Raw genomic sequence first — 57,671 nt, 5'->3', positions numbered from 1 at the left:
AATAATAGGACGCCCATGACCCAGACGAACCAACCCGATCTTATTGGCATTGCAGATGTCGCAGCCAAAATCCCTGCCTTCATCAGTAAGGTCCCTAATCTGCTGAACGGACTGCGACAGGCTTATTTACGTACTCCCAATACGCCCGCAGGCCTGGGTTTAGCTTTTGAAAAAGCAACACAGCGTAATTCTGAAGGTATTGCATTACGTTTTGAGGATCAGTCCTATACCTATGCTCACCTAAATGGCTGGGCGAACCAGATCGCACATTTCTACCTCTCTCTCGGTGCACAGAAAGGTGATGTGGTGGCCGTGATGGTCGAGAACCGTCCGGAGTTCATTGCCAGTGTGATTGGCCTGGCCAAGCTGGGCATCACGATTGCACTCGTGAATACTTCTCAGGTCGGCAAAGTCCTGACACATAGTATTAATCTGGTGAAACCGATTGCGGTCATTGTCGGTGAAGAGTGTCGTGCTGCTATTGATGAAATCCGTCATGATCTTAATATTCCCGCTGACCGTTTTCACTGGTTTGCCGATCAGAATACGCAAGAAAATCCCGGACAGGCACCTGAAGGTTTTATCAACCTGGCAGAGCAGATTGACCAGTTCCCGAAATTCAATACACCGACTACGCATTCGGTACAGGGTAAAGACGGCCTGTTCTATATCTATACTTCAGGCACCACTGGCTTACCTAAAGCTGTGGTCTTTACCAATAGCCGCTGGACACTCGCCTATGGCACCTATGGCCATGTCCTGAACCTGAATAAAGATGATGTGATGTACTGCACCCTGCCGCTTTATCATGCGACAGGTATTGTGGTGTGCTGGTGTGGGGTGATTGCCGGAAGCAGTACTTTTGCCATCCGCCGTAAATTCTCCACCTCTTCCTTCTGGAAAGATGTCAAAAAGTTTGATGCTTCTGCGATTGGTTATGTCGGTGAACTTTGCCGCTACCTGATGGATGCCCCACCGTCTGAACTGGAAAAAGGCCATCGTGTCACCAAGATGATTGGTAATGGCATGCGCCCGAATATCTGGGATAAATTCAAATCCCGTTTTGGCATCAAGGAGGTACTGGAACTGTATGCCTCAAGTGAAGGTAATGTCGGTTTCAGCAATGTCTTTAACTTTGACAATACTGTCGGTTTCTCACCAACACCTTATGCCATTATCGAATTTGATAAAGATAAAAATGAGCCTGTGCGTGATGCCAAAGGTCGCTGCAAACGGGTAAAAAAAGGTGAAACCGGTTTATTGATTGGTAAAATTACCCGCCGCTCCCCTTTCGATGGTTATACCGATCCGGAAAAGAACAAGGCAGTCATCATGCATGACGTGTTCAGTAAAGGTGATTCCTACTTCAATACCGGCGATCTGGTACGTAATATCGGTTTCCGTCATGCCCAGTTTGTCGATCGTCTCGGTGATACCTTCCGCTGGAAAGGTGAAAATGTTTCAACGACTGAAGTCGAAAACATGCTGACCGAGTATGACAAAATTATCGAAGCTGTGGTTTATGGCGTAGAAATTCCGAATACCAATGGCCGTGCCGGTATGGCTGCGATTACCCTGCAACCGGGAAGCACCCTGGATGAGCAAGACCTGAAAAATATGGTCAGCACCTTTAAACGCTGCCTGCCTGCATATGCAGTTCCAGTTTTTCTACGCATTCAAAAGCAGGTAGAAACGACCGGTACCTTCAAATATCAGAAAAACAAACTGAAAGAACAGGCTTTTGACCCAAACAAAACCGATGAACGCTTGCTGGTTTTATTGCCAGGCAGCGATGCGTATTGTGAGCTGACTCAAGAAATTTTTGAGAACATTCAAGCCTATCAATATCGTTTCTAAGTGCTGAAGTTGCCTATTTTTTGTTTAGATAAAGCAGAATTGTTGTATTTATAATCAAACATAGGCAACTTTGTTATTTTTTACTTGCGCTGCAATGAGATCTTGCTACAATACGCTCCATCAAACAAAGTGGTGCTTTCAGAACTCTTTAGTTTCTTTTGCACTGCACAATTAAGCCTTGCTTGATTGTTGGTTCAGGGCCGTTAGCTCAGTTGGTAGAGCAGTGGACTTTTAATCCATTGGTCCCGCGTTCGAGTCGCGGACGGCCCACCATTAAATTTGATATCCCCTGATGGGCCGTTAGCTCAGTTGGTAGAGCAGTGGACTTTTAATCCATTGGTCCCGCGTTCGAGTCGCGGACGGCCCACCATCATTTCTAAAATCTCTTTTTAGAAACTTCAATCAAAGCTACTTTGATTACCCGAATGGGCCGTTAGCTCAGTTGGTAGAGCAGTGGACTTTTAATCCATTGGTCCCGCGTTCGAGTCGCGGACGGCCCACCATTCTCCCCTCTATATTTATTTCTTCTTTCAATATTCTTATAATATTTCCTATATTATTCAGTTCATTCTTTTTATTTAAGCGCAATTCATCCTGACAATTTTAGAATCGCCATTTCCATTTACTCTGTTTTAAATTCTTTAGAAACTCTATTGCTTTTATTCAGTGATCTTAAATTCAGAATCTTTGACCAGCTCATACGCTTTAGAAGGTGCAGGATAACCCTGATCAAATAACTGCTGGTTTGCCCGTTCTTTTTCGTCATAAATTTTTTCCAGATTCATGACCAGATGGGTTGGGCTTTTAATTGTATAATAGAATTTTGCCCCCTCTTTACGGTCCACGATCAGTTCAGTTTGTTCCGGATTAATCGTCCAGCGGTCCTTACGATAGGTCACATTGCTTTCGGTCTGAACTCGTCTGGAATTATTCACAAAGACTTTGCCATAATGCACGATACTGCGATGCACTGTACCATCTGGCAATAAAGTCAAAATAAACACCGATTTCCCTTCCGTACAAGGTGCAAACCGTCCGTCACAATCAATCTGGGTAAGATAACGCCCGACATAGCTTTTGGCATAATCCGGTACAGGTTTAGGATCGACATTTGGTTCTACAGGCAATGCATTATAGGTTGCAGTCTGGGTGAGCGATTTAGCATTACGGGTGTCATAACTTTCATTGGCGGCGGAGATGACTACGCCATCTTGTGCCAAAGTTTTCGTAGTATCAGGTAAGGGTTTGCTTTGATGGTCATCACAGGCAATCAGTCCTGCAACACTTCCCAGCACAAATCCAAGCCGGCATAAACCACTTAAATGATGCGATACATTCGATTTCATTTTAAAAATATACCTGAAGGGGTGCACATCTATATAGGCAGACGACTCACTGAAAACTTATAAGTTTTAATAATGAATTCAATGGAATTTTTATGATCTTAGTGATTTTTTAAGGATTATTTAATCTCCCGTAACATTACTTAACGAATTTATTTTCAATAGATACTTTAAAAATTTAGATAAAACTCCATTCTTATAAATATGAGTCATTTTTTAGACTCAATCTTATTTTTTCTATCAGGAGACTTGGATGGCCAATGTTGGTTTATATCGCTCTAACCGCTCAAACATGATTGCAGGTGTAATGGGTGGTATTGCTGAACGTTTTGGTTGGAACGCAAATTTATTACGCTTGATCTTCGTGATTATTTCGGTCATGAGTGCTGCTTTCCCGGGTATCTTAGTTTATCTGGTTCTATGGTTAGTGATGCCAAAAAAGAATTCTATGCCTGATTATGCTGCGAGCAGAACTGATTATGAACGTCCTGTGCGTACCGTGAATCAGGATAAAGACTACCGATAAAATCGTTTCCTCTTTCACCTAAATATTCATATGGTGAAATTTTTATGCCACGGTCCTTCCCCCAAAAGATCGTGGTTTTTTTTGTCTGATTTTTAGGTTTTGGTCTTATTACCATTTTATGCTTTACCCTGCTCGCCTATTCAGGATAAGTTGATACTTTCTACTTGAAATGGATTTCAGATGACGCAGGCAGAATGGATTGTACTTTGGCTGTGTGCGATCGCGGCATTACTGCATGGAGTCAGTGGTTTTGGCTTTCCTATGCTGAGTACGGCTGCCCTATCCAGTGAATATGCCTTAAGTACAGCAGTCACCCTGGTGATTCTCCCCTGCCTGTTATTGAACCTTTGGATGCTCAATAGCGATCCAAAACATAGCTTGTTGCAGAGCATTTGCTATTATGTCTCACGCTATTGGCCACTCATGTTAAGCAGCTTGGTCGGTAGTGTGCTGGGGGTCAAATTACTCATCTGGATCAATGAAGGCTATCTTAAATTATTACTGGGTCTGGTGATTATTTTCTATGTACTGGATCAGTTACGCTCTACTCCGCTTCGGGTCAGTAGCAGTCAGCTCAGTATGCTAGGATTCGGTTTACTGGCCGGCATGATTGGAGGTGCAACCAATGCCATGGCACCCTTCCTGATGATGTATCTGCTTAGCTGTCAGCTCTCCAAAACTGATATCGTCATTATCAGTAATCTCAACTTTATTGCCAGCAAACTGGTGCAGTTGACCTTACTCTTCCCGATCCTCATTTCTTTACAAACCCATCAGCGACATATCCTGCTCGGAATCACGTTATTTGCACTCATCGGCGTCTGGCTGGGTGGAAAAATACGGCATCGACTTTCCCAGCAACATTTCAAATATCTGGTGCTGTTTTTTCTATTTGGACTGGGGATTTACGCACTTTGGCAAAGTGTGGGATTATTACAACACTCTACTATACTGTTTAAATAATATCTTTTTTAATCAAAACACATATTCACTTTTATAAGAATTTCAAAAACGCTTTTAAATAAAAAAGTTGAGCAAGGAGGTTGTATGAACGACCCTTTACGCACCCCGACTAATGCCATGCCAAAAGGAATTCGCAAAGGCTGGATTTTAATTGTGATCGCTGCCGTGATCTCTTATGGCTTGTATCATATTTTACCCTATGACGAAAATGCCAATAAGGGATTGGCCCTACTGACCTTTATCGCCATTCTATGGCTGACCGAAGCCCTGCATATTACGATTACAGCCCTACTCATACCGGTACTGGCGATTGTATTGAGTATGCCGATGGCAGATGGTGATGAACTGGTACCGATTAGCATGCAGGCAGCACTCGCTACCTTTGCCGATCCCGTGATTTTCCTGTTTTTTGGTGGTTTTGCTTTGGCTACGGCGCTGCATATCCAGAAACTGGACAAGAAGATTGCCACATGGATTATCTCGCTCTCCGGTGGACATCTCGGTGCTTCGGTACTGGCTATCTTTTTAGTAACTGCTGCCCTGTCGATGTGGATTTCCAATACCGCCACCGCAGCTATGATGTTGCCTCTGGCGCTGGGTTTACTTGCGCATCTGGATGTTGAAAAAGATCGTAAAACCTTTGTATTTATTCTGCTCGGGATTGCCTATTCAGCCAGTATTGGTGGCTTGGGCACCATCGTCGGTTCTCCACCGAATGCGATTGCAGCCAAAGCCCTCGGTTATGACTTCGCTGACTGGATGAAAGTCGGCCTACCAATGATGTTCATCATCCTGCCAGCAATGTTGATCAGTCTGTATCTGGTGCTGCGTCCAAAGCTGAATCATAAGGTGAATTTTGTCACCGAAAATATTCCCTGGACCACCACCCGTATTGCGACGATGGTGTTGTTCCTCTGTACGGCGATGGCCTGGATTTTCAGTAAAAAATTGACTGAAAATTTCGGTATTTCACAGCCTGATACCTGGATCGCGATTCTGGCAGCCTGTCTGGTGGTGATTCTGGGTACGGCTACATGGAAACAGGTTGCTGAAAATACCGATTGGGGCGTGCTCTATCTGTTTGGTGGCGGCTTGACCTTAAGTGCTGTCTTGAAGGATTCAGGCAGTTCTCTGGTTTTAGGTCAAACACTGGCAAATGCTTTCGGTGACTCCTCGCCTCTCGTAATTATCTTCGTTGTGGCAACCTTCATCATCTTCCTGACTGAATTTACCAGTAATACTGCCTCAGCTGCCTTACTGGTTCCGGTCTTTGCCGCCATTGCCGACCAGATGGGTATGCCTAAAGAGATTCTGGTGATTGTGATCGGGATTGGGGCTTCTTGTGCCTTCATGCTACCTGTGGCGACACCACCGAATGCGATTGTGTTTGGTACTGGCCATATTCAACAAAGTGAAATGATGAAAGTCGGCTTTGTCCTGAATATCATGTGTATTTTCTTGGTTTCCCTGTTTATTTACTGGTTCTTTATCTAAGTTTAAATAAATCCAGATTCCAAATTAAAAAGCACCCGAGGGTGCTTTTTTTTCAGAACTATTCAAAACAGCTTTAAGCTCTCATTTTAAAATGGTTCAGTTCCTGATTCAGGGCAGCGATAATATCTGCGCGGCTGATAATTCCGACCAGACGCTGCTCACTCACTACCGGAATATAGTTAAAGGAACGCTCCACAAAATAGGGCACCAGATCCTGAATCGGCTGCAATGGCTGCACAGTGACCACTTTGCGGGTCATAATATGTTTGACTTGATGTTCCCAGCTGCCGCGCACATCTGCAGCACGTTTAAACCATTCTACCACCTGATACATGGCCAGCGTTCCCACCAGCTTGCCTTCCGCATTAACCACCGGCAGGCTCATCAGGTTCATTTCTTTAAATTTATCCAGTGCATGCTGAATATTATCATTAGCATGCAGGGTCACCACGTCTTTAGTCATAATGTCCTGACAGGTAAACTGGTTGACCGCACGGGCATTGGCTCGGTCCTGCGCTTCCAGAATAATCTTTTGCAGGTCATATTCACTAATGTCCAGCAGCTCAGTTTGCTGATCTAGTACTTCCTGAATATCTTGCGGCTGAATAGTGACTTTCTGGGTCGGGGTCGGATCTTTGGAACGGGTATTCAATTGCGCCTGCTGCGGATAACGCTTGCCAATCATTCGATTAAAGACGATCGCAATTACCATCAATAAGATCGAATTCAGCAGCACCGGATAGAAAACGAAAGCATAGCCGAGTTCATGCACCGCATTGCCGCCGAGTACCGCCGTAATAGCCACAGCACCACTCGGTGGATGCAGGGAATCGGTGGTCATCATCAGGATAATAGCCAAAGCTACCGCTAGACTAAAAGCTTCGGTCGGACTGGCAATAAACAAGGCACAGGTCACACCCACTACCGCAGCAATAGTATTACCTACCAGAATATTCCAGGGCTGTGCCAAGGGACTGGCCGGAACTGCAAACAGCAGCACAGATGAGGCCCCCATCGGCGCAATATACCAGGCTTCAAAATCACCCAGAATCCATAAACTCAGTAATGATGATACCGTGAGACCCAGTAGTGCCCCAATACCGCAGAGTAAACGGTCCTTGAGTGGAAGAACTTTAAAATTCGGTTTTAAGGTATTGAGCCAGTCGAGATTGGAATGGAACACGGCGCGCCTGATTTTAATGTTTACAGATTTAGCGCATTATAAAACTAGTCGCTTTAAAGATGTATTTATTTTATATCTTTTAATTACACTTAAATGGATGCTGTTTAAAAAGCTAAGTCACACACCAGAGAAAAACCATCCATCTAGTCCTATTTTACTATTCAATCTCTCATAGGATTTTCAATAAGATCATTCATGTCAGGTGATTTTAGTCTCAGCTTCGCTATGAGAACCAGATTTAATCAGAGGTTCGATTTTGAGCAGCTCGACCTGACCATAATAGGTTGAAAATGCTACATCTCCGGCATCTACCCCAGTACCAATGCGAATCAGCTCGTCGACCGGGGCTAAACGGGTCGGATCAAACTGCACCCACCCTCCTTCCAGATAGGCTTCAAAAATGGCATGAAAATCGGGTAAAAATTTTTCAATTTCCACATAACCGACCACCATGCGTGCCGGAATTCCTAAAGCACGACACAGCGCAATGCCCAAATGAGCAAAGTCACGGCATACACCTGCTCGGTGGACCAGCACATCCGTTGCAGTCGTAAACTGATCAGAACAGCCAGAGACATAAAAAATATTGTTATAAATCCACTGTTCGATGGCTTTTACACGCGTATAGCCGGGTATCATCCAGCCAAATGAACGTTTCGCCATTTCTAGTAATAAATCTGAATTGCAATAGCGGCTGGCCAGCAAATAAGGTAGTACTTCATCCGGCAGGTCTGGAATTTTGACTTCACTCAAGTTTTGCCTCAGATCATTCGGAATGCTCGGCTGACGGGTAACTGTCGCGCTATAGTTCAGTTCAAATGCCTCACAGGGTTCGAGTTGCAACCGGATATGACGGTTTTGATGCTGAGCATCCTGAAATTCATGCCACTTGACCGGCATATTCATAGTGAGCTGTTCTCCGAGAATATTCTGATCGGGATGATGGGCGACCTGAACCATAAAAATAAATTCGGTAGGTTGCACAATCTTGTATTTTAAATGGCACTGAATTTGGTAAGTGGTCATGAAGTTCCTTATTATTAGGCATTATTATATTGTGTGAAGATTAAACTAATTCTAGGACCGCAATCGTATGAGATCAGTTTAACTTTATCGCGCTTCAGTGAACAGGATGCTATACATCTGATTTATTCCTGATTTTTGGATCTCACCCCATTGCTATTCCAGCATAAAATTGCAGCAAAGCCGCGCAAAATCTGGCATGAATAAAGACCATTTTAATTTTTTCCAAAATATTTTCAGCGTATTAACCCTTTGCCACTCCCCTGTAAAATCCTTATAATCAAGCACAATTTTTCTCTAATTTTAAGTGGATGACCATGAGTCGCGCCATATCGCATATTGATACCTTCCAAGGCTTAATTCTTGCCTTACAAAACTACTGGGCGGAGCAAGGCTGCGTCGTGTTACAGCCTTACGACATGGAAATGGGTGCAGGGACATTCCACACTGCAACTTTCCTTCGTGCGCTAGGTCCTGAAACCTGGAACGCTGCTTATGTTCAGCCATCACGCCGTCCTAAAGATGGCCGTTATGGTGAGAACCCGAACCGTCTGCAACACTACTATCAGTTCCAGGTTGTGCTTAAGCCAAACCCGGATAATATCCAGCAGATTTACCTAGATTCTTTGAAAGCGATCGGTATTGATCCTTTAGTTCACGACATCCGTTTCGTGGAAGATAACTGGGAATCTCCAACACTGGGTGCTTGGGGTCTAGGCTGGGAAGTTTGGCTGAACGGCATGGAAGTGACTCAGTTCACTTACTTCCAGCAAGTCGGTGGTGTTGAATGCTACCCAGTAACCGGTGAAATCACTTATGGTCTGGAACGTCTGGCGATGTATCTGCAAGGTGTAGACTCAGTTTACGATCTGGTTTGGACCAAAGGTCAGTTCGGTACTGTGACGTATGGCGATGTGTTCCATCAAAATGAAGTAGAACAATCGACTTATAACTTCGAATATGCACCAGTAGAAAAAATGTTCGAACTGTTCGATTTCTACGAAGCTGAGGCGACCCGTTTAATCGAAGCTGAACTGCCATTACCTGCTTATGAGCAAGTGATTAAAGCATCACACTGCTTTAACTTATTAGATGCACGTGGTGCGATTTCGGTGACTGAACGTCAACGTTATATTTTACGTGTGCGTACTTTGGCACGTGCCATTGCAAACAGCTATGTAGCAGCACGTGCGAAACTTGGTTTCCCAATGGCAGAACCTCACCTACGTGACGAAGTCCTGGCTCAGCTTAAAGCTCAAGTAGAAGCAGAAGCGGCTCAAGCAGAAAAATCAGCGGAGAACAAATAATGTCTAAACATACAGTTTTATTTGAACTTGGCTGTGAAGAACTTCCTCCAAAAAGCCTGAAAAAATTACGTGATGCTTTAAAAGCTGAAACTGAAAAAGGCTTAAAAGATGCGGGTCTGGCTTTCGATGCGATCGAAGCTTATGCAGCGCCACGTCGTCTGGCACTTAAAATCGTAAATGTTGATGCTGCTCAAGCGGATACGCAAAAACGTTTTGACGGTCCTGCTGTGCAAGCGGCTTATGATGCTGAAGGCAAACCAACCAAAGCACTTGAAGGCTTTATGCGCGGTCAAGGCATTACGGTTGATCAGGTGTCTACTTTCCAGGCCGGTAAAGTTGAAAAAGTCTGCTACCTGAAAGATGTGAAAGGCCAAAGCCTTGACATTTTACTGCCACAAATCCTGCAACATGCTCTGGATCAATTGCCAATCGCAAAACGCATGCGTTCTGCTGCTAGCCGTACTGAATTCGTTCGTCCGGTAAAATGGGTGGTCTTGTTAAAAGACAGCAATGTGATTGATGCAACCATTCAGGATCATAAAGCAGGCAACGTGACTTATGGCCACCGTTTCCATGCGCCTGAAGCGATTATTCTGGCCAATGCAGATGCGTATCTGGATGCCCTGCGCGCTGCGAAAGTGATTGCGTCTTTTGAAGAGCGTCAAGCAATCATCGATCAGCAAGTCAAAGCGCTGGCTGATGAAGTGAATGCGATTGCCATTGTTCCTGCGGATCTGCGTGACGAAGTCACTGCTCTGGTTGAATGGCCAGTTGCTCTTCGTGCCAGCTTTGAAGAACGCTTCCTTGCAGTTCCTCAAGAAGCACTGATCACCACGATGCAGGACAACCAGAAGTATTTCTGTCTGGTGAATGCTGAAAACAAATTACAGCCTTACTTCATTACCGTTTCAAATATTGAGTCTAAAGATCCGACTCAAATCATTGAAGGTAACGAAAAAGTAGTTCGTCCGCGTCTGTCAGATGCAGAATTCTTCTTCCTGCAAGATCAGAAACAACCGCTTGCGTCTCGTAAAGAGAAACTGGCCAACATGGTATTCCAGGCACAACTGGGTACTTTGTGGAACAAGTCTGAACGTATTGCCAAACTGGCTGTCGCGCTTGCTCCGATTACCGGTGCCAAAGCTGAAGATGCTGAAAAAGCAGCTTTACTTGCAAAATGCGACTTAACTTCTGAGCTGGTCGGTGAATTCCCGGAACTTCAAGGGATCGCGGGTACTTACTACGCACGTCTTGAAGGCGAAAATGATGAAGTGGCTGAATCTTTAGGTGAGCAGTATTTACCTAAATTCGCGGGTGACGTTCTGCCTAAGACTAAAACGGGTACAACGATTGCTCTTGCGGATCGTTTAGATACCTTGACTGGTATTTTCGGTATCGGTCAGGCACCAACAGGTTCTAAAGACCCATTTGCGCTACGTCGTTCTGCGATTGGTATCCTGCGTCTGGTGACTGAAAATGAACTGGATGTTTCAATCGAAGACCTGATTAAGCTGGCTCTAGCTGCTTATGGCGATGTATTGAAAGACCATGAGAAGACTTTGGCAGATGCAGTTGCATTCCTTGAAGGTCGTTACCGTGCGAAATACGAAGACCAAGGCGTTGATGTTGACGTGATCCAGGCTGTTCAAGCACTGTCACCTAAATCACCTCTTGATTTTGACAAGCGTGTAAATGCGGTAAATCACTTCCGTGCATTGCCTGAAGCTGCTGCACTTGCTGCTGCCAACAAACGTGTTGCCAACATCCTTGCCAAAGAAGCTGCACCTGAAGGTGCTGTGGTTGAAGCCAATCTGGTGGAAGAGGCTGAAAAAGCATTATTTGCTGAACTTGCGAAAATCACACCAGTGGTTGAGCCGCTGTTTGCTTCTAAAGATTACACTGCTGCGTTATCTGCATTGGCTGCCTTACGCGCACCAGTAGATGCATTCTTTGATGGTGTAATGGTGATGGCGGATGATGCTGAACTAAAAGCAAACCGTTTACGTCTGCTTGCTCAGCTTCGTGATCTGTTCACTAAAGTTGCAGATATTTCAGTACTTCAACACTAAAACCTAATTGGTTGTAAAACACACGAAACCCCGCTATAACATTAGCGGGGTTTTTTATTTTTATAAACAATATATTAGGGCTGATAATGAGTGTAATTATTAAAGAATTGGAGATTTTGAATTTTAGGTCATGTAAAGATACTCAGGTATGTTTAAAAAATTTCACCGCTCTAATTGGTTATAACAATGCGGGTAAATCAAATATTCTTTTGGCTATTAAATTTCTTTTAGAAGGCTTAAGTGTTAAATCTTTTAACTACTATGCAAATGCAAATAATTGTGAAGAACCCATAGAAGTAACAGCTCTCCTAACCAACATCAAAGATGACTTATTAAATTTATTAGAAGAGGATCATGCAAATAAGCTTCGACCATTTATACAAAATGAAGAATTAAAAATTAAAAGAAGAACCTTCCTCGATAGAAATGAAAAACAGAAGATAGTTGCTACCTTATTTGATGGTAAGGAGTGGAAATCTATCCCTTCCGGTATTGAACAATCAATTATAAAAATTTTTCCAAAATTCATTCATATTGAAGCCATGACAGATGCTCATGAGGATTCAACAAAAAATAAAAGTGGGACAGCAATATCTAAACTTCTTGAACTGATTTCTTTAGAGATTCAAGAAAACTATCAACAAGATTTTATAACAAGTTTGGAATCTGTTTCTAATCTTTTATCACATGATGGAAGTAATAGAATTCCTGCATTGAGTAAAGTCGATACAGGTATAAATGAAATAATTAATGACTTTTTTCCAAATATATCGGTAAAGCTGCATTTCCCAACCCCAACCATCGAAGATATTTTTAAAAGTGGGACTTTGAAAATATTTGAAGATACACATACAGAAAGAGATTTTAATAATTTTGGGCACGGTACTCAGCGCTCAATCCAAATGGCTCTTATTAGATATTTGGCTGACTTACAGCAAAAGAATCCTAGCTCAAGAAGATCAAATACTATTATTTGTATTGATGAACCTGAACTCTATTTACATCCTACAACTATTGAACTTGTACGTGATGCATTAATGACTCTCAGTAATTCAGGTTACCAGATTTTATTTTCTACGCATTCCGCAAGTCTTTTGTCCTCTGAACATGCAATTAATGCTTTACAAATTCATAAATCTCCAGAGTTAGGCACACAAGCAAGAAAGCCTATTTCAGAAATTATCGAATCTCTTAATGCTAAGTATCCTAGTCATTTTTATGAAGTATTTAAGTTAAATAATGCTTCTCAAATATTTTTTAGTGATGAAGTCCTTTTAGTAGAAGGAAAAACTGAGCTTAGAGTTCTTCCTAACATATATACTAAAATACATAAACGCCCTTTTCATCTCAAAAAACTATCTCTAGTTTCTGCTGATAGTAAAACCAGTCTTTTACCTATTCAAAAAGTTTTAGGTGCTCTTGGAATTCCTTCAAGAATTCTTACAGATCTTGATTTTATCGGTAATTGTAAGGATTGGGATCTAATTGATGATTCTAATGCTCATTATTTTGAAGAGTTTAGAAGTTTAGTAGAGAGAAATAAGGACTTACCTGATTTGAATATTTGTCAGGATCATGTCAAAGACTGTTCGTCCTTAAGACAAATCGGTGCAAAAAAGTTTAAAGCTCTAGCTCAACTACCTGAAGCCAAACCCATACTAAAAAACATTCATAATTCTCTAAAAGTTAAAGGCATATACATATGGTGTACAGGAGGTATTGAGGCTGTTTATGGTTTTAATTCTAAAAGAGAACAAGAATGGCGTAGATTTAATACTGCTCTTATAAATAATGAATCTATTGAAGAATTAGTAAGTGATTACGAACATTTGAGAGATGCTATAGAGTGGATTAGCTAAAAGTGGAGTAACTATAGGCATATCCCTATATATTTCATATACTCATTCCAACAACACTCAACAAGAAAGAAGCGCATGAAATTTCAAACACTCATTATGACGACTCTTGCGGGTATCGCACTTACAGCATGTACATCTCAACCCACCATTCCACAACTGGAACTGGGTGTATTACAGGAAGTAAAAAATCTCGAAGTTATTCCAGAAACAACCAATAATAAGGCGAAACTGACCAAGTTCCTCGACAAATGCGTGATTGAATTTACTGGCGACATCGGTAACAACCGTTCAGTTGAACAATGGTCATTTAAAGGCATGACCCTGATTGATGCCGGCTCAGCAACTTTCCAGCGCGACGGAACCAGCACAGCACAAAAATTTGACCTGCATGATGCTGCGGTACAAAAGAACTTTGTAACTCTGCGCAATCATTTTGCCAAAGATGCCCTGACTCAATGTGACTAAACAAATCGCCCTGTTTTTTTGAAAATGGGGCTATTTATTTGAATGAACAGAAATTTAATTTTTCTTCTGATTTAAACTGCCTTTTCTTCCTTTTAAAAATTATAAGATCCTCGCATCAAACTACGCTGAACCTATACTCTCTTCACAGCTTATTCATTGTTTTTGGCTGATTATCCGTTACACTGAAAACCAAACTCAGACCGCTCTTTGACGAATTCGAGGTCGATCCATAATGAATATCAAAACCCCAATTATTTTAACGACAGCTTTAATGTTCTGTGCACCTGCATTTGCACAGACTGAAACCACCCAAACCACTAAACCGATTGCACCTTATGGTGAGAATCCGAACCTGCTGCATGTGTTTGCCTATAAAGCACAGGAAGGTGTTATCAATACCGCTGAAAAAGTAGGTGAAGTCACTGAAAAAGGCATTGCCAAAATCAAACCGGGTGTAGACCGTGCCTGGGGCAATACCAAGTCTGCGGCATCAGATACCATCCAGAAAGTAGATGAGGGAGCGACTCAGGCAGCACAGCAAACGGGTCAGAAAATTCAGCAAACCCGTGAAGTCTGGCGCGGCAATTCACAACAGACGCCAATCGTGCAACAGCCTTTGAGTCAGCCATCTACCGCAACTCAAAATTCACCGGTATCACAATCCCAATCAAGTTCCGGTACAGCAACCAGTTATGCAGTAGATGATCTTTAAATCATCGCATTGAAAAAAGCCCATTACGGGCTTTTTCTTTTAAGCATTGAAGATAGTTGAGTCTTTCTTTAGACTGAACTCAAATAAAATCATGAGAAGATAATAAAAATGAAAAAAAATCTCCTCAGCTTTATCGCCGGCATTCTGTGTGGCGTAGCTATTCTATACATCACTTTACTGGTTTCAGGTGAAACCGTGACCTCAATTGCTGCGATTGATGACGAATTATCCTCCATCCCGAGCCTGTCTAGTGCCGCCTCTTATAACCACAAAACTGAAGGTGAAAAAATCCAGCATATTCAAAACCTCGATGAAGCTGAATTTAGGCCCGCCTCTGGCAATAATGCCGATCTGTATCGGATCAAGGATATGTGTAAATTAAGAATCGGGACTCAGAGAGATGACATTTATAGTTATCGAACTGCTTATTTCTCGCAGAATCATCTGATTTATATGTTTGAAACCCATTATCGAACATCTTATGACAAGCGTCCCGATGAACGGGTACCCGAATTTAAGCGGGTCTATCAGGAGATTATATTTAACCCCCGGTCTGCACTGGTTCAGAGTGAATTTTTAAAGCTATTAGATAAATACATCACACCAGCAAACCGAAAAAAATGCTGATCGAATTTGATCAGCATTTAGTTTTTATTTAATAATTTTTAATTTACCTGACGGATGGGCTGACCTTGCTTAAAGGCTGCTACATTTTCAACCATCTGATCCACAATGCGTTGACGGGCATCGATACTACCCCAGGCATTGTGCGGTGTAACAATCAGGTTAGGAATTGAGGCATCGAGCAATACATTGCCTTCTTTTGGTGGCTCCACGGTAAGTACATCCGTCGCAGCACCGGCAATTTTGCCTTCGCATAAGGCCTGAGCCAATGCCTGTTCATCAACGATTCCGCCACGTGCACAGTTAATTAAAAATGCACTTGGTTTCATCGTGTCCAGTTCGGCATGACTGATTAAATGACGGGTATCTTCCGTTAAAGGGCAATGCAGGCTTAAAAAATCCACTTGTGGCAATAACTCTGCAAATGGAATACGGGAATCATCTGCTGGACGGTTGGGCAAAGCTGCAATCAGTACTTTCATACCAAAGGCTTCAGCCAGTCTGGCAACAGCATGGCCCAACTCACCATAACCGACAATACCTAAGGTCTTGCCTGCCAATTCTACAATTGGCGCACCCAATAGACAGAACTGGCTGGCCTTTTGCCATTCGCCCTGCTGTACTGCACGTTGATAGGTTAAAAATGAAGTGGCCAGATTGAGCATCAGCATAAGGGTATGCTGAGCGACGGCAGAGGTGCCATAAGCCTGACAGTTACACACCACAATGCCACATGCCTTGGCCGCAGCCAGATCGACATTATTGGTGCCCGTAGCAGAAATCAGGATCAGTTTCAGTTGAGGGCATTGCTGGATGGTTGCCGCGTCAATCATAACTTTGTTGGTAATGATGACATCGACATCGGCCACACGAGACTGAATCTCAGCAGCCGATGTGGCCGGGTATAAGACCAGCTGATCAAATACTGCATGTAGTGCCTGAAAGTCCAAATCCTGTTGGTCTAAAGAAGCATAATCTAAATAAGCGGCTTTCATGGCGCTACCCTCAACCTTGTTTGACAATTTATTTTGATTGCCATTTAAAACAAGTCCTGCAGGGTTTTCAAGCAACTTACTGTCAGAAGTGGTTAATCTACAGACTTATCAATATGGTTACGCAGAGAACGGCGCACCTTATAAATCACATATACACTGAGAAAGATCAGAAAAATAAGAGAAGAACTGAGCAAGATCACTGCAGGATGCACACTTTCCGCGTGTGCAAAATTAGGCAGCATCAGTCCAAGAATAAAACAAATACTTGTAACTTGTTTGGATTGCATATATTTACTCCCTTGTCATATAAACAACCGGGAGCGGTGTGACTATTTTTCATACCGCCTAAGACCATATTAGGCCTTAGCAAACATAAGTCAAGTATTTGTTTTTTAGATAAATTTTTTGGTTAGTTCATTTCACTTCGTGTCACAAACTGTGTATTTTTGTCACTTGCGTCAACGAAACCGGAAGCGCCGTATTCATCTGTATGCAAATTCAGATGTTTATAGCTGAACATATAAAAATCAGCATAGCGTTTCATGATAATCGGATGCATGCCTACATTTAATTCATCCTGCTCCTTGACCAGTTTCATAATATGCCGATCATTCATCACTACCAGATAACGTTCATCATTCAGATTGATGGTCAGCAAGCCATTACCTTTGGCATAGATTGGAATCAGGAATTTATGGTTCAGTGCAATCGCATCACCGGTATAGCTTTCGATCTTGTTGCTGATCACATTAAAGACCAGTGCATGTCCATAGGCATCCAGCAATAACTGGCGCTTTTCCTGCGGCAGATTGACGTGAATTCCGAGCTTAAGCAGATCCTGCTGATCGACCTGTTTATTACTCAGCAATTCACGCAAAATCACCTGTTTTTGCGCTGCATCAAAAAATTGGGTATCCAGCAACAGATCATTATTTTTCAGGATACGCCCTAAAGCAAAACGATGCCTCGGCAAGATATTCTCAATCACCTTACGATAATAGAACTTGCTGTTTTTCTTGACCCGACGCATTTTCTGGTAGAAATAACTTTCATCATAGTCATGCAATAAAAAGTCATACAGCAGCTCGGAGCTGGCCAGAACAGCGATGGCGTCATGGCCGGTAAATGGCAGATGCAGTACATGATGCTGCGGAAGTACGGCTTCTAGTTTCAGGTAATGTACCCGGTCTTCGGTGCAATACGGGTCATATACCAGAATATATTCCCGTTCCGGACTGACATCTTCTGCCTCAATCCGCATGCCTTCATTCAGCTCGGGCTGGTAAAACATGTTGTAGCGGGCATCTTCGACATCTTCCGGATCAATCGAATATTGCGGCACCATCGCGACCACTCGCTGAACATTCAGCAGATTGGAATATTTAATCGCAGCATAGCCACCCATGGAGCCACCATAGGCAATGCGCTGCTGAAACGGTGCAATCAGCTCGGCAATGGCTTGCAACATGTTCCACATGGAACTTTTTGGAAACCAGGATTTATGTTTGGGCATGATTCCCAAAACATTAAATTCAAATTTCGCTAATGATTTTTCGGCATTGATGCTCAAGCCCTTGGCACGGGTAATCAAATCTCCAAATGAAAAAATCAATTCTGAAGATGACCCCGGCATAAAAATTGCGCGTATATGCTCATCTTCAAAAACAATCTGCTTATCCATAACTTTCCCGTGCTGGTGAATCTAACTTTTCGGCAACAATTCACTCAATGAATAGGGCCGAAAAAGTGAATATGCTATTTTATATCGATGAAAAAGATTAAAAAGCGCAAAATATGACACAATCACTGCATCCTGCAGCTCAACAGGGGTTTAGTGCAGCGGCTGAGCTTTATCAGCAGGTACGCCCTGACTACCCGGCAGATCTTAGCCCATGGCTTGCTGAGACACTGTCCTTGCCTGTAGATGCAGATCTTGTTGATTTGGGAACAGGAACAGGTAAATTTATTCCCTATTTGCGCCCGCTCAGCAGCCACATCACCGCCATTGATCCTGTCCCTGAGATGCTGGCCCAGTTAAAACTGGCACATCCGGATATTCATACCCTTGAAGGGATGAGCCACCAGCTTCCCCTGCCCAATCATAGCGTGAATGCCGTGTTTTGTGCACAGTCATTTCACTGGTTTTCCAATCTGGAAACCTTAAAGGAGCTAGATCGGGTACTTAAACCTCAAGGCTTTCTGGTACTGGTCTGGAACCAACGAGATATTACAGTCGACTGGGTCAAAGCCCTGGCAGATTGTATTGCACCACTGGAAGGCGATACACCACGATATTATAGTGGTGCCTGGCGTAAAGTATTTGAAGAACAGAATCTCTTTCAGCCTTATGCTGAAACGCAAATGCGCCAGCTGCAGCATGGCCCTGTCGAGCAGGTAGTCTCCAAACGCTTATTATCAACCAGCTTTATTGCCGCACTACCAAAAGAACAGCAACAACAGCTCAAGCAGCAATTCGAACAAATTATCAAAAACTATACGGACAAGGGTGCAGAAGATATGATTAATTTCCCTTATGTCACCTATGTTTATGTATTCAAGAAAAATAATTAGGAACAGGATTCAATCATGCACACGATTCAATTGATGTCACGAACTGCACTTTTCACTGCTGCCATGTTTTTAATGGCCTGTGACCAGAAAAGTTAACAATCTGTAGAACAGCAAGAAACAGAAAACTCTGCATCAGAGGAAATCATGCAGGAATTGAAAACTGGACCCGTGAAAAACTTCCCTAAAACGGAAGATGATCCCCATGATATTGCTGTCTTGAATGACTATGAAGAACGTTTTCAGGAAATGAGCGCGGATCTGGAAGCTGAGCTCAATGGCATGCGCAATGATGACAATCTGACTCCGGAATTTGTCCAGCAACGTCAACGCGATCATGTCCAGTCTTCGCTAAATATGCTCAAAGATCTGGAGCTGAAAACTGAACAGGGCCGTTATATTCAGGGTTTAATGTATCAATACTGGGAACATCAGGAAAAACTGGTGAATAGTCCGAAATCTCAGGCCACTACTGTGAATGAAGCCAGTGAAAATGTAAAAGGTCTGGGCAAATATCTGCATGCCCAGGAGCAACTGGAACGGTGGCGTTCACAATATCCAGAGATGACCACTGCAAATAAAGCCCCAGCACAATAAATAATACAGTTCAGGAAGCAGACACTTCCTGAAATTTTATAGGCAGCACTAAGATTTAATTTTCAATTTCTGATGAATGCGGATTATTGAGCTTGAGCTAAATAGTGCTGCACCCCTTCTGCGGCTGCACGTCCAGTGGCAAAGCAGGCGGTGAGTAAATACCCTCCTGTAGGCGCATCCCAGTCCAGCATCTCACCACATAAGAACACATGGGGATTGGATTTAAGCTGAAGCTGCTCTGACAGAACCTCGCGTTTAACACCACCTGCACAGCTAATCGCTTCCTGTATAGGACGGAAACCTGTTAAAGGAATTTTCAATTGCTTAATCTGCTGTGCTAATTCAGTAGCATTTTGCCAAAGCGGCTTTGGTAACAGTTCACGCACCAGAGCAGCTTTTGCACCATCCAGACCTGCTTTCCGCCAGATATTATTCAAAGACTGCTTTTTACTTGGCTGTAATTTTTTAGCCAGCTGCTCTAAGGTTTGATCCGGAAAAAGATCCAGATTCAGCTGCATTGGCTGACCCTGTTTCAGCTGTTGACGCAGTCCCCGGTCCTGTTTATAGATTAGACCACTTTCCAGACCATAGTGACTGATCACGATATCTCCCATGGTCTTGTCACCGCCATCAACCCAAGCCTCGACCCGTTTTAGGGGCTGACCGAAGATTGGCTGCATAAACTTAGACCATGGATATTCCACACCCGCATTACTGGCTTGGAAAGGTTCAATCTCACTGCAATCAAGCCATGCTTGCCATTTCCCATCACTGCCGAGTTTTGACCATGACACTGCACCACAAGCCAAAACAATCGCATCAAAGTTTTCTGTGAATGCGCAATCATTTTTTAAATCATGGATCTGTAGCTGATGATTTTTCAGATCTAGAATTTGATGACGATAATGAAATTGTACCCCTTGCTCAGTTAAACGTTTTAACCAGACACGCAATAGTGGAGCGGCTTTCATTTCTGTAGGAAAAACTCGACCTGAAGAACCAATATAAGGTTCAATGCCAAGATCTTTCATCCAGTTTTGAATCCATATCGCATCCCAGCGTTTGATCCAAGGTTCTAACCAGTCTACCTGATCATAACGCTGCACAAACTGCTCGACGGGTTCGGCATGAGAAATATTTAGGCCGGTTTTCCCAGCCATCAGGAATTTACGGGCAGCCGAAGGCTTCTGTTCAAACACATGAACTTCATAATCAGACTGGCTCAGAACTTCTGCAGCCATCAAGCCTGCCGGGCCAGCACCCACAATTGCAATATGCTTCGTCATGGCTTATTCCGCTGAACTCGCATTCTGCCCTTGTAGCGGCTGAAACTCATCAAAACGTGTTGTATAGCCTTCCGGTTTACTAATAATCAATTGCTGGCACAACTCACCACGCTCTAGATATTTAATTTCAAAATGAGTTCTTGCCGAGTCTTGGCCAATGACTTCTTTAACGAAAGGCAGCTTCCACAGGTTTTGAACCTGCTGTTCTGCTTCATCAATATATTCAGGAATATTGCTGGCTAAAGTAATCGTGCCACCGGTTTTTAAACGCGATAATAAAAACTCAAAAAATGGCATATTCAACCAGCGCTGCGCCGGGTTATGCGGCTCAGGGTTCGGATATAAAATAAAAAACTGTTCGACTTGCGCTGGATAGAGAGCATGCACAATCCAAGGCAAGGCATCGGCATGAACTGTCTGTAAATTCGGTTGTCCTTCCAGCGCATGCTGTTTTTGCATGGCTAAAAATTTCTCTCGAGTCCGTTCGATCGCAATCAGCTTGCTGTCTGGATTGATCTGGGTAAAGAGCAATGCGTGTTTACCTTTGCCCGCACCGATTTCCACACAAACCGGTTCAGAACTGATACTTTGGAAATCACGAGGCGCATGCATACGCTGTGCTTGAAATTGACGAATCGACATAATCAGATCAAACTAATAAAAACTGTATAAGTCTAACAAGTGCAGTTATATTTGCCTAATCGAAGCTTTATTTTTCTAGGGAGTGTGCTGATGTCAACCACTTTAAAATGTCCACGCTGTGGCAAACTGACCACTTGGGAAAATAATGAATTTCGTCCTTTCTGCTCGGAACGCTGCAAAATGATTGATCTAGGCGCTTGGGCCAGTGAGGAATACAAACTGCCAACCCAAGATGCTCCCGCAGCTGAATCTTCTGAAGAAGACTGAACCTTTTAAAATATCCTATCACATTAAGCATATCCTAAATAATCACATGATTTTTATAAAAGGCTTATAGAAAACCAACACAAGTTAACAGCACATATGCCAGTTTAATACTATGTTCTTACGCAGAAATATCACATTATTTTAGAGCAAGAACATGGGCTACATTATTCTAAAGATCATTTTAATTGGGGTAGGAATACTTGCGATATTGTCATTAGGAATAGGCATTTTCCAGCAGGATGGCTTATTTATTATTGTCGGTGTTCTGCTTGTTATTATGACTTGGCTAATCTATGCACAAACCCGTCAGTCTTTAAATAATCCTTTTAGCAAATAAAAAGATCAGCTAGGCTGATCTTTTCAACTACTTTAACCTGCTTTTCCCGCTACAAAAGGGTTATGCTGCTTTTCAAAACCAATATTGCTGATCGGACCATGTCCTGAAATAAACCGGGTTTCATCCGGCAGGCTAAAACATTCGCGCTGGATTGAATCGAGTAACTGCTGATGATCGCCACGCGGGAAATCTGTCCGTCCAATTGAGCCTTTAAACAGTACATCCCCTGTCCATAACAAAGCATGATTCTTGTTATAGAACATCACATGACCTGGAGTATGGCCTGGGGCAAAACGTACTTCAAACTCTTCATCACCTAGCTTGAGAACTTCTCCACCTTCCAGCCATTGCGTGACTTCTACTTTTTCCGGAATCGGAAAACCGTAACGGGTAGACACTTCCTGAATCATATCCAGCCAGAATGCATCGTCCTTATGCGGACCAATCACCGGCACATCCCAAACTTTTTTTAAAGCACCAACTGCTCCAGCATGATCGAGATGGCCATGAGTCAGCCATAAAGCCTTGACCGTTAAGCCCAGTGCTTCTACTTCCGCTTTTAATTTTTCAGGTTCGCCCCCTGCATCAATCAAAACAGCCTCTTTACTGTCGCTATCCCAAAGAATCGAGCAGTTTTGCTGAAATGCAGTCACAGGAACAATTTTGACTTGTAACATAGGATAAGAAACCTCAAAAGATTAATGGGCAAGCGTCTGATTCAATGCTTCAAGATTAGCCTGTAACAGCGTATTGAGCAATTGCACATGATCTTCACGGTTGTTCAAAGCCGGAATATAACTGTAGCTTTCCCCGCCATTGGCCTTGAAGGTCTCTCCATTTTCCATGGCCAGCTCTTCCAGTGTTTCCAAACAGTCGGCCGAGAAAGCCGGACTCATCACCTGAATTGATTTCACGCCCTGTTTGCCCCACTCTTCAATTAAGGCATCCGTATAAGGCTTAACCCACTCCTGTTTACCAAACCGGGACTGGAAACTAATTGCATATTGATCTTCAGATAGACCTAAAGCTTCTGCAACCAGTTTGCCTGTGATCCGGCAACGATCCGCATAAGGATCACCTTTATCGGCATAGGGCTGCGGGATACCATGAAATGACATCAATAGTTTTTCCGGCTGCCCATGAATCGCCTGATAATCCCGAACACTTTGTGCCAGTGACTGAATAAATAAGGGATGCTGATAATAATCGCGGATAATCGACAAACCAGGTAAATTGCGCTGTTTCAATACCCATTTTGCGACTGCATCATACAGAGGTGCGGTAGAGGTCGCTGAATACTGGGGAAATAACGGAAACAGAATAATATGATCTTGCGGTTGAGCCGAAATCTGATCAAGGACAGCCTGAATATTAGGATTGCCATAAGTCATGGCAGGCACCACATTCAGTTCAAATTGCGGATATTGTTCAATGAGTTTGGCCTTTACTTGACTCACCTGCTGCAGCAGAATCTCACGCATCGGTGAATCCTGACCCCAGACCTGTGCATAAGCCTGGGAAACTCGCTTGGGACGGAACGGTAAAATAAATAAACGCAGGATGAGTTGCCAGATCGGCTTGGGAATTTCAATGACACGCTGATCAGATAAAAACTGCTTCAGGAAATCGCGTACTGCCGGCACAGTCGGTGCATCGGGTGTGCCTAAATTTGCCAATATAATCGTAACTTTTGGTTTAGCTGTAGAAAACATGCAGTACGCCCGTCGTGGTATCAACCCGCTTACTTTAACAGCTTTTTACTTATTCTCTATATGGATTAATACACTGACTTATATTGAAAAGTACGATCTTTATCCAGCAAGTTACTGTCCAGCAGTTTTTGTGCCTTAGGCGTAATCTGCCAAAGCAGACGCTGACGGTCATCACGGCCTGACGGTACAATCCAGTCATTCTGGCGCATTTGCAATTTCAGGCTATGCAAGGCGCGAATATTAATCTGGGCACGGGCTACAGCATGCGCGCGCGGCATTTCCGCTCGTGCATCTTCCAGACCGGTTTCATTCAAATACTCATTCATACGCTTGGAGAAAAATTCCTCCGGCGTCGGATTAATGAATGTAGAGCCGAGAATAGCCAGCAATTGTGCCCAGGTCAGTCTCTTCTGAACTTTTAGCTCTTTAAAGTTACCATCCTGATAAGCATGCATACGGTATTCGAAGGAGAAAACTTCATGCATAGACACTTTCGGCAGGCTCAGGAAAGGATCCACTTCACGTGTCCCCCCATCGCGTTCCAGTTGGGCCACTTTAGCTTTGAGCTGGTCAATCTCGTCATGCAAGGCTTGAGTATTCTGAGGACGTACCCAGCCACTTACCGGATAACGTTCCAGCATTTGCGGCATGTTCAAACGTACCGCCATTTCCAGATCGCGCAAGGTACGATAGCAAAAGACCTGATCAGCTTCCTGCTGCAATAACTGACGAAATTCTTTAAATTTTTCTTGTAATTCAGGTTTCGCATCGTGCAAGGAAGGATCACGTGAAGCCGGATCTTCATGCATAAACACAATAATCGGTTTCTGCTTGGTCACAGCGTAAATGTATTCCAGATGCATATAACCTACACCGGAAACCGACTGCTCGCCATACTGGCTACCCAGCAGAATCACCACATAATCACAATCATCAATCTGGCGACGTGCAAATGCAGTATTTAAAGGAGTGCGTTGTTCCAGCCCCCAGGAAAAGAAACCCATGCCGACCAAAGTTTGTGACAAGATGATCCGCTCTGGCTGCATTTCTGCACCAGAGGTGGAGATAAACACCTGATAACGTTTATCGAGCATTGGTTATCCTCTTTTACTGCACATTGATCTGGCCGGCTAAACCCTGCCCTGACACAATATGACGACCCCAGTATAAAAATATATCTTTCAAAATTATAAGATGAGTGACGGTCGCCTAGCTGACTTCTGTCTCCATATTGCTGACCTGCCATTTAATATCGGCTGGAATCAGATGCCCTAAAATCGGCTGGAGCTGTTCAGCATTTTGACCACTAACCACAAGTCGGATTTTTAGACTGTCCTTGCACTCATGTTCAAATAATAACCCATTTTTGATCAAAATTCGGGCCGTTTGTCTCGCAACCGCGAATCCTGAGTCAATTAATGTCAGCTTTTGACCAAAAATATACTGAATTGACGATTTTAGGAAGGGGTAATGTGTACATCCTAGCACTAAATAATCAGCACCCTGATCAACAACCGGTTGTAAAATCTGAGTTAATGTCGCCAGACACTCAGGACTCATCTGCTGACCGGCTTCTACAAAAGGCACCAGATCCAGACAGGTCACCGGAATTACTTTGACCTGTGCCGGCTCGGCAAAACGGGTCATGACATCCTTAATCAGCTGGCCACGAAAGGTTGCAGGTGTGGCCAGAACGGCCACCGTTTTGGATTGGGTATTGAGGACTGCAGGTTTGAGCGCTGGCACCAGTCCAATGATCGGAAAGTTTTCACCATAATGCTCACGTAAATAATCCAGGCTAAATGCAGAAGCGGTATTACAGGCAACGACTGCAACTTTACAGCCTTCACGATACAGCCATTCAATCGCTCGCGCAGTTAGGTCACGGATTTCCTGATCTTTACGGGGCCCATAAGGTACGTAAGCCGTGTCGGCATAATAAACAAAGCGTTCATTGGGCAAATACCGGGCAATTTCCAAAGCAACCGACAACCCTCCCACACCAGAATCAAAAATCCCGATAGGTGCATCAGCACTGGCTTTAGGCATGGGATCTACTAAGGGATAAATCGGTTGGATAGCGCTCATAACGTTGCTAGTTGCTTGTTTCAAATGACCTTGCGACAAAGCTTAAACCTCAGGTGCTTAAATGCAAGTCTAAATCACCACTTTTCAAGCTTAAAACCGTCTCTCCAGCAGCATTTTCACCAAGCTCGCCCATCTCCACCAGATGTAAAAAAGCAGCCCGCTGAATAAGCGCATTGATTCCAAAACGCACATGCACATAAGGGCGCAATTCATCCTGATACTGACGCATAAAGATAGGATGTTCGCTATCGACAATAATGATGTCCTGAGTCGTGGTGGTCAGTTGCAGGTAAGTCCTGCCTTCAATCTTGACCTGATCGACCTGATTTACAAACAGAGGTTCATCTTCGACCTCGATTTCAATCATTTCAACCGGCGTCTTTAGATAGAATTTTCCTTCTTCTTTCCAGAGTACCGTGGAAAACAGGTCTATCATCGGCTGACGCTTGATCAATTGACCTTCGTGCCACCATTCTCCATTGGCCAAAACCTTGAGATCCATTGCGCCACAATGCTTTGGCTGCCATTGATCCAAAGGCGGGATTGACCTTTTGTGACTGCCCTGTGCATCTTTTAAGTATTGTGCGATATCCATTAAATTTTTATCATCGCTAGAAGCTACTTTTTTCGTCGGATTTTTATCGGGTGCTGACTTATTCATATAAAGAAGACCTTAATGACGGAAAAATAATATGTTTCAGCCAATTGGCTTAACCTGGGTTTAAAACTATACTAGCCCAGATGCTTAAAGACACTACTATTTTTGTGTCTAGGAATTCAGAACACTCATGGCAGCACCCAATCATCCGATTATGGTTGCCACCGAATAGAAATATGAGGAGTCCTACATGGAACACATCGAACGTGAATCGATGGAGTTTGACGTTGTGATCGTAGGTGCGGGTCCTGCCGGCCTGTCTGCTGCAATCAAGATCCGTCAACTTGCAATTGAAAACAATTTAAATGATCTGTCCGTTTGTGTCGTAGAAAAAGGCTCCGAAGTCGGTGCACATATTCTTTCGGGTGCTGTGCTTGAACCACGTGCCATGAACGAACTATTCCCGAACTGGAAAGAAGAAGGTGCACCTTTAAATGTGCCAGTGACAGAAGACAAAACTTTCTTCCTTCTTTCAGATGAAAAATCACAAGAAGCACCGCACTGGATGGTGCCTAAAACTATGCATAACGATGGTAACTACGTGATCTCACTGGGTAACGTGGTGCGCTGGTTAGGCCAGAAAGCCGAAGAACTGGAAGTATCGATCTTCCCGGGCTTTGCTGCTTCTGAAATTCTGTATCATGAAGATGGTACGGTGAAAGGTATCCAAACCGGTGACATGGGTATTGGTAAAGATGGCGAACCGACGCATAACTTTGCGCCGGGTTATGAGCTGCATGCCAAATACACCATCTTTGCTGAAGGCTGCCGCGGTCATTTAGGTAAACGCCTGATCCAAAAATTCAATCTGGATAAAGATGCTGATCCGCAGCACTACGGGATCGGCATTAAAGAACTCTGGGAAATCGATCCAGCGAAACACAAACCAGGTCTGGTAATGCACGGTGCCGGCTGGCCTTTATCTGAAACCGGTTCGTCAGGTGGCTGGTGGTTATACCATGCTGAAAACAACCAGGTGACTCTGGGCATGATCGTGGATCTGTCTTATGAAAATCCGCACATGTATCCATTCATGGAAATGCAGCGCTGGAAAACCCATCCACTGATTAAACAGTATCTGGAAGGTGGTAAACGTATTTCTTATGGTGCGCGTGCCGTAACCAAAGGTGGTTTTAACTCTCTGCCGAAATTCACCTTCCCGGGTGGATCTTTAATTGGTGATGATGCGGGCTTCCTGAACTTTGCCAAGATCAAAGGCTCACACACTGCCATGAAGTCCGGCATGCTCTGCGGTGAAGCGGTATTTGAAGCGATTGCTGCCGGTGTAGAAAAAGGCGGTGATCTGGCGATTGCGCGTGTGACCGAAGGTGAAGACTTCTTTGTAAAAGAACTCACATCTTATACAGACAAGTTCAACAACAGCTGGTTGAAAGAAGAGCTGTACAGCGCGCGTAACTTTGGCCCAGCAATGCACAAGTTCGGTCAATGGATGGGTGGTGCATTCAACTTCATCGACCAGAACGTATTCAAAGTGCCATTCACCCTGCATGACCTGGTTCCTGACTTCAGCACGCTAAAAACGGTTGATGCAGTGAACTTCAAGCCGAACTATCCAAAACCGGATGGTAAGCTGACGTTTGACCGTCTGTCTTCAGTGTTTGTATCGAACACGGTGCATGAAGAAAACCAGCCTGCGCATTTAAAACTGACCGATGCTTCGATTCCGGTAGATGTCAACTTGCCGAAATGGGATGAGCCTGCTCAGCGTTACTGCCCGGCAGGTGTGTATGAAATCATGGAAAATGATGACGGTTCGAAACGCTTCCAGATCAATGCAGCGAACTGTGTACACTGCAAGACCTGTGACATCAAAGATCCATCTCAGAATATCACCTGGGTAACACCGGAAGGTGGCGGTGGTCCGAACTACCCGAATATGTAATCTCTGATGAGATACAAATAAACCCGCTGAAAAGCGGGTTTATTGATCTTAAGTTATTTTAAAAGTAAAGAAGTTAACCAAAATAAGATAAAAACTAAACTAGTATAAAATCGGATTTTATATTTATAAATATCAATATCTTCATCGTTTTGATAAAGGGAGGGCATACTAGATATTAAAAGACATGAGCCTACTATTAAACACAAATAACCTCCATATTTTAAAAGAAATTCCACGTAGTAAACTCCTCTAATTCTTTATCGTATTCTTCTAATAATTTATATGCTCCCCATCCTCCTACGGCTGATCCGACCAGACCTGCCATGATTATACAAATAGGCGCTGCTGGCCCACAAACAGCTCCAGCTGGAGAATATGCTATGGATGCTGTTACTGCCCCTGTAGCTATACCTGAAATAATAGTAGTAGTTTGTTTAATAGCTTCTTTTTGTTTGTTCTCCGCATAATATATTTCCCTGGCTGCATAAAATAATGTTACCACCAAGAAAACACTTCCCAATGCCCCTACCCTTTTCATAATTTCAGTTACATTAGGATTCGCATTACCTGCACTACGGATAACAGAATAATAAATTCGATTTTTTCCAAAATCAGATAGTGAATTAAAAAACGACCGACCTGAAGCCATTTGTTGTTTTATGAAGAAATTTAACTGATTATTTTGCAATAACTTTTTATAATTTTCAGGATCTTTTAGCTGATAAGCATATTTTTCATATAAGAATTCAAGAGTTAATCCTTGAGCTTTCATATTCTTTGCGGCAGCTAAACCAGCTGATGATGTTCTTCTACGTGTAGTCTCCATAATCTGATTTCTGAAATTATTACATTCTTCAGCAGCTTCTTTAAGCTTTAAAGTTCCATCTTTTACAAGTTGTCTATATCTATTTGATATTTCTTTTGCTTTCTTTTGATAGGTTAAACGAAGAGCGGGATTTTGTATTGTTTCTTTAGAAATATAAGTTGTTGTTGCTTCCCATTGTTCAATAGCGATTTCTAATTCATTTTTAACTTTAACAGGTACTTTATTTGATTCTGCTTGTTTTGTTGTACCTGTAGTTGATTTTAATTTATATATCGATTTATTAAATTCGCCATTTTCTAATACGGGAACACGCACTCTGGCAATTTTTGAATTATTTAAAATTAACTCTACAAAGATTAAATCTAATTTATTGCAATTATAGATTTTAGTACAACCATTCGGATCAATTTTTCCTCCATAACTTTTTTGAGTTGTCGTATTTAGTAAGGTATAGCTTAATTTTGATAAAAGGTCTTTATTATCACAGGAGACTTTTAAACGAGCCGTATAAGTCATTCTTCTAACTCCGATATCTCTGCATCATATTTATGCACCATAACCGTATATTTTTCTTCCTTATTTTCTGAGGTAACTCTAATAATTCCATCTTTGGGAATCTCTCCTGTTCGTACATTCCCCTTAGAATCGATAAGACTAAAATTTGGAGAGCTTTCTAATAATTTATTGTCTATTTTATGTCGTACATCGAACTCTAAAATATAGGAACTATTATGTGAGGCAGGAAGATAGGGAATATCATATATTACCTTTTCCCCTGATAAAAATTGATGCTGACCTGCCTTCATCTCAAACTGACCACCCGTCATCGGCAAAATTCCGGCACTACTGATCTCAACTTGAGAACCGCCCGCAGTTAAAACAATTTCCTTCGCTGCTGTAATTTCAATCTGATCTTCAGTGGAGATAGTTTTGATACCTTTGCGTGCAATAATATCCATCCCATCATTTTGCGCCTGTAGTTCAACTTTGCCTTTTGCGGCATAAGCTCTTAAGCCTTGTTGGGCTGCAAACAGACTGACTTTAGAAGAGGCATGCCCAATAATATTTTTCTGCGAACTTAGGTTAATACTGTCCGCTGACTGGTGGCTAATTTGACCCTCCGCAGACAAATGAATATCCTGCTGGGTACTCAGCGCAATGGATTTTGGTGCTGTCAGAATCATAATTGCCTGTTTAAAGGCAGCTGCCTTGTCTTGATCTTGCTGTTCAATTTTCTCAATAAAGCTTTTTAAATTTTCAAAGATTTCAAGCGGATCAGTTTGCTGGTTTTTAGCAACATTACTCAGTGCTTGGCTCATCTGCAAGCCTGATTCAAGCTGGCTTTTCGCTGGTTCAGCATCCATATGTGAACCGTCTGCGGCTTGCTGTTTATGAGCCGAAATCAATAACCCTTTACCTGCACGGACTGCACCCCATTGGTCAGTTCTAAGTTCAAAACCTTCACCCCGTCCTTCACTTTCAGCCTGTTCTTTCGGATGACTCAAGTTACCCAGATTGAGCTGACTGGCAGCTTGACTACTATGTAACTGTATACTGATCTGGCCAGTCGTATCATCAAAACGTAACTGGTTAAAGCCTTGCCCCTGTACTTCTTGCGAGCGAATACCACTGAGTTTTTTGGTGTCTGGTAGTTGTCCTTTTTGATCAAACTTCGTCGGAGAACGTTGGCCTTCATGAATCCGACCTACCACAAAAGGCCGATCAATATTGCCGTCGAAAAAGTCGACGACCACAATTTCACCAATGCATGGCAAGAAACGCACCCCATAACCTATACCTGCCCACGGGGTCAGAACATCTACCCAGGCTGAATCTGTATCACTGTCATTGCTGCCTGCACCACCATCGTGAGCATGGTCATCCGAACGAGTGAACAGAAAACGGATTTTGATCCGCCCCCATTCATCCACATAAATTTCTTCATCTTCTGGCCCGACTACCTTGGCGCATTGCGGATAGGCCTGTGGCCGCTGCAATAAAGGTTGATACTCAGGAACCAAGTGAATATGGCGACGTTGCAAGACTAGCTGGTTGGCCTGACGCTCACCTGCGTCCTTGGATTCTGTCATCTGCCAACAGCTTTGCTGAATTAAAGCATGAACCTGCTCATTTAAGTCTTTAGGCAAATTATTTTGGTTATAAAATTTCCTAGAGATGATTAAAAATTCTTTATCTACTGCTGGATGCTGGTCAATTTCAGGATGCTGATCCAGCCGAAACCAGTAACCCACTTGGGCATCACGTACTGTGGATGTTGCTAAAAATTGTTTGGCCTGTGCATCATAGAAATGCTGCAAATTTTGGTTTATTTTCTCGATTTGTGCATCCGAGGCTGGAGTTGCCTGATCTGCATGCCTGAGATCAGTGATCCATGCTGGACTGATGTTCCAGCCTTGTTCCAATGCCAGGCTGGCATTATCCTGAACCTGACTCTGCTGGTGCTTGCTTTGTACTGAACCTATGCCTTCTTCCTGATTCAAGCGACCGGCATGCCAGCGCTGGATATGTACAGCGGTCGGCTGCAACTGTCGTTCTGCAATAAAACTGGTCATGCTATCTTCTTGTTCAGTCGCACTGGAACGATGGAAACGGATCGCTCTGTGGCTTAAAGCTTGGTAGTAGCTATTGTCATCAATTAATCTAAGCTTTTGCGCTGCAATCGCTGCAGATGAATGCACAACTATAAGCTCAGACTCATCAATCAGCCAGTTAATCCCCTCACTACGCCATAAACGGGTTAAAAAGTCATAGTCGCTTTCATTCAACTGCATAGTAAAAGGACGCACATCATAAGTTTGCTGCAAACCGGATAAATCCAGCTTAAGTGCAGCCGCAAATAATGGACTCTTACCCTGCCATTCTTTGAATAAGATTTCAGTAATCTCCCGGACACTCTTGTCCATGAACACACGACTATTACGGCGTTTATGCCATAGCGACGTTGCATCTTCCAGAGTGAGTTTATAAAGCGTTAATGCGCCATCACTCTGTCCCTGAGTTGCTGCAGTAATAATTCCGGAACTGCGAAATAACTGTCCTTGATCCGTGACCTGATCTATCGCTACTTGAATTCCAATAAATTCTTTAAGGGGAATCAAGGCATTAGTCGACACACAAATCAGCTCAATTTTTAGTCCCTGATTCAGGACATGTTGGCCATCAATACGTTGCAGAAAAACTTCAGAATTAAGTTTTTGATGGGAAAACTGAACAAGCAAAGCACGCTTCTGTGCGCTAAGACCCAATTGCTCTAATACTTGAGCGATATGATTTTTTATCATTTTTAATTGTTATAAATATTTTTGCGGCATTATAGTGAATTATTTATATCCAGCCTAGATTCATTGGTCTGGCCATGGTTCCGATTCATCACTGTAATTCTGGAAGAGGCTTTAATATCAAATTTTTATTTTCTGAAAGTCAGGAACTTCAAGCAGATCAAGTATTCAAAAAAAATAGCTTTCTTTTCATTTTAATCTTTCAACAATATGGGCAAATGAATCACTCATCTGCCCAAAAAATCTCTTAACCGCCTTTTTTCACCAGATAATGGAACTCTTTATTGCCATTTTCATCCAGACGCTCCTCTTGGAGTAGCAGTTCATGGCCGAGGTGCATGCAAAATTTTGGAATATCCCAAGAGGTCGAATTATCCGTAGCAAAAACTTCAACTACATCACCAGCTTTAGACTTACGGATGGCTTGATGCAACATCATGACTGGCTCAGGGCAGCGTAATCCACGGGTATTCAATTGCAGGCTTGGCGTAATTTCGGCTTCAGACATCGACAGACTCAGGAATTCAAGATCAGCCTTATTTTAGCATAAAGCGGCTATCGCATTGCAGCCCGCGCTTTGAACCAATTCACAAAACCATACTGACCCGCGCGATCAAGTCTGCGCAGCATAATTACAATAGACAAGCGTATTTTCTGCGGTATGATAAAATCACGTTTTTTTAGATATTAAGAGTCTTTAGGAAAGATCATGCACGAGGAATCAGGCCCGTCGTGGGGTATGCGCGGCTTACGTAAATGGCTGGGAACTGCACCCGAAACTCGCGACGAACTGCTAAAATTAGTACAAGATTCACGTCGATTTTTAGAACCCGATACTGTTGCAATGCTGGAAGGCGTATTGGACCTGCCGGCCACCAAAATTCGTGAAGTCATGACGCCAAGAACGTCCATGATTAGCTTGCAGGAAGATGACCAACTTCTCGAAATTCTGCATGTTTTAGTTGAATCTGCGCATTCGCGATTCCCTGTGTTCTCATCGGATCAACCGGATAATGTAGTTGGTATTTTGCTGGCCAAAGATCTGCTTCCTTTCCTGACCGAGCCTTCTTCCAAAGTCGATATTCGTGCCTTGATGCGTCAGCCGCTGTTTGTGCCGGAAAGTGCGCGTTCGGATCAGGTTCTACGTATGCTGAAAAATACCCAGACTCATATTGCGGTAGTGATTGATGAGTACGGTACAACTTCAGGTCTGGTGACCCTAGAAGATATTCTCGAAGAAATTGTGGGTGAAATTGAAGACGAACATGATATTGCGGATGAAGAAGCACAATATATTGTTCCGGATCAAGACCCGAAAACAGCCAATACTTGGGTAGTACAAGCGCTGACACCAATCGAGCATTTTAACAATATGCTGGATGCCAATTTCTCCGATGATGAAGTTGAAACCATGGGCGGTTTGTTATTACAAGAAATTGGTTTGGTAAATGATCTGGAAGGTCAGACGATTGAACTGGAAAACTGGCAATTTACTATTCTTGAGGCAGATTCACGTTCTATTCGTTTAATTCGAGCTGTGCGCCAATGAGAGCATATTTCGATAAGCTATTAAATCCAGCCCAGCAGCAAAAGCAGCTAGCCTTAATTTATCCTGTATTGATTGCCTTATTTGCCGGCGCTATTTTTAGCCTGGCACTGGCACCTTATCATTACTGGTGGCTGGCGATTCTCTCTCCTGCCTTACTGTATGCTTGCGTCCGTGGTCGTAGTGCGAAACAGGCCTTTGGGATTGGCTGGGCTTATGGGATTGGATTGTGGTTTGTGGGTGCATTCTGGCTCTATACCTCTATTCATGTGTATGGCGATACCAGTTCTTTCCTGAGCGTAATCATGATCCTGATCATGGCGATTGTCATGGGACTGTTTACTGCGCTTCAGACTTTCATTTATCGTCGATTTTTCCCAGAAACACCTCTTACCTTCGCACCACTTTGGGTGATCTTTGAATGGGCCAAAACCTGGGTATTTACCGGTTTCCCATGGTTATTTGCAGGTTACGCTTTTACTGAGCTTTATCTGGATGCCTATGCGCCTTTATTTGGTGTATTTGGGGTGTCCTTTGTAGTGATTGTTCTTGCCTGTGCGCTGGTTGAAATCTTAAGTAAACGGGTCTTCTGGATCGTGCCTTCTGCACTCTTGTTATTGGGTGCCTGGGGTGCTGCACAACTGACTTTCGTGCAAGAAAAAAATGAAAAGCCGCTCACCGTTTCTCTGATCCAGGGCAATATTCCTCAGGACCTGAAATGGTTAACTGAATATCAGGTAAAAACTCTGCTGATCTATGCCAATCTGAGCAAGACTGAATGGGGACGTGACCTAATTGTCTGGCCAGAATCTTCGATTCCGATGTTCCAGACCGACATCGAACCTTTCCTGGATGCCATGAAAGTTCAGGCAGAAAAATCTGGAACAGCTTGGGTCACAGGTATTCCGTTCTGGGATCTGGCTGAGTCACAGGAAGCAGGCACGCCAAAATATTACAATAGCATCATGGCGACCGGTAATGAGTCGAGTGGTTTGTATAAGAAGCAGCGTCTGGTGCCTTTTGGGGAATATATTCCACTTTCTGGCGCACTCAGCTGGGTACTGCCAGCTCTGCAAAACGACCCTTCGGTGAGTGGTTTCTCGCGTGGTGCGGATATCCAGAAACCATTAAATGTGAAAAACCATCCTCTAGGTGCGGCAATTTGCTATGAAGTGGCTTATCCAAACCTGACTCGTCGTAATGCCAGCCAAAGCGATTTTCTGGTGACCGTATCTAATGATGCCTGGTTTACTGGCACTGCCGGTCCACAGCAACATTTACAGATGGTACAAATGCGGGCCAAGGAAAATGGTCGCTGGTTTATTCGTGCTACCAATACTGGGGTAACTGCGTTCATCGACCACAATGGCCATATTGTGAAACGTGCACCTATGGATAAAGAAGCTATACTCCGCGGTGAGCTACCCGCCATGCAGGGTGAAACGCTCTACATGAAACTCAGCGACTGGCCAGTGCTGATTTTCTCCGTATTGCTCTTATTACTAGGTTGGCGCTTCCGCCCACGTAAAGTGGATATCAGCTTTAAGTCTAGAAGATAGTTCTCTCAAAAGCCCCTCTTTTAAAAAGAGAGGGGCGATAAAAAACCGAGGTTCATGCCTCGTTTTTTATCTATATATTTATTAAGAATGTTATTAAAACTGGATCACCAGATAAGATAACATGCTCGCCAGTGACAACATTGGAATATAACGATAGATCTGTACAATACCGTTTTCAAATGCAGAAGCCTGTTCTTGTTTAAACTGCACGACAGATGCTTTTAATGCTGACCAGAAGCATAGTACGAATAAGGTACTCATCATGCTAATGGCAAAGAAACCCACCATAATCTGGCTGCTGCCTTCAGTGGTCTGCCATAAATGCAAAATTCCTTGGCTGGCTGGAAGAATGCTTAAAACCAAAAGAACAGATTTCAGCATCGACCAATGAAACTGGTTTATTTCATCCGACAATATTAATGCTTTCATACCATTCTCCTTTGGCTAAAAAAGGGCCATTAAGAATATTATGAGCTATTTTTTGTAAATAGAAAGTCTATATTTATTCACATTTTACGATAATTGTAATAGATAAATATGGGAATAATTCTTATTATAACTATCAAATCATCAATATTATAGTAATAGCATTAAATTCAGTTATTTATATTATATTTTATGATTGAGAGTTATTATCACTTCACCCAATATTGAAACAATCAATCAAGTGAAGTGATATATTCAATAACCTACTAATTTATAATAATTATCAGTTAAGGTTGGTAATAAATATCAGCATCAGTTCCTTCGCCACCCGCCTGTCCATCAGCACCAAAAGAATACAAGTCGAAGGCACGGCCGTTAGTTCCCGGAATCACGTATTGCAGGTCATTATCCCAGCTGTCTTTTGGATAACCACCTTTCACATAGCCGCCTGGGAGCCAGTTCTTCGCTGTTGCCGGCTGATTTACCAGCGCATCCAGACCACCTTCCTGCATGCTTGGATATTTGCCATTGTCCAGCTTATATTGATCCAGTGAACCCGCAATACTTTGCAATTTGATGACTGTGGTATCCACTTTAGCCTTTTCACCGCGTCCCATTACATTTGGAACAATTAGGGCCGCAAGCACACCGAGAATAACAATAACCACCATTACTTCAATCAGGGTAAAACCTGAGGCACGATGGGCACGTAACTGGCTCACACGTACGGTAGGTTTAACAGCTGTAGTTGAAGGGGCTTTGGCTTGATTTGGATTCCTTTTCATTCAATATCTCTCATTCATCTTTAGAAAGTTTCAGGCACTTTCAATTCTTCGTAGACGTTACACATGTTATTTAAATCATATTATTCATATTGACGATTGGCAGCATCACCGCGATCACAATTACCAGCACAATACTGGCCATGAGTACCAGCATCAGCGGCTCCAGAAGCGCAAGTAATGTCGAAATCAGTGTGGTCACTTCCCGATCCTGCATGGTCGATGCCCGTTCCAGCATACGATCCAGCTCCCCCGAGGCTTCACCACTTTTGATCATTTGTACCATCATCGGGGGGAAATAACCACTACGTTCCAGCTGGGTAGCCAGGTTCCCGCCTTCAGTGACTTTTTCAGCAGCCAAATTAACCGAATCCCGGATCACCCAGTTATTACTTACCGCTGCCCCGATGCGTAAGGCATCCACCAATGGCACACCAGACTGAGTCAGAATCGATAGAGTACTGGCAAAACGGGCAGCATTAATGCCACGTGATAATTTTCCGAATAAAGGTAGTTTCAGAGTCAGACGATCAAAAGCATAATGCCCAGCCGTTGTTCTTAAAAACCGTACCAGAAGAAAAATACCTACCGCACTCCCTATCAATAAAAATGGCCACGCGATCCGGATAAAATCGCTGGCTTTCATTAAAGTCACTGTAATCCAAGGCAAGGCATCTTTACTTTGATCAAAGGTCTTGACGATATCCGGTACTACATAGGTCATCAGGCCCATCACAATTGCAAAAGACATCAAGAGCAAAATAATCGGATAGATCATCGCCCCTTGAATCTTTTTCTGCATAGCAAAACGGTTTTCGGTATAGTCAGCTAACTGATCCAGAATCAGGTCCAAGTGACCAGAACGTTCACCAGCCGCAATGGTGGCAATATACAGCTCTGGAAAACGTCCAGACTGTTGTAGCGCCTGAGCCAAGCTATGTCCTTCCAGCACTTTAGAACGTACTGACATCAGCAGATTTTGCACATGAACTTTTTCGCTCTGCTTGCCGACGGCGCGAATGGCTTCTTCCAGCGGAATTGCGGCAGCGACCAGTACCGAGAGTTGTCGGGTCATAAGAGCCAAATCATAAGCAGTAATGCTTTTTTCAAACCATTTGCGACGGTAGTGCTGGTCTTTTTTCTCAACCGGATCTACAGAGACCGGAATCAGCGCCTGATCCCGAAGCTGTTGCCGGATTTGTCGTGCTGAATCCCCCTCAAGCACGCCTTTTTGCTGCTTCCCTGAAGCGTCAAGCGCAGTAAACTGATATGCAGGCATTGTAATGCTCTAATTTTCCAAAATTTTGCTTAACGCTGTTGCGTCAGACCATCAAAATCATTCATATTCTTCAATATAAATTATCTGCTCACTCTAACATAACTGAACTTTGAGCACGACGAAATTTCATCAGGACCCACTCTGTTACTATGCCAAATTCTGTTCCCGTTACTGCCCCTATTTATCGTGTTCGTGTTGCAGTGCCGGTGCATCTGTTTGACTGTTTTGACTATAGCTTGAGTCAGGAACAATATCAGCAGGCAGAAGTGGGTGCCCGAGTCGCGGTTTCTTTTGGCCGGCAAAATCTGGTCGGCGTGATTACTGAAAAATTACCGCTAGATGCTCCGATTGATCCCAGTTTCAAACTGAAAGCAATTACCGAGCTTTTAGATGACCGTGCCATTATCAATTCCCAGGTTTTAAGTGTATTGACCTGGTCAGCACAGTATTACCAGTTTCCTATCGGGGAAGTGATCCAGACTGCCTTGCCGACCTTATTGCGTCAGGGCAAACCTTATAACCTGCTGGCCCGAAACTGGAAATTGCTGGATCATGAGGCCGAAGCCAAGGTTCGCCGTTCCGAGAGGCAACAGGAAGCCTATCGGATTCTAAAACTACATCCGGTGGGAACAACTGAGAATCTCTTAAATCTGGCCGGAATAGAAACAGCGACTTTAAAAGCGCTCGAAAAAAAAGGAATTTGCGAATGTGTCCTGGAAGCACAGGATTTTAGCCCGCAACCTGTACAACTGGCCCAGATGCCATTAACGGCCAATCCGGAACAAAAGCATGCGATTCAGCAAGTGCTGAAATACCGCAAGCAATATCAGGCCTTTTTACTCGATGGCCTGACTGGCAGCGGCAAAACTGAAGTCTATCTTCAGATCATGGAACAGGTACTTAAACAGGGCAAGCAGGTACTGGTACTGGTGCCTGAAATCGGACTGACGCCACAAACGATTAGCCGCTTTCAGTCTCGTTTCCATTGTCATATTGCCCTGCTTCACTCTGGCCTGAATGACAGTAAACGCTTACAAGCCTGGCAAGCCGCTGAAACCGGTAAAGCGTCCATTGTGCTTGGCACCCGTTCTGCGATCTATACACCGATGCCGAATCTGGGTTTGATCATTCTGGATGAAGAGCATGACCTGTCTTTTAAACAACAGGAAGGTTTTCGCTATCATGCCCGTGATGTGGCATTGTACCGGGGACATTTACAGCAATGTCCAGTCCTCTTGGGTTCGGCCACCCCCAGCATTGACAGCTATGCGCTGGTGCAGCAAGGCAAAATGCAGGTGCTGGAACTGAATCAACGCGCGGGTACAGCACTAATGCCAAAAATCCATATTCTGGATTTAAAAGTGGCACCAAAGCAGCATGGCATCAGCCTGCATCTGATTGAAGAAATCAAAAAGCGCCTGGCTAAAAAAGAACAGGTACTCATTTTCCTAAATCGTCGTGGTTATGCACCCGTATTGATCTGTGGCAGTTGTGGTTGGCAGGCGCAGTGTCCGAATTGTGATGCCAATTTCACTGTGCACCGGCAACCTTATCAGCATCTGCATTGTCATCATTGTGGCACCATTCATCGTATGCCTGAACAATGCCCGCAATGCCAGCATCAGGAGTTGGCTACTTTAGGCATGGGGACTGGAAAAGTTGAAGAACATCTGAATGAGCTTTTTCCAGATTTTGAAGTGATCCGGGTCGATCGCGACTCAACCAGCCGGGTTGGCAGCTGGCAGAAAATCTATGACAAGATTCAGAAAAGTGAGCCTGCGATTCTGCTCGGCACCCAGATGCTCGCCAAAGGCCATCATTTTCCTTATGTCACGCTGGTTGCAATTTTGGATATCGATTCTGGTCTTCTTAGCGTTGATTTCCGGGCCACAGAACGTACAGCACAATTGATCGTACAGGTCGCAGGTCGTGCAGGACGTGGGGAACATAAAGGGGATGTATATTTACAGACCCTAAGACCTGATCATGCGCTGCTAAATACCTTAGTCACTGAAAATTACCGCGCTTTTGCCAAGCAGACTTTGACCGAACGGCAAATCGCCCAGATGCCTCCTTTTCGTTATGCCGTGCTGATTCGCTGTGAATCCAAAGATCAGGCACAAAATACCGAATTCTTACAGAAACATGCTGCCCTGCTCAGGCAATATCCCGATCTGGTGCTGGACATCTGGGGTCCCATTCCTGCCCCGATGGAACGCAAAGCCGGACGCTATCAATCCCATATGGTGCTATTGTCCGCAGACCGTGCCCGTTTGCATTATTATGTCCGTAGCTGGTGGCAAAACCTGTTACAGGATAAGCCATCCAATATGAAGCTGACACTGGATATCGATCCACAAGAACTCAGCTAAAATATTGAGACCATCTTCATTTGATAAAGGCTCAACTTTAAGACTGGATGAAAATAAAATTTAAGGCGGAAAAATGTCGATACTGTTACAAATAGCGCTGGTTCTGGCGATTGCACTGTTCATGGTGCCACTGAGCCATAAACTCAGACTGCCAACAGTGCTGGGCTATTTACTGACAGGTTTAATCATTGGGTCGAGTGCCTTAGCGCTGATCTCTGCTCCTGAGGTGATGCAGACTTTTATTCAAATCAGCCTGTTGGCCCTAATGTTCTGGATAGGTCTGCAACTCAGACCACAACGAATTCTTCAGCTTGGGCAACCTCTGTGGTTTATGGCCATTTTACAGGTACTGAGCACGACCCTGATTTTGAGCCTGCTGGCCTGGTTCTTTCTCGATCAGCATCTGGTTTCCAGTATTGTTATCGGACTGGCCGGCAGCCTTTCTGCCATGACGTTGGTGACCCAGTTTTTAAATAATCAGCAACAACTGGCGACCAGTTATGGTCAATCCGCTTATGCCAACACCCTGATTCATGCACTGATTGCAATTCCTATCATTGCAGCGATTCCGCTTTTTGCTGGGGTCAGTTCAACAGAACATGGCATAGCTTATTTTGCGGCCATGATGGCTACCTTTACTGGCTTATTTCTATGTAACCGCTATTTCATGCAGCCGCTCTATCGCTGGATTGCCAAAAGTGGTCGTCATGAATTGCATAGCATTGTTACCATTGTCATTTTCTTGGGCTTACTAGTCCTGATGGATACGCTGGGACTGAATCTGTACCTGGCAGCATTATTTTCCGGTATGTTGCTGGCAGATTCTGATTTCCGGATTTCGATTGAAAAGAGTCTGCAGCCTTTTAGCGGTTTATTGATTGGCTTGGCTTTTATCAGTCTGGGCATGTCATTGCAGTTTGCCGATGTGCTGACGCAACCCGTATTGATTATTGCCGGAACACTTTCGCTGATCCTGATTAAATTTGCGATTACCTTAGGATTGGCACGTTATTATCAGCATAGTTGGCGCAACAGTACGCTACTGGCCGCCAGTGTGGCACAAAGTGGTGAGTTCGCTTTTCTGGCACTCATCATTGCGCTTTCGCAGCAGATCGTTACTCCAGCCCTGCTCTCCCCATTGATGTGGATGGCAAGTTTATCCATGCTACTCACACCGGCATTTTACTGGTTATTGCATAACCAGATTCTGCCACGACTGGATCGGCAAAATCATTTGGCAGCGACCTTTGACATTGAAAGCCTTCCACCAAATACCGCACCAATTTTATTAATCGGTTTTGGCCGTTTTGGCCAGATCATTGCCCGTATTTTGCTGCAACAGCAGCAAAAATTCAGTGTAATGGACAGCAATATCGAAGCAACTGAATTGCTGACCTCTTACGGTATTACCTTCTATCAGGCCAATGCGACTGAGCCAGAGGCTTTAGCTCAGGCAAATCTGGATACGGTTCAGCATGTGATTGTCGCCATTGATGATATTGAAGATTCACTGCTGACCGTCCGACATCTGCGCTTAAATTATCCTGACATGTCTTTATGGGTACGGGCACGTAACCGGCATCATGTCCATCTACTTCAGGAGCTGGGCGTGGAACGAATCTGGCGAGAAACCTATGCTTCTGCACTAGAACTAAGTCAGTGTCTGCTAGTTCAGCTGAGCGGACTGTCTGAAGAACAGGCGCAACAAAAGATCCATGAGTTTCATACTCATGATCAGAAACTGCTCAATCGTCAATTTCATCCGGATACGGAGAGTCCGTTTAATTTCGCAGGCTCAAGGAATACACTGGCAGAACTGGAGCATCTTCTTGCTCAGGATCAGCTAAAAAAAGCACCAGAACAGGATACGGACACGCAACAGGACAACAACGCTTCAGGAATTGATGCCATAAGAGATGATCTGGCATAACTTGTGTTTTACAATAATGCCACCATTAAAGCAGGGTTATGGAGAATTTTATGTCTGATTTACGCCAACGCTTTTTTATTGAAGATAGCCCTGTTCGTGGTGAAGTGGTGCATCTTGAAGAAGCTTTACAAACAATTTTGGCCCAGCGTGACTATGCGCCTGCAGTAAAAATCCTGTTAGGTGAAATGCTGAGCGCCACTGCACTATTGGCCAGCACCCTGAAAATTAAAGGGCGTATCAGCCTACAAATTCAGGCTTCAGGCACATTTAAATGGGCAATGGCTGAATGTAACCATCGCGGTGAAGTACGGGCACTGGCGGATTACGAAGAAGATCCACACTTTCAGGCAGCAGAAGATAGCAGCACAGTTTTAAAATCACTGACTAATCCAGTGCTGTTTATCAATATCGAGCCTGAATTTGGTGAGCGTTATCAGGGTATTGTTCCGCTTGATCAGGAAAATCTGGCTGGCTGTCTAATGCAATATTATGACCTGTCTGCCCAGATTCCGACACGTATCGTGCTGGCCAGTGATAACAATCGTGCAGGCGGTTTACTGATTCAACTGCTACCGCGTAACAGTGAAGAAGAACAACGCCGAGTCGATGAAGACTTATGGCCACGTCTGACCATGCTGACTGAAACATTAAAAACAGAAGAACTGGTCACTCTGGATGCCAATGAAATTCTCTATCGTTTATATAACGAAGAAGAAGTGCGCTTACCAGAAGTAGAACATTTGCAGTTTGGCTGTACCTGTTCTAAAGAACGTTGTGCGATTGCCTTACAGCAGATTGGTGTAGAATCGGTTCGTGAAACTTTAGAATTCCAGAATCCAATTGAGATGGACTGTCAGTTCTGTAATAGCCGTTATATTTTTACGGCTGAAGAAGCTTTGAGCCTGTTTGGTGAACACCTCAGTTAATAACCGCCCCTGCTCGACTCAAAAAAAGCACTCAATATCGAGTGCTTTTTTCATTTTATATTTTCATAAAATATTGACCAAAATTCCTCATAAAAAAAAGACAAATGTACTTAATTTCAAGCTTGCCTCATGATTAAAATTTGCACACCGATAGAATCAGAAGATCAACGGTATTTTCAAAGTAAAAAAATCAAAAAAAATAAGTGGAAGATTTTAAATGAAATTTCGATATTTAATGGGTGTGATGTTATGTGCTGTGCAGAGCTTCAGCTATGCAGCCGAAATCACGGGGACATGGAAAGCCATTGATGACAAAACAGGCTATGCACGTGCTGATGTTGAAATCAGTAAACTCAATGATGGTACTTATCAGGGGAAAGTCGTTCGTATCCATGCCATTCCAAATCGTCCTGCACATACCCATTGCTCTAAATGTAAGGGGGCACTGAAAGACGTACCTATTCTGGGTCTATCTGTCTTATCAGGTCTAAAACCAAATCCAGAAAAGAAAAATGAATTCGTTAATGGTTCAATTCTCGATCCACTAACCGGCAATATCTATAAAAGTAAGGCAACGCTGAATTCCCGAGGCAATGTGCTAACGCTTCGTGGCTATGTAGGTACACCCATGCTCGGACGTACAGTGTCTTGGGTGAAAGTCGAGTAAATCTCATGTTTTTATAAATTCTCATCTGTAAGCTGTCTGGCCAGATCAAAGGCTTGGACAGCTTAAAATCATTATCTTTATCCCATTCCTTATCACGTAAATACTTACTCATTCTCATCATGCTGAATGAACGTAATTTTTAACTCATATTCATTTTTCTTAATTTAATGTGATTATTGACTGGTATTTAGTGTATTTTTCACGCTATATTAATCCCATAATTTTTTTATGCCTTTAAGAAGTTAAATATATTTTCAATAGCATGGGGTAATGTGGCAATGAGATTCAAACTGCTTTGTTCTATCATTCTTACAGCAGCAAGCACCATCAGTCTATCTGCTTTCGCCAACAGTGACCCATTACTTGGCCACTGGAAAACCATTGATGACCGTACTGGTTATTCCCTGGCAGATGTGGTGATTAGTAAGGATGCTCAGAATCACTATATTGCCAAAATTGTGCATGTTCGTGAGATTCCAGGGGCAGCTCGACAGCAGACTTGCACCCTATGCAAAGGCGCATTGAAGGATCAGCCGCTCATTGGACTGACGATGCTTAAGGGACTGAGTAGTCATCCCGAGCATAGCAATGAATTTATTAACGGCACTCTGCTCGACCCGGTTTCTGGTCAGCTTTATCAGGCTCGTGCCCGCCTGAAAAATAATGGCAGGCATCTTGCCATTCATAGTCGTGCTGAAGGTGCACCGGTCGGACGCAATATGACCTGGATTAAAAACTAGTTTCGAATTCAGAGTATTAATAAAAGCTCCTTAGGAGCTTTTTTATTTTAGGTCATGTGATAATTCACATGAATTCATTAGTTTTATGCCAATCTCATCACATTTTGTGCTATTGATTTCGTTACATTTTATGAATAAATTAGAGTAATAAATCTAATACGAATAATCATTGATCAACAGGCATGTTATGAAGAAAATTTTAAGTCGCTTAATGATGGGGATCACATTGGCAACAGCAGCAGGTTTAAGCTTTGCTTCTGAAGATCCACTACTGGGGAAATGGAAGACTATCGATGATCAATCCGGTTATTCTCGTGCTGATGTCGAAATCCGTAAAAAACCAGATGGCAGCTATGAGGGAATTATCGTAGAAACCCGTAGCCTGCCAGGTGCAGAAAAACTGGGAATCTGTAGCAAATGTCCAGGACAGCTTAAGAATAAACCATTTATTGGCTTGCCATTTATCTGGGATTTTAAGGCAGACCCCAAAAAACCTCGCGAATTCCATGATGGCAAGATACTTGATCCAATCAGCGGTAAAGTTTACAAAGGTAAAGCACGTTTAAGCGCCAATGGCAAACGCCTGACCCTGCGTGGTTATGTAGGCGTTTCGGTTATCGGACGCAGTGTTACCTGGGTAAAATACTAATTTTTGTCAGTTTTCCATGCCCCTGTTTCAGGGGCTTTTTTAATGGTTATGATTTGAAACAATTAAGTACAAATAAAAACTGTTTCCCTTAGCGCAAACTCATAATAATGAATTGAAGACGGTTATTTTTTATTCACACAATGATCTATCTTCAGCTGCAATTCAATCTGCTAAGGACTCTGAAACGGAGTATTCATGCGACATGTATTCCTCAATTCATAGGCATGGGTAAATGTGTGTTGCAAACAGCGGATGGTTTGCAAATGACAGATAAAACTATAAAAACAGATGCCCGCCTAGATCTTTGTTTCCCTGCTCAGACTGAGCTGTTCAGGTTCAAGCAGGATTTCCATAGGATAGGAGTTCCTCTTCTAGGCAGGATGCTGGTTCAACTAGCATCCCATACCGTTAGGGCACAGCGCAGCGGCCATAAAATATTATGGCATTCCCCTACTTCAGGACGACCTTCCTTTCTGAATGTCTCAAGCCTGGCTGTTTAAGGAGTAGAGCTATGACTACAATTCAATATAGAGAAAACTTTTCCAACGGTTATATCCCCTCTGAAATCATGGATGATCGTACCTTTGATTTGTTCCACTTTTCTGAAGCATGTGGCCAAAGTCCGGAATGGGTGATGCAACTCATTGAACATGGAATTTTGCCGAACCGTTCTAAAACGCATCCTGGTACCTTCCTCGGGGAAGATATTACTCGAGCACAACGGGCTTACCGTTTGCAGCGTGATTTTGATGCTTCCTTTAGTGCCGTTGCCATGATGCTGGATCTCATTGATGAAGTGCAGGAATTACGTCGTGAGGTGAAACATCTGCATTTCAAGTAATGCGTTTTAATGTCCGGTCTGCTTGAGTTAGATCAATGCGGACTAGGGCATATTTTGCTTTTTTCTTTTATTTTTTGAGTGATAAATATCCCTATGAAAACCAAAGACTGCAATAAAAAGATCAAATATATGTTCCCAGAATACCGTGATTTAATTGTGCAATTACGTGAGGAAAATCCGTACTTTGCCCGACTGTTTGAGGAACATAGTGAATTGGACAAACAGATTAGCCAGCTTGAACTCGATCCAGTCAATCATATCAATGATGATATCGATGCGATTAAACGCAAAAAACTAAAACTGAAAGACGAAATTTATCGCATGCTGAAAAACTCTGAAGCCGATCCGCTTACCTAAATGAGAACAGCTTTCTCAACCAAGAATGTTTCAATATAAGGTTTAATCATCCGTTTTATCTACAATGTGATTATTAAATGATTTCGGTTCTTAAATAACCCGGATCCTGCTTAAGCCGATGATTCCTTAATTTGAATTGTTGGCTTATTTTGATGGGTTAATTGATATGCACATAGTGAGGCGTAAATTCCACTCAGAAATCCATGAAGACTACGTGCTTTACTCGTCACTAAATTGTATTGCCCCTTCAATAAACTAAATAATGTTTCTATCTTATTGCGTTGTCTTAGGTGATATTCATCTGATGCACAGAGTTGAATAGCCTGCATATTCTTTCGATGATAAGTAATTAAATCAATACCTTGATCTTTCAATCTGATTTTTAATTCTTGGCTGATGTAACCTCGATCCCCGTAAAGTTTTGCTTCTATACCAGCAACCAATTGCTCAACCATTTTTATGTCAGCAACATGTCCATTCGATAAAGCAGAACAGGCAATTTCACCAAATTGATTCATCGCAATATGTAATTTACAGCCATAAAACCAGCCCATTGAGCTTCTACCACGTGACGCAATTTGGACTAATGATTTATGGCGTTGAATACGTTGATTTTTACAAACTGGCAGAGTTGTTGAATCAATCCATAAATATTGTGTAGCTTGGTCTTTCATCAGCGCCACATGTAAAGCGTGTAGGGCCAATTGGTGCATATTGATCAGATGAATCATCCTTTGATAGCAAGGCAAGTACTTAAATAAATGGCTTTTATCTTCTTTTAACCAGGTGAAAAAGGCTTTGAAATTATTGAAATGAGAGCATTTGTACCAAATGGCAATAAAGCAGATTTCTGAAATTGTGAGTTGAGCAGTTCTGATTCTTAAGGAACCACAGTTTTGTTTGAGAAACTCCCAATAAGTTGATTCAAATTTAAGAAAAAAATCATCAATTACGCAGAATAATTCGGTACTATTGAACATCAGGACTAGAGTTGTGAGTTTGGTGTGGTAACTCAACTGATGGCTCTAGTCCTCTTATTTTTCAAGTCAATTTCTTATCCGCGATTCGGGTTAAATAAAGAATCTGTCCAAATAAAAAAGCCCGCATGATGCAGGCTTTTTCAGACTTAAAAGTAATCGAATTATGCTTGTTCGATGTCTTTCATGGTCAATTTAATACGACCACGGTTGTCAACGTCAGCAACTTGTACTTTCACTTCCTGACCTTCTTTCAATACGTCAGCCACGTTGGCAATACGTTCGTTAGAGATTTGAGAAATATGAAGCAGACCGTCAGTACCTGGCAGGATGTTCACGAATGCACCGAATTCAACGATACGAATCACTTTACCTGTGTAGATTGTGCCTGGCTCAACTTCAGCAGTCAGTGCCTGGATTTTTGCAATCGCAGCCTGTGCAGCAGCTTTAGTTTCACCAAATACGCGTACTGTACCGTTATCTTCGATGTCAATCGCAGCTTTAGTTTCTTCAGTGATTTGACGGATAGTCGCACCACCTTTACCAATCACGTCACGGATCTTGTCAGGGTTGATGTTGATCACTTGGAAAGTCGGCGCGTGCATAGAAATTTCTGGACGAGCACGTGAAATCACTTGATTCATTGCGTTCAGAATGTGCATACGACCTGCATAAGCCTGGTTCAATGCAACTTCCATGATCTCTTCAGTAATACCTTCGATCTTGATGTCCATTTGTAGTGCAGTAATACCGTTAGCAGAACCCGCTACTTTAAAGTCCATATCACCAAGATGGTCTTCGTCACCCAGGATGTCAGAAAGTACTGCGAAACGTTCGCCCTCTTTCACTAGACCCATTGCAATACCCGCAACTGGTGCTTTAAGTGGAACACCGGCATCCATCAATGATAGAGAAGCACCACATACAGATGCCATTGAAGATGAACCATTAGATTCAGTGATGTCAGATACGATACGGATTACGTACGGGAAGCGGTCAGCTGCTGGAAGCACGGCTTGAACACCACGACGAGCCAGACGGCCATGACCGATTTCACGACGTTTAGGACCAGACTCACGACCTGTTTCACCTACAGAATATGCAGGGAAGTTGTAGTGAAGCATGAAGTTGTCAGTTTTAGTACCAGCCAAGGTATCTACCATCAACGCATCACGAGTATTACCCAGAGTAGTAGTTACCAATGCCTGAGTTTCACCACGTGTGAATAATGCAGAACCGTGAGCACGGTCTAATACGCCAACCTGTACATCAAGGGCACGAACAGTTTTAGTATCACGACCGTCAATACGCGGTTTACCAGACAAGATGTTGTCACGTACGGTACGGTATTTAAGATCTTCAAATAATTCGTTTACGTCATCAGCAAGACCAGTTTCGTCACCTTCTGGAACGAACTGAGCGAGCGCTTCTGCTTGAAGTGCATCAAGTGCTGCATAACGGTCTTGTTTCACCGCAATGGTATATGCTTCAGAGATTTTCGCTTCGAATGCTTCTTTCAGTTTTGCACGAAGGTCTTCGTTTTTCTCAGGAGCCACCCAAGTTGATTCTTTCGCACCAGCTGCGGTCGCGAATTCTTTGATTGCTTGGATCGCGATTTGCATTTCATCATGACCGAACAATACTGCACCCAGCATTTGGTCTTCTGAAAGTTCTTTCGCTTCTGATTCAACCATCAGTACTGCAGATTCCGTACCTGCAACGACAAGATCAAGATCACTTTCTTTCAATTGTTCAAAGCTTGGGTTTAGAACGTATTCACCGTTGATCAGACCCACACGTGCCGCACCGATTGGACCACGGAATGGTGTACCTGCAATCGCAAGTGCTGCAGAAGTACCCAGCATTGCTGCAATGTCAGCTTCCATAGTCTTGTCAGAAGATACAACAGTCGCAGTCACCTGGATTTCGTTATAGTAACCTTCTGGGAACAATGGACGGATTGGACGGTCGATCAGACGTGAAATCAGCGTTTCAGCTTCAGATGCACGGCCTTCACGTTTACCGTAACCACCAGGAATACGGCCAGCTGCATATTGTTTTTCTTGATAGTTAACAGTCAGTGGGAAAAAGTCTTGACCTGCTTTAGCAGTTGGTTGAGCAACAACAGCAACTAATACAGTTACGCCGCCCATAGTAATCAATACGGTATTGGCCTGACGCGCAACACGACCTGTTTCTAGGACAACCTGATGTTGGCCAAATTGGAATTCTTTACGAACAATATTAAACATCGACATGTTTTATTTTTTCCTGATTTTATTCTAGTGGAGACCCCTAAGGTTTGGCATTCACATCCAAATGGACGGGTAAATGACAAAGCTTAGAAGCCGACCTCACCAGAAATAAACACTATTTTTAAACACAAAGAAGGAGCGAACATTCGCCCCTTCCCCTGATCTAGCCAAAGGCTAAACCGACTTTAGTTTTCAGCAATAAAGCATAAGGCATGCGATAAACCCGAAAATAAAGTTTAAATCGAATTAACGACGTAAACCTAAAGCACCGATCAATGCAACATAACGACCGTGGTCTTTACCATTTAGGTAGTCAAGAAGCTTACGACGTTGGTTAACCATACGGATCAGACCGCGACGGCTATGATGGTCGTGTTTGTGCTCTTTGAAGTGACCTTGTAAGTCATTGATTTGAGCAGTTAAAAGAGCTACTTGAACTTCTGGTGAACCAGTGTCGTTTTCAGCGCGAGCAAATTTAGCAATGATCTCTGCGCGATCTGCGTTTGTTAAAGCCATTCGATTTCTCCGAGATGCTTATATATCTTGATAAAAATCAAAGTAATGAGAATTCAATACATTGACTGCCGTGCATCACTACAGCAAGTTGCATATTTTAAGGGAAATTGCGTCAGATTGCAAAAATAGATCATGAATTTTGATAGTTTTAGCTGCCAGATGTCTTTGCTTATTTACTGATATGAAGAAATCCCATATGGTTCAATTTACAACGGATTTCAGGAATTGGACTTGATCTGGCTTACGAATAGCTGTTTAGATAACTGCAGAAATTAACTGATCTTTTTATATTTAAAATATTTCTGGTCGCGCTTAGAAATAAATGATAAAAAAAAGCCCGAGTAAACTCGGGCTTTTTCGCGCTGTAGTTTCTTCTATTATCATTTTTTATTTATTGTTTTTTTTAGTGCGTTTTACGCTTTATTATTTTCAAATCTTCCTGACTAAAAATAACTTCCTTGTGTGGTAGATTTTGCCATATTGTCGAAATGCTCATAGAGGCATTTATCCTCACTCGCTGTAAGCCATTGCGTACAAAATTGTCATCGAAATTTGCAAAATATTACACTTATATATCTTTTAATTACACTATTTACTTAAATTTACTTATTCTGCCAACTTAATTGAACTATAAGATTACGGCAAAATTCCATTAACGGCAGATATAAAAAAGCCTTGTAGTCTCTCCCAAAACTACAAGGCTTAGCGGCTGTAAGTTTCCTCTTTCACTTACTTCACTGTAAGTTCGCTGTCTGGTGACATTCTTGTTCTTATTATGCGATTTATACCCAACTTTCCGTGTTGAGTTCTTTTGTGTGACCAATCTTCTCAAAAACCGAGTAAAAGCTCCATGCGCCAATTTCCTGAATCCATGTAAGCATTTACCTACAACAGTTATTTATTTTTTGCCAATAGATTGTTGCATTGTTCAAGTATTTTTTCGCTTAAGCCACTCTTTCGTGTGGTTCTGACGCATAGCGCTTGTGTAAACGCGTCGCGATCTACCAGTAAGCTCACAACTTTTTTGGCCCGGGTAATCGCTGTATAAATCAGTTCCTTACTCAGCAAATTTTTGGCCTGTTGATCGAGTACTACAGCCGTATGAGTAAATTCTGAACCTTGCGATTTATGAATCGTCAAAGCAAATGCCGTTTCGATACTTTTCGGTAAGCGGGTCGCCAGCACCCATTTTTCTAAGCTCGGGAAATACACTTCAAATTGTGACTGTCCTTCTTGTTCTCTCCAGAAACAGATGCCAATATCACCATTGGACAGACCCAGCTGATAATCGTTATAAGTCATCATCACTGGTCGACCGGTATACCAGTCGCCCTGTTTTAACTTGCCTACACTGGCCAGAAAACGCTGTTCAATCTGCTGATTGATTTTATTCAAGCCCAGATCACCATGCCGGATTGCGGTGAGAATCCGGTAATCATCAAAGTACTGAATTGCCTGCTGCACATATTGATCAAAATCAGCCTGATCCTGAGCCAGCTTGATCGCGTCTGCATAAGCCTGATAGCCATACATCAGTTGATCATAATATGGGTCTAACTGTAGACCTGTAGTTGGGTTTATTTCTGGCAGATATTGCAGTTGCAACTGGTCAATCTCTACCTGATCCAGTGCAATTGCTTGCAGCTCACTCGCAGCAACCACTTGCTGTTCAAACTGGTTTAAAACCGATGCTGGAACATGTTCCTGCTGGATAAAGTGCGCCATCGCACCAATCCGGGCGCCTGAAGCAAAACGGCGTGTCGTGATTAAATTGACCCGATTATCTGCCAGAACAGAAGTCTGCTGTAAATCTGCCAGTACAGTGCCGACATCCACCGAGGCCAGCTGGTCTGCATCGCCTAATAAAATTAAGCGGGCTGAATCTGGCACTGCAGCAAGAAGCATCTGCGACAGGCTTAAGTCCAACATGGATGCTTCATCAACCACGATCACATCATAGGGTAAAGGCTGCTTGGCATGAAACCGTGGGCGTCCCAACCGCCCCAAGCCCAGTAAGCGGTGCAAAGTAACGGGTTGAACCTGCTTTAAAGCCTCCAGCTCAAAAGCGTGTAACTTTTCACTATATAAAGCTTTTTGCAAGGCTTCTTGCATTCGCTGCGCAGCTTTACCCGTCGGAGCGGCCATCGCAATCCGGATATTAGGCAAGGCTTCATGCAGTACAGCAATCATATGTGCCAAGGTGTAGGTTTTACCAGTTCCTGGTCCACCGGTAATAATATTCAGCCCCTGCTTGGCGACCATTTCCAGCGCTTGCTTTTGCTGTGGATCTGTCAGGAGATTACGATCACGCTCATTTAAATCAACCGGCATGATGGCTTGAGACTTGATCCGGGCGATCTCTGTAGCGACTGCCTGCTCCAGCTGCCAGTAGCGGTATAAATACAACTGCTGGTTTTCAAAAATAAAAGGTGCAATGCCTTGAGCCTGCTGGCTACGATCCAATACCAAATGATGCAATAGAGCTTTTTGCTCGGCACTAGCCGGAATACAACTATTGCCCTCCTGCATCGCTTCAAGGAGCTGCTGAATCAGCAATTTTGCGGCAGCATCAAAGGTCGCCGAACTAAATGGTGGCTGACATAAATAGTCAATCCAGGCCATTAAATGGGCTGATTGCTGAGACACGTGAATTTGCTCATTTTCCACACAGTTATCCTCAAAGTTATCCACAGGATAATCTTCTGTTTAAACTCTTAAAATTTTATAAATCATCAAAATTATGCTGATTTTTTCTGCTCAAAATAGCCCAGAATTTCATCCAGTTTCAGAATAAATTCCAGACCAGGCTGCCAGTGATAAGCGCCTTGTTCAGCCTGACCATTCATACCGCGCAAATACAGATAAGTCGCCCCACCCAGATGCTGCTGCATGTCATATCCCTGCATGTTCACGCTTAGATAACGATGCAATGCCACCAGATATAAGGCCGCTTGCAGCCAGTAACTGGAGTGGGTCATATTCTGCTGGATGGCCTCGGCCGTGTAATGCTGCTGATCCGGCCCGAGAAAATTGCTTTTATAATCGGCAATATGATAACGCTGGCCATCAAAATAAACCAAATCGATAGAACCGGTCAGATAGCGTGCCGATTTTGCCTCATTAAAATCAGGCATGAGAATATCATGCTCGGCAAACAGTTGCTGGATCTGACGAATCTGTAACGGTGCATCGGTTAAAGACAGATAAAACGGAAACTCGGACAGATACGCACCTTGCTGCAACTGTTCCAGGCTGAAGTCTTCCTGTAGGGGTGCAGCCAGAATTTCTTTGAGCCAGTCATGAACCCGATTGAGTAGAAGATCCTCAGTCATCTCATCAATGAAATGATCGAATGCCTGCTGAAAAACGGCTTCTACATCCAGTTGCGCTGCTGTCTCAGCAGGCGTCATCTGCGCTATTTCCTGTTCGAAAAACTGGATAAAAGGTTCATCATCCAGTTCTGTAAAATAGCGCTGAAACTGCCCTAAGAAGTTCAACCATTCAGAGTGATCGAATGTTTGAGCTGAACGGAAAAATTGCTGCCATTCCTGACGATAAGCTTCACTCTGATTATGCAGGCGAATTCCGGTCAGGATTTTATAATTCAGGCTGGAGAGTACTTTTTGCATACTCTGCTGCAATTTTTCCGGCTGCATTTGACCTTGACGGGCCACCTGACTGAACAGGGTCTGTAAATTCACACAGGCCGTCTGATAGCTCGGGGTAAATGCCTGCTGTAACAATGGACGAATATGAAAGGCCTGATGAAATTTCTCTTTCAGTTCCTGCCAGATTTGTGGCGCCGTATTTTTAAAACGACGACGGATTTCCAGATTCCAGTAGCTGCGATCCTGAAAATCGATATGCTCAAAAATACTGTGCAGGAAGGTTCCGGCCACCGTGCCTTTAGGAAAATTCAGCTTGATCCAGTCCAGTGGTTGGCTGGCTACCTGCTGTTCCAGTTCCAGCAGATTCATTTCATCTGCGGCACTGTCCGGACGTTCAGAAGCAATGACCAGATCATCCTGCAATATTGCCTGATGCGGGAGATGCTGTGACAGTGCAGTAAAACTGGTTTTAGTCCGCGGATAGAACTGTCGCTCCGGTAAAGGATGAGCCTGCATCTGTAACGGTGCTTCTGTCTGTTTTGCCACAATTCTAGGCGGCTCAGAAGCCAGAGGTTGTTCCAGCAGACTTAGGGCATGCTGAAAGGCCGCCTCACCTTGTCCACGCCAGAATGCCAGGCCTGAATCCGCCTGTCCGCTCTGATCTTGCAGCATGGCATAAACCCGGTGACTGGCCCGGGTCAGTGCCACATACCAAAGCCGGTGATTTTCTGCGGCATTACGGGCCGCATTTTGCAAAATCGCCTGCTCATGCAAGTCCTTATGATTAACTGCAATCACCCGGGATTGTTCCAGTACATTTTCCGCGGCTGACAGGGAAAAGTTCAGATTTCCTTTATTCACATCAAAAGGTGCATCGGCACCTAACAGGAACACCACTTTAAATTCCAGACCTTTGGAAGCATGGATGGTTAAGAGCTGTACCCCATGATCGCCAGAGAGTTTTCGCTCTTTTTCGTTATCCTTGCCTGAAGGTGATTGCAACTGACGCAAATACCAGTGATACAGCTTTTGAGCACCCTGATAATATTCACTTTGCTGACACAGGATCTCGGTTAGGTGACGTAAATTCACCACCACCCGTTCATTGTCCAGGCTCTGGCTTGCAACCAGATTGGTCCAGACCTGAAACAGGTTTAAGGCATAATTCCAGGCCGTCAGAAACCCTTTTTCAAACCACATTTCCCGGATAGCATCAAAGTCTGCAATATAACGGCTCAGACCTTCGCTCTGCTCTTGCAGTTCGATTAACTTTTTCAGGTTAAAGCCCAATAAACGGGTCAATAAAGCACGTTTGACTTTGGCTTCGTTAAAAGGCTCCATGATCGCGGTCAGAACAGCTGCAACATCCTGAGCCACCGGACTGGCAAAGACGCTCTGCTTAGATTCCTTATAACAGGGAATCCCCATGCGTTGCAGACGCTGCTTGACCTGTTCCAGCGCATAATGGCCAAAACTGAGAACTGCAATATCATCCGCTTTTAAGTGCTGAACGTTGTCACCCTGCTGGAAATACAGTTGCTGCTGTTCAGACTGATTCAATAACTGGCGGATTTTCCAGACCACCTGATCCGCTTCAACATCCTGTTCACCGAGTTGAATCCAGCGCAGTGGATGCGGATTGCTCAGCGTTTTATCGATTAAATCCGGATGTGGCCGGCTCCCCGCCTGAATCAGGGTGTAATGCACCTGTTCACCAAAATCCATCTGGCGTTGAAACAACGCGTCCACCACCTCGACCAGAGGTTTTACCGAGCGATGGTTCTGGATCAGAGTATATTCACGGCCCTGCTTTTGCAGCACATCGGCACGCGCCTTGTTATAGGTCAGCATGTCGCCGCCACGGAAACCGTAAATCGCCTGTTTCGGATCGCCCACCATGATCATACAGCCAGCTTTGACCCGATTCGGATCACGCCAGATTTTAGCCAGCAGATCATCCTGATCCTGATTGGTATCCTGAAATTCATCGACCAGAATGAGTGGATAACGTGCCTGTACAAACTGGGCAAAACGCTGACCTTGCTGTCCCTGTAAAGCTTCAGCCAGAGTACGGATTTGTTGGGAAAATGTGGTTTCACCCTGTTTTTGCAGGGTTTGTGGCAGACGGTTCTGCACACTACGAATAATATGATATTCCAGATAGGTGGTCAGCTGCTTCAGCTGTGCATCCATCTTTTCTTTGAATTCGCACAATCCATCAATGGCCTGAATCAGGCTATGTTGCAGAATCTTCTGCTGCTCTGCTTCCGGACAGCTTTTGTTAAACACTTGTGTCGTCGGCTGAAAATCGGTTTTCTTGCGGCGCAAATAACACAGATTCAATAAGATCGCATGCAGTTCTGGATCAAAAAAGCTCATCACACCTTTGGTTTTCAGTGCCGCCATCCAGGTCATAAAGTTTTCACAGACATCACTTAATCTGGTGAAAAAACTCTTATGAAAATACTTGGGAGAATTCTGGCAATACTCCCGAATGATCTCAATTTCATGTTCATGTACATCGAACAGGCGCTGAATGCAGTGCTCTAGTTCAGCTAGATCCCATTCGACTTTTTCTACCTTCTGAAAGTATTGCACACGGAAATTTAGAGCATCACGAACTAGTCCAGTATAGTGTTCTACTGGTTTCAACAGGTTTTGCAGATATAGATGATTGACCATATACTGCGGCTGCTGCTGGATCCATTCTCGTAGCACATCATGAATCAGCTGCTGGATATATAGGTCCTGATCTTCAGTCAGTTCGGCCCGTTCAATCTTGCCGCTTTCAAAGGCAAATTCACGTAATAATTTCTGGCTAAAGCTGTCCAGTGTCCCGACAAACAGCTCATCTAGCTGGTTCAGTACCAGACGTAAACGGCGCCGGGCATAGTCCATGCGTGAGCCATAATCTTTCAACACCTGCTGAAATAGTGGATCCGATTCAGTCTGGATTTTGGCGGTGATTTCGACCGAATTCAGCTCCTGATGACGCTGAATGAAGGCTAGCGTTTCCTCGACTCTGAGACGTACCCGGTTTTTCAGTTCAGCTGTGGCTTTACGGGTAAAGGTTGTGGCAATCACCTGATGCGGATAATACTGATCCAGAAAAATCCGCACCATCAAACTGGATAAGGTATAGGTCTTACCCGTCCCCGCCGAAGCTTCAATCCAGTGCAGGCCGCTAAAGCGCATGTCCTGAATCGGATTGGTTGAAATCTTTTTACTGCTCTGGTTCGGTAACATGGTCATTGTTCTTTTATCCATTCCAGATGTTCATGAATCGGCGCATATAGCGCATGGGCAAAGTCATGGCAACAGCGTTGCAAGGCCAGATCCGGGTCCTGATCCTGCAAAATAAACTGCCAGTCCTGATGCAACTGGCTGGATTCATCGCTGGCCAAAGGCTTGGCACTTTCATAGCTGTTGTTCCAGGCTTTTAGCAGTTCCTGCATCTCGGCAATGGTGATCTGTCCCTGTTCATTTTCGGTCCATTCCCAGGCCTTTTTCATCAGCAATTCGGCAGGCAATACCAGCGGCTGGGTCTGTCCCACTTCCCAAGCTTTCAACCAAGCCTGTAAATGATGACGTGCCTGACTAGAACGCAGTCCGGAGAATTTCAGGGTTTTATTACTGAA

At 43.6% G+C, this 57,671-nt stretch carries 49 protein-coding genes, 3 tRNA genes and 1 pseudogene (1 of these 53 cut by a window edge); 28 read left to right on the top strand and 25 right to left on the bottom strand.

Going from position 1 to position 57,671, the window contains the following annotated elements:
* Positions 1 to 15 precede the first annotated feature (15 nt).
* The 4 genes from FTU01_RS00810 to FTU01_RS00795 all read left to right on the top strand — a co-directional run bounded on the left by FTU01_RS00810 (position 16) and on the right by FTU01_RS00795 (position 2,360).
* A complete protein-coding gene (locus FTU01_RS00810; RefSeq protein WP_159123912.1) occupies positions 16 to 1,857 on the top strand; it encodes a long-chain-acyl-CoA synthetase in 1,842 nt (613 codons plus the stop codon).
* A 197-nt stretch (positions 1,858 to 2,054) separates the two neighbouring features.
* Positions 2,055 to 2,130, top strand: a tRNA-Lys gene (locus FTU01_RS00805).
* A 21-nt stretch (positions 2,131 to 2,151) separates the two neighbouring features.
* Positions 2,152 to 2,227 (top strand) — tRNA-Lys (locus tag FTU01_RS00800).
* Between the two features lie 57 nt (positions 2,228 to 2,284).
* Positions 2,285 to 2,360, top strand: a tRNA-Lys gene (locus FTU01_RS00795).
* A 156-nt stretch (positions 2,361 to 2,516) separates the two neighbouring features.
* On the opposite strand, the gene FTU01_RS00790 is transcribed toward FTU01_RS00795, so the two are convergent.
* Positions 2,517 to 3,203 (bottom strand): hypothetical protein, encoded by a 687-nt coding sequence (locus FTU01_RS00790; RefSeq protein ID WP_180053049.1) that lies wholly within the window; start codon positions 3,201 to 3,203, stop codon positions 2,517 to 2,519.
* A 250-nt stretch (positions 3,204 to 3,453) separates the two neighbouring features.
* On the opposite strand from FTU01_RS00790, the gene FTU01_RS00785 reads away from it, so the two are divergent.
* The 3 genes from FTU01_RS00785 (at position 3,454) to FTU01_RS00775 (ending at position 6,183) form a co-directional block, all read left to right on the top strand.
* A complete protein-coding gene (locus tag FTU01_RS00785; protein ID WP_034169835.1) occupies positions 3,454 to 3,726 on the top strand; it encodes a PspC domain-containing protein in 273 nt (90 codons plus the stop codon).
* A gap of 180 nt (positions 3,727 to 3,906) precedes the next feature.
* Entirely contained in the window at positions 3,907 to 4,689 is a 783-nt protein-coding gene (locus tag FTU01_RS00780) for a sulfite exporter TauE/SafE family protein (RefSeq protein WP_159123914.1), read from the top strand.
* A gap of 84 nt (positions 4,690 to 4,773) precedes the next feature.
* A complete protein-coding gene (locus FTU01_RS00775) occupies positions 4,774 to 6,183 on the top strand; it encodes a DASS family sodium-coupled anion symporter (protein WP_180137788.1) in 1,410 nt (469 codons plus the stop codon).
* A gap of 73 nt (positions 6,184 to 6,256) precedes the next feature.
* Here FTU01_RS00775 and FTU01_RS00770 read toward each other — a convergent pair whose 3' ends face one another.
* Together FTU01_RS00770 and FTU01_RS00765 are read right to left on the bottom strand one after the other, a co-directional pair.
* Positions 6,257 to 7,366: an HPP family protein gene (locus FTU01_RS00770; protein ID WP_180137786.1), complete on the bottom strand. Its 1,110-nt coding sequence runs from the start codon at positions 7,364 to 7,366 to the stop codon at positions 6,257 to 6,259.
* Positions 7,367 to 7,564: 198 nt separating this feature from the next.
* Entirely contained in the window at positions 7,565 to 8,392 is an 828-nt protein-coding gene (locus tag FTU01_RS00765; protein WP_180003003.1) for a transglutaminase family protein, read from the bottom strand.
* A gap of 314 nt (positions 8,393 to 8,706) precedes the next feature.
* Here FTU01_RS00765 and glyQ point away from each other — a divergent pair, with 314 nt between their 5' ends.
* From glyQ to FTU01_RS00735, 6 genes are all read left to right on the top strand, one after another.
* A complete protein-coding gene (gene glyQ, locus FTU01_RS00760; protein ID WP_180137784.1) occupies positions 8,707 to 9,696 on the top strand; it encodes a glycine--tRNA ligase subunit alpha in 990 nt (329 codons plus the stop codon).
* Entirely contained in the window at positions 9,696 to 11,765 is a 2,070-nt protein-coding gene (gene glyS, locus FTU01_RS00755; protein WP_180137782.1) for a glycine--tRNA ligase subunit beta, read from the top strand. The genes glyQ and glyS overlap by 1 nt, the downstream gene beginning before the upstream one ends.
* 86 nt (positions 11,766 to 11,851) lie before the next feature.
* Complete coding sequence (locus tag FTU01_RS00750) at positions 11,852 to 13,624, top strand: ATP-dependent endonuclease (RefSeq protein WP_159123918.1); 1,773 nt, start codon at positions 11,852 to 11,854, stop codon at positions 13,622 to 13,624.
* 75 nt (positions 13,625 to 13,699) lie between these two features.
* The gene (locus FTU01_RS00745; RefSeq protein WP_159123919.1) at positions 13,700 to 14,089 is read left to right on the top strand and encodes a hypothetical protein; all 390 of its coding nucleotides are present in this window, start codon (positions 13,700 to 13,702) and stop codon (positions 14,087 to 14,089) included.
* Between the two features lie 232 nt (positions 14,090 to 14,321).
* Complete coding sequence (locus tag FTU01_RS00740; RefSeq protein ID WP_159123920.1) at positions 14,322 to 14,801, top strand: hypothetical protein; 480 nt, start codon at positions 14,322 to 14,324, stop codon at positions 14,799 to 14,801.
* 108 nt (positions 14,802 to 14,909) lie between these two features.
* On the top strand, positions 14,910 to 15,428 hold the full coding sequence (locus tag FTU01_RS00735; protein ID WP_159123921.1) for a hypothetical protein: 519 nt from the start codon (positions 14,910 to 14,912) through the stop codon (positions 15,426 to 15,428).
* 38 nt (positions 15,429 to 15,466) lie between these two features.
* On the opposite strand, the gene FTU01_RS00730 is transcribed toward FTU01_RS00735, so the two are convergent.
* From FTU01_RS00730 to FTU01_RS00720, 3 genes are all read right to left on the bottom strand, one after another.
* Entirely contained in the window at positions 15,467 to 16,420 is a 954-nt protein-coding gene (locus FTU01_RS00730) for a 2-hydroxyacid dehydrogenase (RefSeq protein WP_180137780.1), read from the bottom strand.
* 92 nt (positions 16,421 to 16,512) lie between these two features.
* Positions 16,513 to 16,707 (bottom strand): hypothetical protein, encoded by a 195-nt coding sequence (locus FTU01_RS00725; RefSeq protein WP_005232434.1) that lies wholly within the window; start codon positions 16,705 to 16,707, stop codon positions 16,513 to 16,515.
* A gap of 122 nt (positions 16,708 to 16,829) precedes the next feature.
* Positions 16,830 to 18,101, bottom strand: a complete 1,272-nt coding sequence (locus tag FTU01_RS00720) for a hypothetical protein (protein ID WP_159123923.1) — start codon at positions 18,099 to 18,101, stop codon at positions 16,830 to 16,832.
* 113 nt (positions 18,102 to 18,214) lie between these two features.
* Between FTU01_RS00720 and FTU01_RS00715 the strand changes: the two genes are divergently transcribed.
* On the top strand, positions 18,215 to 18,991 hold the full coding sequence (locus FTU01_RS00715; RefSeq protein ID WP_159123924.1) for a class I SAM-dependent methyltransferase: 777 nt from the start codon (positions 18,215 to 18,217) through the stop codon (positions 18,989 to 18,991).
* Between the two features lie 15 nt (positions 18,992 to 19,006).
* A pseudogene (locus FTU01_RS00710) lies at positions 19,007 to 19,585 on the top strand (hypothetical protein).
* 83 nt (positions 19,586 to 19,668) lie between these two features.
* Here FTU01_RS00710 and FTU01_RS00705 read toward each other — a convergent pair.
* Positions 19,669 to 20,871 (bottom strand): TIGR03862 family flavoprotein, encoded by a 1,203-nt coding sequence (locus FTU01_RS00705; protein ID WP_180137778.1) that lies wholly within the window; start codon positions 20,869 to 20,871, stop codon positions 19,669 to 19,671.
* Between the two features lie 3 nt (positions 20,872 to 20,874).
* Complete coding sequence (locus tag FTU01_RS00700; protein WP_171521881.1) at positions 20,875 to 21,519, bottom strand: SAM-dependent methyltransferase; 645 nt, start codon at positions 21,517 to 21,519, stop codon at positions 20,875 to 20,877.
* A gap of 84 nt (positions 21,520 to 21,603) precedes the next feature.
* Here FTU01_RS00700 and FTU01_RS00695 point away from each other — a divergent pair, with 84 nt between their 5' ends.
* Together FTU01_RS00695 and FTU01_RS00690 are read left to right on the top strand one after the other, a co-directional pair.
* Entirely contained in the window at positions 21,604 to 21,780 is a 177-nt protein-coding gene (locus FTU01_RS00695; protein ID WP_166138045.1) for a DNA gyrase inhibitor YacG, read from the top strand.
* Positions 21,781 to 21,934: 154 nt separating this feature from the next.
* Positions 21,935 to 22,117, top strand: a complete 183-nt coding sequence (locus FTU01_RS00690; RefSeq protein ID WP_159123930.1) for a hypothetical protein — start codon at positions 21,935 to 21,937, stop codon at positions 22,115 to 22,117.
* Between the two features lie 32 nt (positions 22,118 to 22,149).
* Here the strand turns inward: FTU01_RS00690 and FTU01_RS00685 are convergent, their stop codons facing one another.
* The 5 genes from FTU01_RS00685 to FTU01_RS00665 form a co-directional block, all read right to left on the bottom strand.
* Positions 22,150 to 22,794 (bottom strand): MBL fold metallo-hydrolase, encoded by a 645-nt coding sequence (locus tag FTU01_RS00685; RefSeq protein WP_179992858.1) that lies wholly within the window; start codon positions 22,792 to 22,794, stop codon positions 22,150 to 22,152.
* A gap of 21 nt (positions 22,795 to 22,815) precedes the next feature.
* Positions 22,816 to 23,829, bottom strand: coding sequence for a ferrochelatase (gene hemH, locus FTU01_RS00680; protein ID WP_005232454.1), 1,014 nt, complete (start codon positions 23,827 to 23,829; stop codon positions 22,816 to 22,818).
* Between the two features lie 65 nt (positions 23,830 to 23,894).
* Complete coding sequence (locus tag FTU01_RS00675; protein WP_166138036.1) at positions 23,895 to 24,923, bottom strand: DUF4062 domain-containing protein; 1,029 nt, start codon at positions 24,921 to 24,923, stop codon at positions 23,895 to 23,897.
* A 115-nt stretch (positions 24,924 to 25,038) separates the two neighbouring features.
* On the bottom strand, positions 25,039 to 25,917 hold the full coding sequence (gene murI, locus FTU01_RS00670) for a glutamate racemase (protein WP_166138033.1): 879 nt from the start codon (positions 25,915 to 25,917) through the stop codon (positions 25,039 to 25,041).
* 49 nt (positions 25,918 to 25,966) lie between these two features.
* Positions 25,967 to 26,578, bottom strand: coding sequence for a DUF1285 domain-containing protein (locus tag FTU01_RS00665; protein ID WP_159123934.1), 612 nt, complete (start codon positions 26,576 to 26,578; stop codon positions 25,967 to 25,969).
* Positions 26,579 to 26,765: 187 nt separating this feature from the next.
* Between FTU01_RS00665 and FTU01_RS00660 the strand changes: the two genes are divergently transcribed.
* The gene (locus FTU01_RS00660) at positions 26,766 to 28,478 is read left to right on the top strand and encodes an electron transfer flavoprotein-ubiquinone oxidoreductase (protein WP_180137776.1); all 1,713 of its coding nucleotides are present in this window, start codon (positions 26,766 to 26,768) and stop codon (positions 28,476 to 28,478) included.
* A 220-nt stretch (positions 28,479 to 28,698) separates the two neighbouring features.
* On the opposite strand, the gene FTU01_RS00655 is transcribed toward FTU01_RS00660, so the two are convergent.
* From FTU01_RS00655 to tusA, 3 genes are all read right to left on the bottom strand, one after another.
* Entirely contained in the window at positions 28,699 to 29,820 is a 1,122-nt protein-coding gene (locus tag FTU01_RS00655; RefSeq protein WP_159123413.1) for a hypothetical protein, read from the bottom strand.
* Entirely contained in the window at positions 29,817 to 32,606 is a 2,790-nt protein-coding gene (locus FTU01_RS00650) for a type VI secretion system Vgr family protein (RefSeq protein WP_159123414.1), read from the bottom strand. Before FTU01_RS00650 ends, FTU01_RS00655 begins: the two co-directional genes overlap by 4 nt.
* Before the next feature lie 244 nt (positions 32,607 to 32,850).
* On the bottom strand, positions 32,851 to 33,111 hold the full coding sequence (gene tusA / locus FTU01_RS00645) for a sulfurtransferase TusA (protein WP_004781744.1): 261 nt from the start codon (positions 33,109 to 33,111) through the stop codon (positions 32,851 to 32,853).
* Positions 33,112 to 33,312: 201 nt separating this feature from the next.
* Here tusA and FTU01_RS00640 point away from each other — a divergent pair, with 201 nt between their 5' ends.
* Together FTU01_RS00640 and lnt are read left to right on the top strand one after the other, a co-directional pair.
* Positions 33,313 to 34,152 (top strand): HlyC/CorC family transporter, encoded by an 840-nt coding sequence (locus tag FTU01_RS00640; RefSeq protein ID WP_004781742.1) that lies wholly within the window; start codon positions 33,313 to 33,315, stop codon positions 34,150 to 34,152.
* Positions 34,149 to 35,708, top strand: a complete 1,560-nt coding sequence (gene lnt / locus FTU01_RS00635) for an apolipoprotein N-acyltransferase (RefSeq protein ID WP_159123415.1) — start codon at positions 34,149 to 34,151, stop codon at positions 35,706 to 35,708. The genes FTU01_RS00640 and lnt overlap by 4 nt, the downstream gene beginning before the upstream one ends.
* Positions 35,709 to 35,801: 93 nt before the next feature.
* On the opposite strand, the gene FTU01_RS00630 is transcribed toward lnt, so the two are convergent.
* The 3 genes from FTU01_RS00630 to gspF form a co-directional block, all read right to left on the bottom strand.
* Complete coding sequence (locus FTU01_RS00630; RefSeq protein WP_034705833.1) at positions 35,802 to 36,137, bottom strand: hypothetical protein; 336 nt, start codon at positions 36,135 to 36,137, stop codon at positions 35,802 to 35,804.
* A 284-nt stretch (positions 36,138 to 36,421) separates the two neighbouring features.
* Positions 36,422 to 36,919 (bottom strand): type II secretion system major pseudopilin GspG, encoded by a 498-nt coding sequence (gene gspG, locus FTU01_RS00625; RefSeq protein WP_218945565.1) that lies wholly within the window; start codon positions 36,917 to 36,919, stop codon positions 36,422 to 36,424.
* A gap of 70 nt (positions 36,920 to 36,989) precedes the next feature.
* Complete coding sequence (gene gspF, locus FTU01_RS00620) at positions 36,990 to 38,195, bottom strand: type II secretion system inner membrane protein GspF (protein ID WP_034705070.1); 1,206 nt, start codon at positions 38,193 to 38,195, stop codon at positions 36,990 to 36,992.
* A 149-nt stretch (positions 38,196 to 38,344) separates the two neighbouring features.
* Here gspF and FTU01_RS00615 point away from each other — a divergent pair, with 149 nt between their 5' ends.
* From FTU01_RS00615 to FTU01_RS00580, 8 genes are all read left to right on the top strand, one after another.
* Positions 38,345 to 40,567 (top strand): primosomal protein N', encoded by a 2,223-nt coding sequence (locus tag FTU01_RS00615; protein ID WP_180018224.1) that lies wholly within the window; start codon positions 38,345 to 38,347, stop codon positions 40,565 to 40,567.
* 73 nt (positions 40,568 to 40,640) lie between these two features.
* Positions 40,641 to 42,497: a cation:proton antiporter gene (locus FTU01_RS00610; protein WP_159123418.1), complete on the top strand. Its 1,857-nt coding sequence runs from the start codon at positions 40,641 to 40,643 to the stop codon at positions 42,495 to 42,497.
* A gap of 50 nt (positions 42,498 to 42,547) precedes the next feature.
* Positions 42,548 to 43,423, top strand: coding sequence for an Hsp33 family molecular chaperone HslO (gene hslO / locus FTU01_RS00605; protein WP_159123419.1), 876 nt, complete (start codon positions 42,548 to 42,550; stop codon positions 43,421 to 43,423).
* A gap of 217 nt (positions 43,424 to 43,640) precedes the next feature.
* Positions 43,641 to 44,090: a DUF2147 domain-containing protein gene (locus FTU01_RS00600; RefSeq protein WP_159123420.1), complete on the top strand. Its 450-nt coding sequence runs from the start codon at positions 43,641 to 43,643 to the stop codon at positions 44,088 to 44,090.
* Positions 44,091 to 44,368: 278 nt separating this feature from the next.
* Positions 44,369 to 44,830, top strand: a complete 462-nt coding sequence (locus FTU01_RS00595; RefSeq protein ID WP_159123421.1) for a DUF2147 domain-containing protein — start codon at positions 44,369 to 44,371, stop codon at positions 44,828 to 44,830.
* A 187-nt stretch (positions 44,831 to 45,017) separates the two neighbouring features.
* Positions 45,018 to 45,479, top strand: a complete 462-nt coding sequence (locus tag FTU01_RS00590; RefSeq protein ID WP_159123422.1) for a DUF2147 domain-containing protein — start codon at positions 45,018 to 45,020, stop codon at positions 45,477 to 45,479.
* Between the two features lie 511 nt (positions 45,480 to 45,990).
* Entirely contained in the window at positions 45,991 to 46,320 is a 330-nt protein-coding gene (locus FTU01_RS00585; protein ID WP_004781729.1) for a chaperone modulator CbpM, read from the top strand.
* Positions 46,321 to 46,413: 93 nt separating this feature from the next.
* Positions 46,414 to 46,677, top strand: coding sequence for a YdcH family protein (locus tag FTU01_RS00580; protein ID WP_004781728.1), 264 nt, complete (start codon positions 46,414 to 46,416; stop codon positions 46,675 to 46,677).
* 110 nt (positions 46,678 to 46,787) lie between these two features.
* On the opposite strand, the gene FTU01_RS00575 is transcribed toward FTU01_RS00580, so the two are convergent.
* The 6 genes from FTU01_RS00575 to FTU01_RS00550 form a co-directional block, all read right to left on the bottom strand.
* On the bottom strand, positions 46,788 to 47,657 hold the full coding sequence (locus FTU01_RS00575; RefSeq protein ID WP_016653396.1) for an IS982-like element ISAcsp2 family transposase: 870 nt from the start codon (positions 47,655 to 47,657) through the stop codon (positions 46,788 to 46,790).
* Between the two features lie 161 nt (positions 47,658 to 47,818).
* Complete coding sequence (gene pnp / locus FTU01_RS00570; RefSeq protein WP_171505581.1) at positions 47,819 to 49,906, bottom strand: polyribonucleotide nucleotidyltransferase; 2,088 nt, start codon at positions 49,904 to 49,906, stop codon at positions 47,819 to 47,821.
* 249 nt (positions 49,907 to 50,155) lie between these two features.
* A complete protein-coding gene (rpsO, locus tag FTU01_RS00565) occupies positions 50,156 to 50,425 on the bottom strand; it encodes a 30S ribosomal protein S15 (protein WP_004637724.1) in 270 nt (89 codons plus the stop codon).
* Positions 50,426 to 51,319: 894 nt separating this feature from the next.
* Positions 51,320 to 53,092, bottom strand: coding sequence for an exodeoxyribonuclease V subunit alpha (gene recD / locus FTU01_RS00560; RefSeq protein WP_373686354.1), 1,773 nt, complete (start codon positions 53,090 to 53,092; stop codon positions 51,320 to 51,322).
* Between the two features lie 71 nt (positions 53,093 to 53,163).
* Entirely contained in the window at positions 53,164 to 57,285 is a 4,122-nt protein-coding gene (locus FTU01_RS00555) for a UvrD-helicase domain-containing protein (RefSeq protein ID WP_180025246.1), read from the bottom strand.
* Positions 57,282 to 57,671, bottom strand: the final stretch of a protein-coding gene (locus FTU01_RS00550) for an exodeoxyribonuclease V subunit gamma (RefSeq protein ID WP_180011861.1). It continues 3,324 nt past the right edge of the window; the window shows 390 of its 3,714 coding nt (coding positions 3,325-3,714); the start codon falls outside the window, past its right edge — the gene reads right to left on this strand; it ends in the stop codon at positions 57,282 to 57,284. Before FTU01_RS00550 ends, FTU01_RS00555 begins: the two co-directional genes overlap by 4 nt.

It is taken from the genome of Acinetobacter sp. YH12043 (assembly GCF_013419915.1).
GTDB lineage: Bacteria > Pseudomonadota > Gammaproteobacteria > Pseudomonadales > Moraxellaceae > Acinetobacter.
The sequence above is the reverse complement of the archived record's forward strand: the minus strand, read 5'-3'. Positions and strand labels throughout refer to the sequence as shown.

Excerpts from the sequence above, each read along its gene's own strand:
- FTU01_RS00590 (WP_159123422.1), top strand. The coding sequence starts at position 45,018 with ATGAAGAAAATTTTAAGTCGCTTAATGATGGGGATCACATTGGCAACA.
- FTU01_RS00575 (WP_016653396.1), bottom strand. The coding sequence starts at position 47,657 with ATGTTCAATAGTACCGAATTATTCTGCGTAATTGATGATTTTTTTCTT.
- FTU01_RS00685 (WP_179992858.1), bottom strand. The coding sequence starts at position 22,794 with ATGTTACAAGTCAAAATTGTTCCTGTGACTGCATTTCAGCAAAACTGC.
- FTU01_RS00585 (WP_004781729.1), top strand. The coding sequence starts at position 45,991 with ATGACTACAATTCAATATAGAGAAAACTTTTCCAACGGTTATATCCCC.
- FTU01_RS00675 (WP_166138036.1), bottom strand. The coding sequence starts at position 24,923 with ATGCTCGATAAACGTTATCAGGTGTTTATCTCCACCTCTGGTGCAGAA.
- hemH (WP_005232454.1), bottom strand. The coding sequence starts at position 23,829 with ATGTTTTCTACAGCTAAACCAAAAGTTACGATTATATTGGCAAATTTA.
- murI (WP_166138033.1), bottom strand. The coding sequence starts at position 25,917 with ATGAGCGCTATCCAACCGATTTATCCCTTAGTAGATCCCATGCCTAAA.
- glyS (WP_180137782.1), top strand. The coding sequence starts at position 9,696 with ATGTCTAAACATACAGTTTTATTTGAACTTGGCTGTGAAGAACTTCCT.
- FTU01_RS00630 (WP_034705833.1), bottom strand. The coding sequence starts at position 36,137 with ATGAAAGCATTAATATTGTCGGATGAAATAAACCAGTTTCATTGGTCG.
- FTU01_RS00595 (WP_159123421.1), top strand. The coding sequence starts at position 44,369 with ATGAGATTCAAACTGCTTTGTTCTATCATTCTTACAGCAGCAAGCACC.
- FTU01_RS00580 (WP_004781728.1), top strand. The coding sequence starts at position 46,414 with ATGAAAACCAAAGACTGCAATAAAAAGATCAAATATATGTTCCCAGAA.
- FTU01_RS00695 (WP_166138045.1), top strand. The coding sequence starts at position 21,604 with ATGTCAACCACTTTAAAATGTCCACGCTGTGGCAAACTGACCACTTGG.
- FTU01_RS00665 (WP_159123934.1), bottom strand. The coding sequence starts at position 26,578 with ATGAATAAGTCAGCACCCGATAAAAATCCGACGAAAAAAGTAGCTTCT.
- FTU01_RS00745 (WP_159123919.1), top strand. The coding sequence starts at position 13,700 with ATGAAATTTCAAACACTCATTATGACGACTCTTGCGGGTATCGCACTT.
- FTU01_RS00785 (WP_034169835.1), top strand. The coding sequence starts at position 3,454 with ATGGCCAATGTTGGTTTATATCGCTCTAACCGCTCAAACATGATTGCA.
- FTU01_RS00715 (WP_159123924.1), top strand. The coding sequence starts at position 18,215 with ATGACACAATCACTGCATCCTGCAGCTCAACAGGGGTTTAGTGCAGCG.
- FTU01_RS00720 (WP_159123923.1), bottom strand. The coding sequence starts at position 18,101 with ATGGATAAGCAGATTGTTTTTGAAGATGAGCATATACGCGCAATTTTT.
- FTU01_RS00705 (WP_180137778.1), bottom strand. The coding sequence starts at position 20,871 with ATGACGAAGCATATTGCAATTGTGGGTGCTGGCCCGGCAGGCTTGATG.
- FTU01_RS00610 (WP_159123418.1), top strand. The coding sequence starts at position 40,641 with ATGTCGATACTGTTACAAATAGCGCTGGTTCTGGCGATTGCACTGTTC.
- rpsO (WP_004637724.1), bottom strand. The coding sequence starts at position 50,425 with ATGGCTTTAACAAACGCAGATCGCGCAGAGATCATTGCTAAATTTGCT.
- FTU01_RS00775 (WP_180137788.1), top strand. The coding sequence starts at position 4,774 with ATGAACGACCCTTTACGCACCCCGACTAATGCCATGCCAAAAGGAATT.
- FTU01_RS00735 (WP_159123921.1), top strand. The coding sequence starts at position 14,910 with ATGAAAAAAAATCTCCTCAGCTTTATCGCCGGCATTCTGTGTGGCGTA.
- FTU01_RS00810 (WP_159123912.1), top strand. The coding sequence starts at position 16 with ATGACCCAGACGAACCAACCCGATCTTATTGGCATTGCAGATGTCGCA.
- gspG (WP_218945565.1), bottom strand. The coding sequence starts at position 36,919 with ATGAAAAGGAATCCAAATCAAGCCAAAGCCCCTTCAACTACAGCTGTT.
- tusA (WP_004781744.1), bottom strand. The coding sequence starts at position 33,111 with ATGTCTGAAGCCGAAATTACGCCAAGCCTGCAATTGAATACCCGTGGA.
- FTU01_RS00740 (WP_159123920.1), top strand. The coding sequence starts at position 14,322 with ATGAATATCAAAACCCCAATTATTTTAACGACAGCTTTAATGTTCTGT.
- lnt (WP_159123415.1), top strand. The coding sequence starts at position 34,149 with ATGAGAGCATATTTCGATAAGCTATTAAATCCAGCCCAGCAGCAAAAG.
- glyQ (WP_180137784.1), top strand. The coding sequence starts at position 8,707 with ATGAGTCGCGCCATATCGCATATTGATACCTTCCAAGGCTTAATTCTT.
- FTU01_RS00600 (WP_159123420.1), top strand. The coding sequence starts at position 43,641 with ATGAAATTTCGATATTTAATGGGTGTGATGTTATGTGCTGTGCAGAGC.
- FTU01_RS00555 (WP_180025246.1), bottom strand. The coding sequence starts at position 57,285 with ATGACCATGTTACCGAACCAGAGCAGTAAAAAGATTTCAACCAATCCG.
- gspF (WP_034705070.1), bottom strand. The coding sequence starts at position 38,195 with ATGCCTGCATATCAGTTTACTGCGCTTGACGCTTCAGGGAAGCAGCAA.
- FTU01_RS00790 (WP_180053049.1), bottom strand. The coding sequence starts at position 3,203 with ATGAAATCGAATGTATCGCATCATTTAAGTGGTTTATGCCGGCTTGGA.
- FTU01_RS00655 (WP_159123413.1), bottom strand. The coding sequence starts at position 29,820 with ATGACTTATACGGCTCGTTTAAAAGTCTCCTGTGATAATAAAGACCTT.
- FTU01_RS00750 (WP_159123918.1), top strand. The coding sequence starts at position 11,852 with ATGAGTGTAATTATTAAAGAATTGGAGATTTTGAATTTTAGGTCATGT.
- FTU01_RS00615 (WP_180018224.1), top strand. The coding sequence starts at position 38,345 with ATGCCAAATTCTGTTCCCGTTACTGCCCCTATTTATCGTGTTCGTGTT.
- FTU01_RS00660 (WP_180137776.1), top strand. The coding sequence starts at position 26,766 with ATGGAACACATCGAACGTGAATCGATGGAGTTTGACGTTGTGATCGTA.
- FTU01_RS00725 (WP_005232434.1), bottom strand. The coding sequence starts at position 16,707 with ATGCAATCCAAACAAGTTACAAGTATTTGTTTTATTCTTGGACTGATG.
- FTU01_RS00650 (WP_159123414.1), bottom strand. The coding sequence starts at position 32,606 with ATGATAAAAAATCATATCGCTCAAGTATTAGAGCAATTGGGTCTTAGC.
- hslO (WP_159123419.1), top strand. The coding sequence starts at position 42,548 with ATGTCTGATTTACGCCAACGCTTTTTTATTGAAGATAGCCCTGTTCGT.
- pnp (WP_171505581.1), bottom strand. The coding sequence starts at position 49,906 with ATGTTTAATATTGTTCGTAAAGAATTCCAATTTGGCCAACATCAGGTT.
- FTU01_RS00765 (WP_180003003.1), bottom strand. The coding sequence starts at position 8,392 with ATGACCACTTACCAAATTCAGTGCCATTTAAAATACAAGATTGTGCAA.
- FTU01_RS00640 (WP_004781742.1), top strand. The coding sequence starts at position 33,313 with ATGCACGAGGAATCAGGCCCGTCGTGGGGTATGCGCGGCTTACGTAAA.
- FTU01_RS00730 (WP_180137780.1), bottom strand. The coding sequence starts at position 16,420 with ATGAAAGCCGCTTATTTAGATTATGCTTCTTTAGACCAACAGGATTTG.
- FTU01_RS00780 (WP_159123914.1), top strand. The coding sequence starts at position 3,907 with ATGACGCAGGCAGAATGGATTGTACTTTGGCTGTGTGCGATCGCGGCA.
- FTU01_RS00690 (WP_159123930.1), top strand. The coding sequence starts at position 21,935 with ATGGGCTACATTATTCTAAAGATCATTTTAATTGGGGTAGGAATACTT.